This window comes from Planomonospora sp. ID91781 (genome assembly GCF_015711595.1).
In the GTDB taxonomy this organism is placed as follows: Bacteria; Actinomycetota; Actinomycetes; order Streptosporangiales; family Streptosporangiaceae; genus Planomonospora; species Planomonospora parontospora.
Genome location: NZ_JABTEY010000002.1, coordinates 1,329,532 through 1,385,851, shown reverse-complemented (window position 1 = coordinate 1,385,851; position 56,320 = coordinate 1,329,532). Strand labels below are relative to the sequence as shown.

The 56,320-nt window shown below is 73.3% G+C and carries 47 protein-coding genes, 7 tRNA genes and 1 pseudogene (2 of these 55 running past the window's edge); 24 read left to right on the top strand and 31 right to left on the bottom strand.

What is annotated here, in order from left to right:
* Window positions 1–212, bottom strand: partial view of a hypothetical protein gene (locus HS048_RS25530; RefSeq protein WP_196468886.1) — the 5' portion only. Its footprint begins 631 nt before the window's first position; only the first 212 of its 843 coding nucleotides appear in the window; the start codon lies at window positions 210–212; the stop codon falls past the left edge of the window.
* A gap of 129 nt (window positions 213–341) precedes the next feature.
* Between HS048_RS25530 and HS048_RS25525 the strand changes: the two genes are divergently transcribed.
* The gene (locus tag HS048_RS25525) at window positions 342–521 is read left to right on the top strand and encodes a hypothetical protein (protein ID WP_196468885.1); all 180 of its coding nucleotides are present in this window, start codon (window positions 342–344) and stop codon (window positions 519–521) included.
* 49 nt (window positions 522–570) lie between these two features.
* Here the strand turns inward: HS048_RS25525 and HS048_RS25520 are convergent.
* From HS048_RS25520 to HS048_RS25510, 3 genes are all read right to left on the bottom strand, one after another.
* Window positions 571–645, bottom strand: a tRNA-Val gene (locus tag HS048_RS25520).
* Window positions 646–660: 15 nt separating this feature from the next.
* A tRNA-Cys gene (locus HS048_RS25515) sits at window positions 661–731 on the bottom strand.
* Window positions 732–755: 24 nt separating this feature from the next.
* Window positions 756–827: transfer RNA gene (locus HS048_RS25510), tRNA-Gly, on the bottom strand.
* Window positions 828–995: 168 nt separating this feature from the next.
* Between HS048_RS25510 and dusB the strand changes: the two genes are divergently transcribed.
* The 3 genes from dusB to HS048_RS25495 all read left to right on the top strand — a co-directional run bounded on the left by dusB (window position 996) and on the right by HS048_RS25495 (window position 5,250).
* Window positions 996–2,120, top strand: a complete 1,125-nt coding sequence (gene dusB, locus HS048_RS25505; protein ID WP_191898615.1) for a tRNA dihydrouridine synthase DusB — start codon at window positions 996–998, stop codon at window positions 2,118–2,120.
* A gap of 98 nt (window positions 2,121–2,218) precedes the next feature.
* Window positions 2,219–4,285, top strand: coding sequence for a TRAP transporter fused permease subunit (locus HS048_RS25500; protein WP_196468884.1), 2,067 nt, complete (start codon window positions 2,219–2,221; stop codon window positions 4,283–4,285).
* Entirely contained in the window at window positions 4,282–5,250 is a 969-nt protein-coding gene (locus HS048_RS25495; RefSeq protein ID WP_196468883.1) for a TAXI family TRAP transporter solute-binding subunit, read from the top strand. The genes HS048_RS25500 and HS048_RS25495 overlap by 4 nt, the downstream gene beginning before the upstream one ends.
* Before the next feature lie 135 nt (window positions 5,251–5,385).
* Here the strand turns inward: HS048_RS25495 and HS048_RS25490 are convergent, their stop codons facing one another.
* Complete coding sequence (locus HS048_RS25490; protein ID WP_196468882.1) at window positions 5,386–5,910, bottom strand: DUF2087 domain-containing protein; 525 nt, start codon at window positions 5,908–5,910, stop codon at window positions 5,386–5,388.
* A gap of 79 nt (window positions 5,911–5,989) precedes the next feature.
* Entirely contained in the window at window positions 5,990–6,796 is an 807-nt protein-coding gene (locus HS048_RS25485) for an AraC family transcriptional regulator (protein WP_196468881.1), read from the bottom strand.
* Between the two features lie 51 nt (window positions 6,797–6,847).
* Here HS048_RS25485 and HS048_RS25480 point away from each other — a divergent pair, with 51 nt between their 5' ends.
* Window positions 6,848–7,381, top strand: a complete 534-nt coding sequence (locus tag HS048_RS25480; protein WP_196468880.1) for a DUF2000 domain-containing protein — start codon at window positions 6,848–6,850, stop codon at window positions 7,379–7,381.
* A gap of 123 nt (window positions 7,382–7,504) precedes the next feature.
* Here the strand turns inward: HS048_RS25480 and HS048_RS25475 are convergent, their stop codons facing one another.
* On the bottom strand, window positions 7,505–10,000 hold the full coding sequence (locus HS048_RS25475) for an RNA helicase (protein WP_068895452.1): 2,496 nt from the start codon (window positions 9,998–10,000) through the stop codon (window positions 7,505–7,507).
* 58 nt (window positions 10,001–10,058) lie between these two features.
* The gene (locus HS048_RS25470; RefSeq protein WP_231647217.1) at window positions 10,059–11,324 is read right to left on the bottom strand and encodes an acyltransferase; all 1,266 of its coding nucleotides are present in this window, start codon (window positions 11,322–11,324) and stop codon (window positions 10,059–10,061) included.
* 237 nt (window positions 11,325–11,561) lie between these two features.
* On the opposite strand from HS048_RS25470, the gene HS048_RS25465 reads away from it, so the two are divergent.
* The 3 genes from HS048_RS25465 to HS048_RS25455 are packed head-to-tail and all read left to right on the top strand — an operon-like array spanning window position 11,562 to window position 14,574.
* Window positions 11,562–12,809: a sensor histidine kinase gene (locus tag HS048_RS25465; RefSeq protein WP_068895451.1), complete on the top strand. Its 1,248-nt coding sequence runs from the start codon at window positions 11,562–11,564 to the stop codon at window positions 12,807–12,809.
* Complete coding sequence (locus tag HS048_RS25460; RefSeq protein WP_196468879.1) at window positions 12,800–13,456, top strand: response regulator transcription factor; 657 nt, start codon at window positions 12,800–12,802, stop codon at window positions 13,454–13,456. Before HS048_RS25465 ends, HS048_RS25460 begins: the two co-directional genes overlap by 10 nt.
* The gene (locus HS048_RS25455) at window positions 13,453–14,574 is read left to right on the top strand and encodes a phosphotransferase (RefSeq protein WP_307832629.1); all 1,122 of its coding nucleotides are present in this window, start codon (window positions 13,453–13,455) and stop codon (window positions 14,572–14,574) included. Before HS048_RS25460 ends, HS048_RS25455 begins: the two co-directional genes overlap by 4 nt.
* Here the strand turns inward: HS048_RS25455 and HS048_RS25450 are convergent.
* The 4 genes and pseudogenes from HS048_RS25450 to ureA form a co-directional block, all read right to left on the bottom strand.
* Window positions 14,555–16,486 carry a tetratricopeptide repeat protein gene (locus HS048_RS25450; RefSeq protein WP_307832628.1) on the bottom strand — a complete coding sequence of 644 codons (1,932 nt, stop codon included), beginning with the start codon at window positions 16,484–16,486 and terminating at the stop codon, window positions 14,555–14,557. The two genes, HS048_RS25455 and HS048_RS25450, sit on opposite strands and share 20 nt — an antisense overlap.
* A gap of 334 nt (window positions 16,487–16,820) precedes the next feature.
* Complete coding sequence (locus HS048_RS25445; protein ID WP_196468877.1) at window positions 16,821–17,816, bottom strand: agmatine/peptidylarginine deiminase; 996 nt, start codon at window positions 17,814–17,816, stop codon at window positions 16,821–16,823.
* A gap of 63 nt (window positions 17,817–17,879) precedes the next feature.
* Complete coding sequence (locus tag HS048_RS25440; protein ID WP_230881877.1) at window positions 17,880–19,601, bottom strand: urease subunit alpha; 1,722 nt, start codon at window positions 19,599–19,601, stop codon at window positions 17,880–17,882.
* Between the two features lie 65 nt (window positions 19,602–19,666).
* Window positions 19,667–20,317 (bottom strand): annotated as a pseudogene (gene ureA, locus HS048_RS25435) (urease subunit gamma); the annotation flags it as partial.
* A gap of 65 nt (window positions 20,318–20,382) precedes the next feature.
* On the opposite strand from ureA, the gene HS048_RS25430 reads away from it, so the two are divergent.
* Entirely contained in the window at window positions 20,383–21,006 is a 624-nt protein-coding gene (locus HS048_RS25430; protein ID WP_196468875.1) for a TetR/AcrR family transcriptional regulator, read from the top strand.
* Between the two features lie 21 nt (window positions 21,007–21,027).
* Here the strand turns inward: HS048_RS25430 and HS048_RS38965 are convergent, their stop codons facing one another.
* The 4 genes from HS048_RS38965 to HS048_RS25410 all read right to left on the bottom strand — a co-directional run bounded on the left by HS048_RS38965 (window position 21,028) and on the right by HS048_RS25410 (window position 22,990).
* Window positions 21,028–22,476 (bottom strand): diguanylate cyclase, encoded by a 1,449-nt coding sequence (locus HS048_RS38965; RefSeq protein ID WP_084008091.1) that lies wholly within the window; start codon window positions 22,474–22,476, stop codon window positions 21,028–21,030.
* A gap of 257 nt (window positions 22,477–22,733) precedes the next feature.
* Window positions 22,734–22,808 (bottom strand) — tRNA-Val (locus tag HS048_RS25420).
* 15 nt (window positions 22,809–22,823) lie between these two features.
* Window positions 22,824–22,894 (bottom strand) — tRNA-Cys (locus HS048_RS25415).
* Window positions 22,895–22,918: 24 nt separating this feature from the next.
* A tRNA-Gly gene (locus tag HS048_RS25410) sits at window positions 22,919–22,990 on the bottom strand.
* A gap of 153 nt (window positions 22,991–23,143) precedes the next feature.
* Here HS048_RS25410 and hutH point away from each other — a divergent pair.
* Window positions 23,144–24,691 carry a histidine ammonia-lyase gene (hutH, locus tag HS048_RS25405; protein WP_196468874.1) on the top strand — a complete coding sequence of 516 codons (1,548 nt, stop codon included), beginning with the start codon at window positions 23,144–23,146 and terminating at the stop codon, window positions 24,689–24,691.
* 146 nt (window positions 24,692–24,837) lie between these two features.
* Here hutH and HS048_RS25400 read toward each other — a convergent pair whose 3' ends face one another.
* Window positions 24,838–26,046, bottom strand: a complete 1,209-nt coding sequence (locus tag HS048_RS25400) for an NAD(P)-binding domain-containing protein (protein ID WP_196468873.1) — start codon at window positions 26,044–26,046, stop codon at window positions 24,838–24,840.
* Window positions 26,047–26,105: 59 nt separating this feature from the next.
* Here HS048_RS25400 and HS048_RS25395 point away from each other — a divergent pair, with 59 nt between their 5' ends.
* From HS048_RS25395 to HS048_RS25385, 3 genes are read left to right on the top strand one after another with little or no spacing between them, the layout of a single operon-like run.
* Window positions 26,106–27,029 carry a LysR family transcriptional regulator gene (locus HS048_RS25395; RefSeq protein ID WP_230881876.1) on the top strand — a complete coding sequence of 308 codons (924 nt, stop codon included), beginning with the start codon at window positions 26,106–26,108 and terminating at the stop codon, window positions 27,027–27,029.
* Between the two features lie 4 nt (window positions 27,030–27,033).
* Entirely contained in the window at window positions 27,034–28,044 is a 1,011-nt protein-coding gene (locus tag HS048_RS25390) for a chorismate-binding protein (RefSeq protein WP_196468872.1), read from the top strand.
* On the top strand, window positions 28,041–28,871 hold the full coding sequence (locus HS048_RS25385) for an aminotransferase class IV (protein WP_068895439.1): 831 nt from the start codon (window positions 28,041–28,043) through the stop codon (window positions 28,869–28,871). Before HS048_RS25390 ends, HS048_RS25385 begins: the two co-directional genes overlap by 4 nt.
* A 65-nt stretch (window positions 28,872–28,936) precedes the next feature.
* Here HS048_RS25385 and HS048_RS25380 read toward each other — a convergent pair whose 3' ends face one another.
* Together HS048_RS25380 and HS048_RS25375 are read right to left on the bottom strand one after the other, a co-directional pair.
* Window positions 28,937–29,836 (bottom strand): aminoglycoside phosphotransferase family protein, encoded by a 900-nt coding sequence (locus HS048_RS25380; protein WP_196468871.1) that lies wholly within the window; start codon window positions 29,834–29,836, stop codon window positions 28,937–28,939.
* A gap of 173 nt (window positions 29,837–30,009) precedes the next feature.
* Entirely contained in the window at window positions 30,010–31,404 is a 1,395-nt protein-coding gene (locus tag HS048_RS25375) for a hypothetical protein (protein WP_307832627.1), read from the bottom strand.
* Window positions 31,405–31,455: 51 nt separating this feature from the next.
* Between HS048_RS25375 and HS048_RS25370 the strand changes: the two genes are divergently transcribed.
* A complete protein-coding gene (locus HS048_RS25370; protein WP_068895437.1) occupies window positions 31,456–32,088 on the top strand; it encodes a DUF305 domain-containing protein in 633 nt (210 codons plus the stop codon).
* A gap of 64 nt (window positions 32,089–32,152) precedes the next feature.
* On the opposite strand, the gene HS048_RS25365 is transcribed toward HS048_RS25370, so the two are convergent.
* Window positions 32,153–32,569: an SsgA family sporulation/cell division regulator gene (locus HS048_RS25365; RefSeq protein ID WP_068895435.1), complete on the bottom strand. Its 417-nt coding sequence runs from the start codon at window positions 32,567–32,569 to the stop codon at window positions 32,153–32,155.
* A 467-nt stretch (window positions 32,570–33,036) separates the two neighbouring features.
* On the opposite strand from HS048_RS25365, the gene HS048_RS25360 reads away from it, so the two are divergent.
* Window positions 33,037–33,108 (top strand) — tRNA-Val (locus tag HS048_RS25360).
* Here HS048_RS25360 and HS048_RS39195 read toward each other — a convergent pair.
* A complete protein-coding gene (locus HS048_RS39195; RefSeq protein ID WP_196469491.1) occupies window positions 33,082–33,480 on the bottom strand; it encodes a carbonic anhydrase in 399 nt (132 codons plus the stop codon). The genes HS048_RS25360 and HS048_RS39195 overlap by 27 nt on opposite strands.
* Before the next feature lie 591 nt (window positions 33,481–34,071).
* Between HS048_RS39195 and HS048_RS25350 the strand changes: the two genes are divergently transcribed.
* The gene (locus HS048_RS25350) at window positions 34,072–34,530 is read left to right on the top strand and encodes a DoxX family protein (protein WP_196468870.1); all 459 of its coding nucleotides are present in this window, start codon (window positions 34,072–34,074) and stop codon (window positions 34,528–34,530) included.
* 26 nt (window positions 34,531–34,556) lie between these two features.
* Here the strand turns inward: HS048_RS25350 and HS048_RS25345 are convergent, their stop codons facing one another.
* Window positions 34,557–36,065 carry an alpha-N-arabinofuranosidase gene (locus HS048_RS25345; protein WP_196468869.1) on the bottom strand — a complete coding sequence of 503 codons (1,509 nt, stop codon included), beginning with the start codon at window positions 36,063–36,065 and terminating at the stop codon, window positions 34,557–34,559.
* A 268-nt stretch (window positions 36,066–36,333) separates the two neighbouring features.
* Window positions 36,334–37,680 (bottom strand): alpha-amylase family glycosyl hydrolase, encoded by a 1,347-nt coding sequence (locus HS048_RS25340; protein WP_196468868.1) that lies wholly within the window; start codon window positions 37,678–37,680, stop codon window positions 36,334–36,336.
* Window positions 37,681–37,882: 202 nt separating this feature from the next.
* Between HS048_RS25340 and HS048_RS25335 the strand changes: the two genes are divergently transcribed.
* Window positions 37,883–38,779: a TIGR03564 family F420-dependent LLM class oxidoreductase gene (locus tag HS048_RS25335; RefSeq protein ID WP_068895428.1), complete on the top strand. Its 897-nt coding sequence runs from the start codon at window positions 37,883–37,885 to the stop codon at window positions 38,777–38,779.
* Between the two features lie 216 nt (window positions 38,780–38,995).
* On the opposite strand, the gene HS048_RS25330 is transcribed toward HS048_RS25335, so the two are convergent.
* A complete protein-coding gene (locus HS048_RS25330; RefSeq protein ID WP_068895427.1) occupies window positions 38,996–39,610 on the bottom strand; it encodes a hypothetical protein in 615 nt (204 codons plus the stop codon).
* Between the two features lie 3 nt (window positions 39,611–39,613).
* Entirely contained in the window at window positions 39,614–40,591 is a 978-nt protein-coding gene (gene dapD, locus HS048_RS25325; protein ID WP_196468867.1) for a 2,3,4,5-tetrahydropyridine-2,6-dicarboxylate N-succinyltransferase, read from the bottom strand.
* Between the two features lie 173 nt (window positions 40,592–40,764).
* On the opposite strand from dapD, the gene thrS reads away from it, so the two are divergent.
* Entirely contained in the window at window positions 40,765–42,732 is a 1,968-nt protein-coding gene (gene thrS / locus HS048_RS25320) for a threonine--tRNA ligase (protein ID WP_196468866.1), read from the top strand.
* A gap of 127 nt (window positions 42,733–42,859) precedes the next feature.
* On the opposite strand, the gene HS048_RS25315 is transcribed toward thrS, so the two are convergent.
* Complete coding sequence (locus tag HS048_RS25315; protein WP_196468865.1) at window positions 42,860–43,459, bottom strand: Asp23/Gls24 family envelope stress response protein; 600 nt, start codon at window positions 43,457–43,459, stop codon at window positions 42,860–42,862.
* A gap of 172 nt (window positions 43,460–43,631) precedes the next feature.
* On the opposite strand from HS048_RS25315, the gene HS048_RS25310 reads away from it, so the two are divergent.
* Window positions 43,632–44,180 (top strand): HIT domain-containing protein, encoded by a 549-nt coding sequence (locus tag HS048_RS25310; protein ID WP_230881874.1) that lies wholly within the window; start codon window positions 43,632–43,634, stop codon window positions 44,178–44,180.
* Here the strand turns inward: HS048_RS25310 and HS048_RS25305 are convergent.
* The gene (locus HS048_RS25305) at window positions 44,126–46,348 is read right to left on the bottom strand and encodes a hypothetical protein (protein ID WP_196468864.1); all 2,223 of its coding nucleotides are present in this window, start codon (window positions 46,346–46,348) and stop codon (window positions 44,126–44,128) included. The two genes, HS048_RS25310 and HS048_RS25305, sit on opposite strands and share 55 nt — an antisense overlap.
* A gap of 180 nt (window positions 46,349–46,528) precedes the next feature.
* Window positions 46,529–48,073 (bottom strand): isocitrate lyase/phosphoenolpyruvate mutase family protein, encoded by a 1,545-nt coding sequence (locus HS048_RS37525; RefSeq protein WP_230881873.1) that lies wholly within the window; start codon window positions 48,071–48,073, stop codon window positions 46,529–46,531.
* A 65-nt stretch (window positions 48,074–48,138) separates the two neighbouring features.
* Here HS048_RS37525 and HS048_RS25295 point away from each other — a divergent pair, with 65 nt between their 5' ends.
* Entirely contained in the window at window positions 48,139–48,813 is a 675-nt protein-coding gene (locus HS048_RS25295) for a winged helix-turn-helix domain-containing protein (RefSeq protein WP_196468863.1), read from the top strand.
* Between the two features lie 37 nt (window positions 48,814–48,850).
* Here HS048_RS25295 and HS048_RS39190 read toward each other — a convergent pair whose 3' ends face one another.
* From HS048_RS39190 to HS048_RS25280, 3 genes are all read right to left on the bottom strand, one after another.
* Window positions 48,851–48,949 (bottom strand): helix-turn-helix domain-containing protein, encoded by a 99-nt coding sequence (locus tag HS048_RS39190; protein ID WP_084008087.1) that lies wholly within the window; start codon window positions 48,947–48,949, stop codon window positions 48,851–48,853.
* Window positions 48,950–49,016: 67 nt separating this feature from the next.
* Window positions 49,017–50,612, bottom strand: a complete 1,596-nt coding sequence (locus HS048_RS25285; protein ID WP_196468862.1) for a glycoside hydrolase family 10 protein — start codon at window positions 50,610–50,612, stop codon at window positions 49,017–49,019.
* A 128-nt stretch (window positions 50,613–50,740) separates the two neighbouring features.
* Window positions 50,741–52,870 (bottom strand): elongation factor G-like protein EF-G2, encoded by a 2,130-nt coding sequence (locus HS048_RS25280; RefSeq protein WP_068895416.1) that lies wholly within the window; start codon window positions 52,868–52,870, stop codon window positions 50,741–50,743.
* Window positions 52,871–53,107: 237 nt separating this feature from the next.
* Here HS048_RS25280 and pgsA point away from each other — a divergent pair, with 237 nt between their 5' ends.
* The 4 genes in view from pgsA to HS048_RS25260 are tightly spaced (at most 12 nt apart) and all read left to right on the top strand, a layout consistent with a single transcriptional unit that may run on beyond the window.
* On the top strand, window positions 53,108–53,725 hold the full coding sequence (gene pgsA, locus HS048_RS25275) for a phosphatidylinositol phosphate synthase (RefSeq protein ID WP_068896099.1): 618 nt from the start codon (window positions 53,108–53,110) through the stop codon (window positions 53,723–53,725).
* Window positions 53,726–53,737: 12 nt separating this feature from the next.
* Complete coding sequence (locus HS048_RS25270) at window positions 53,738–54,724, top strand: phosphatidylinositol mannoside acyltransferase (protein WP_196468861.1); 987 nt, start codon at window positions 53,738–53,740, stop codon at window positions 54,722–54,724.
* Complete coding sequence (locus tag HS048_RS25265) at window positions 54,721–55,848, top strand: glycosyltransferase family 4 protein (protein ID WP_068895414.1); 1,128 nt, start codon at window positions 54,721–54,723, stop codon at window positions 55,846–55,848. Before HS048_RS25270 ends, HS048_RS25265 begins: the two co-directional genes overlap by 4 nt.
* Window positions 55,845–56,320, top strand: the 5' portion of a protein-coding gene (locus tag HS048_RS25260) for a hypothetical protein (RefSeq protein ID WP_068895412.1). It continues 64 nt past the right edge of the window; the window shows 476 of its 540 coding nt (coding positions 1–476); it begins with the start codon at window positions 55,845–55,847; its stop codon lies beyond the right edge, outside the window. Before HS048_RS25265 ends, HS048_RS25260 begins: the two co-directional genes overlap by 4 nt.

Here is a 56,320-nt window from a genome sequence, read left to right as displayed (position 1 = left end):
GCTCGCTGGACCTCCACGATCACGAAACGTCGGCCGCCGCCGGGGCCTTCGACCGAGATGACCGAGTCGGCCATGTACTCGGCGGGCAGCCGCTCGTTCAGCTCCACCGACTCGAGGCGGGCGTCGTGGTATCCGTCCGGGTGGGCTTTCAGTCCCAGAGCGAGGAGCTCCAAGGCGAAGGCGGGGCGGCGCCTGGTCATCTCCAGGGGCATTTCATGCTCATGGCCGGGGGACACGATTCTCCCTTCAGAAAGTAATCATAACTTTACTCTCGGTGCCGATTGGTGTCGCTCGGGACGTCGTGTCTCAATGGCCTGGAGCGGACGATGGGGAGGAAACCGATGGCGAACAAGGTCGTCAAGGGCAAAGTGCTGTGCTACGTCGTTCGTGACGGACGGTTGCTGGTCTTCGAGCCCACCGACCACAGCTACGAGGAAGTCGGAATCCAAGCCCCGGCCGGAAGCATCCGGTCGGGGGCGGCAGGGACGACAAAAACCCCAGGATCTCGGCTGATGCCGTGAGCTGGGGCTTCGTCTCTCGTTCGACCGGGATGAACCCGGCCGTGGAGCGTGGTGGACGATACAGGGATTGAACCTGTGACCTCTTCCGTGTCAGGGAAGCGCTCTCCCGCTGAGCTAATCGTCCGGGCGTGAAGACCAGAGGTGGAGACGGGATTTGAACCCGTGTACACGGCTTTGCAGGCCGTTGCCTCGCCTCTCGGCCACTCCACCGAGTGAGACCCGAGGGCCTCTCCGAGCGGAAGACGGGATTCGAACCCGCGACCCTCACCTTGGCAAGGTGATGCTCTACCACTGAGCCACTTCCGCGTGCCTCCACCGGGCGTTCCGGCCCGTGGTGACGAGAGAACTCTAGCGGGTTTTCCGGGTGATTGCGTAACCGCGCGTCACCTCGGCCGGTGCGCGCCGGGTGGCGGGCGGCGGAGCCGGGGCGGTGACCGGTTCGTCCGATCCGGCCGCGTGCGGTAGAAACATGAGGTGGAGTCGTTGAAGCTGGGCTCGCTGGAGGTGTGGCCGCCGGTCGTGCTGGCGCCCATGGCCGGGATCACCAATGCCGCGTTCCGCACGCTCTGCCGCGAGCAGGGCGGCGGATTGTTCGTCTGCGAGATGATCACGACGCGGGCGCTGGTGGAGCGGAACGCCAAGACGCTCAAGATGATCCGGTTCGAGCCGGACGAGCGGCCCCGGAGCCTCCAGCTCTACGGGGTGGACCCGGTGACCGTCGGCCGGGCCGTCCGGATGGTGGCCGAAGAGGACCTGGCCGACCACGTGGACCTCAACTTCGGCTGCCCGGTGCCCAAGGTGACCCGGCGCGGCGGAGGCTCCGCCCTGCCGTACAAGCGCAACCTGCTCCGCGCGATCCTGCGGGAGGCCGTGCGCAACGCCGGCACGCTCCCGGTGACGATGAAGATGCGCAAGGGCATCGACGACGACCACCTCACCTACCTGGACGCCGGGCGGATCGCGGTGGAGGAGGGGATCGCGGCCGTCGCGCTGCACGGCCGCACCGCGGTCCAGCACTACGGCGGGACCGCCGACTGGGAGGCGATCGCCCGGCTCAAGGAGGCGGTGACGGAGATCCCGGTGCTCGGCAACGGCGACGTCTGGAGCGCCGACGACGCGCGGCGGATGATGGCGGAGACCGGCTGCGACGGCGTCGTGGTGGGCCGCGGGTGCCTGGGCCGGCCGTGGCTCTTCGCCGACCTGGCCGCGATGTGCGCCGGGAGCGGCGAGCGGGCCAGGCCCCGGCTGGGGGAGGTCGCCGCGGTCATGGAGCGGCACGCCGCGCTCCTGGCGGAGTGCTTCGGCAGCGAGCCGCACGCCGTGGCCGACTTCCGCAAGCACGTCGGCTGGTACCTCAAGGGCTTCACCGTCGGCTCCGAGCTGCGCCGCCGCCTGGCCACCTCGGAGACACTCGCCGGGCTGCGCGAGGGGCTGGCCGAGCTCGACCCCGCCCAGCCCTGGCCCGGCGAGGTGGCGGACGCGCCGCGCGGCAAGACCCACGCCCGTGATCGCGTGCACCTGCCCGCGGGCTGGCTCGACGACCCGTACGACCTGGCGGTGCCCTGCGCGGACGCCGAGCTCGACACCTCGGGCGGCTGACCGGCGTGACCGTAATGTGATCCGGATCTGACGGACCGGCGTCAGCCGCGTGTGTACCGTGCGGTCAACGGCAGGCGGCCCACACCCGGGAGCGGCGGTTGACGGAGACGGCGGCACGGTCATCACCCGAGGACCTCATCGCGGAGTACGACGCCGAGCGGCCCGCCCGGCACCTGCCCGGCACGCTGTCGCTCGCCGTCACCGGGGTCGCGCTGTGCCTGTCGCTCTACGTGCTGTGGCAGACGTTCTTCCCCGGCTCCGTCCTGCCGTACCGGATGGCGTTCCTCGCGGTCGTGCTGCCGCTGGTCTTCGTCTGCTACCGGCCTCGGCGGGGCGGCGGCGACCGGCCCGGCGCGGCCGACTGGGCGCTGGCGGCGCTCTCACTGGCGGTCTGCCTCTACCCGCTGACCGTCTTCGACGACTTCATCCGCCGGGCGTTCGACCCGACCGCCCTGGACGTGGCCGCGGGCGCGGTGCTGTCGCTGCTGGTGCTGGAGGCCTGCCGCCGGACCGTCGGCTGGATCCTCCCCGCGGTCTGCCTGGCGTTCCTGGCCTACGCCTACTACGGCGGCCACCTGCCCTTCGACTGGCTGCTCGGGCACCGCGGCTACGACGTCGACCGGATCCTCGCCTCGTTCGTGATGGGCACCGACGGCGTGTACGGCGTGCCGCTGGACGTGGCGGCGACCTACATCATCCTGTTCACGATCTACGGGGCGGTCCTCGACCACTCCGGCGCGGGCCGGTTCTTCGTGGAGGTCTCCCTGGCCGCGTTCCGGCGCTCGCGTGCCGCGCCGGGCCGTACGGTCGCCCTCGCGGGGTTCCTGCTGGGCACGGTCAGCGGGTCCGGGGTCGCCACGACCGTGAGCGTCGGCAGCGTCGCCTGGCCGATCCTGCGCCGGGCGGGCTACCCGCGCGAGCAGGGCGGGGGCGTGCTCGCCGCGGCGGGCATCGGCGCGATCCTCTCGCCGCCCACGCTGGGCGCGGCGGCGTTCATCATCGCCGAGTACATGCAGGTCGGCTACCTCACGGTGCTGGTCTACGCGACGGTCCCCACGCTCCTGTACTACCTGGGCGTCTTCCTGGCCATCGAGATGGACGCCCGCCGGTACGGCGTGCGCGCCGCCGGGCCGCAGGGGCCGTCCGCCGGAACGGGACCGGGCGGACCGGGCGGATCGGGCGAGCTCGGCGCGGACGGCGCGGACGGCGTGACCGCCGCGGGCGGGGTGGCCGACGTGGGCGGCGTGGGCGGCGGGTACGGCACGGCCGGGCCGCCGCGCCTGTGGCCGCTGCTGCGGCGGTTCGGCTACCACTTCAGCTCGCTGTTCGTGATCGTCGTGCTGATGGCGCTGGGCCAGTCGCCGTTCCGGGCGGTGGTGTACGCCACGCTGCTGGCCTTCGCGCTCTCCTTCCTCGACCGCGAGCACCGGCTCACGCCCCGCCGGGCGGCCCGCGCCCTGGCCGCGGGCACGCTCGGGGTGCTGCCGGTCGCGGTGACCTGCGCCGCCGCAGGGATGATCGTCGCCGTGGTCACGCTCACCGGACTGGGCCTGAAGGCGAGCTCGCTGATCGTCGGGGTCTCGGGAGGCGTCCTCGCCGTCACCGCGCTGATGTGCGCCCTGGCGGTGCTCCTGCTGGGCCTGGCCGTACCGGTGACGGCGTCGTTCGTGATCGCGGCGGTGATCATCGGCCCGGCGCTGAAGGACCTCGGGGTCAGCGACGCCGAGACGTACATGTTCATCTTCTACTACGCCGTGCTCTCGGAGGTCAGCCCGCCGACGGCGCTGTCGGCCTTCGCGGCCTCGGCCATCACCGGGGGCGACGCCTACCGGACGATGCTGGCCACCTGGAAGTACACGCTGCCGGCCTTCCTGGTGCCCTTCGCCTTCGTGCTGACCCCGGGCGGGTCGGCGCTGCTGGCCCAGGCCCCGGCGGGGGAGATCGCTCTCGCCGCGGCGGTGTCGGCGCTGGCCGTGGCCGCGCTGGCCGTCACCACCGGCGGCTGGCTGGCCGGTCCCGTCCCTGCGCCGGTCCGGGCGCTGTGCGGGGCGGCCGCCGTGGCGCTGCTGTTCCTGTCGCCCGTCCCCGTGCTGACGGGGGCGGGCGTGCTGATCGTCGCACTCGCACTCCACCTGGTGATGCGCAAACGGGAGGTACGACCATGAGACGTCTGGCCGCCTTGATGGCCGCGGGAACGCTGCTCCTGTCCGCCTGCGGCGGGGACCGGTCCGCTGAGCGGGCCGCGGACCAGCCGGCCGGCGCGGGCAAGCGGCTGTCGATCGCCACCGGCAACACCACCGGCGTCTACTACGTCCTCGGCGGCGGACTGGCCGACCAGATCGGCAGGCACGTACCCGGCTACCAGGCGACGGCCGAGGCGACCGGCGCGTCGGTGGAGAACATCCAGCGCGTCGTGCGGGGCGACTCCGACATCGCCTTCACCCTGGCCGACTCCGCGGCCGACGCGGTGGCCGGCAAGGGGGCGTTCACCGGGCCCCAGCCGATCCGCGCGCTCGCCCGGCTGTACGACAACTCCACCCAGGTGGTCGCCGCCGCCGACGCGGGCGTGAAGTCCGTCGCGGACCTGAAGGGCAAGCGGGTCTCCACCGGCTCGCCCAACTCCGGCACCGAGGTGATCGCGCTGCGGCTGCTCGAGGCGGCGGGCCTCGACCCCGACGAGGACGTCACCCGGCAGTCCCTGGGCCTGCCGGAGAGCGTGCAGGGCATCAAGGACGGCACGCTGGACGCGCTGGTGTGGTCCGGCGGCCTGCCCACGCCGGGCATCACCGACCTGTTCACCAGCCTCAAGGACGAGGTCGCCTTCGTCCCGCTGGACGCCTCCCTGCCGAAGATGCAGGCCGAGCACGGGCCGGTGTACGCGCAGGGCGTCATCGGCAAGGACGTCTACGGCACTCCCGCCGACGTGCCCACGATCGTGGTGCCGAACCTGCTGGTGGTGAACGAGAAGATGGATCCGGGGCTCGCGGAGAGCCTGACCCGGCTGCTCTTCGACCGCAGGGCCGACCTGGAGAAGGTGCACCCGTCGGCCAGGGGCATCACCCGGGAGAAGGCGCCGGAGACCGACCCGGTCCCGCTCCACGACGGCGCGAAGAAGTACTACGGCCGGTGATCTCACGCCGGTCCGCCCGTGGAGGGAGCGTCGCGGGCGGACCGGACGGGGACGCCGACGAACGGAGTGCGGGCGTCCCGGGGGCGCCGCGATCGCGGCGGCCGGGCGCATCGGCGGGCCGGCCTCCGGGCCGCCTCAGGCGCCCGCGACGTCGACCGTGCCGCCGCTGCGCCAGTAGACGTTGTTCTCGCGGGTCAGCAGGCCCTCGTCGACCAGGTAGCGGCGCAGCGCCGCGTAGTCGTCGTGGAAGGCGCGCAGCACCACGTTGACGTCCTTCTCCGAGTAGCGCACGCCCGGCTCGAAGACCTGGGCCACGTAGTTCAGCACGACGAGCTGCTTGTCGCGCTTGCTGGGGATGGCCCGCAGCCGCCCCTCCACGAGGAAGGCGCGCAGCACCTTCTCCTCGGGGGAGACCGGTTCGGGCGGCGGGGCCGCGGCGTGCAGCAGCTCGCGGAAGCGCTCCCGCCGCAGCCGCCACACCCCCTCGTGGTCGTGTACGGCCAGCCCGCCGCGTTTCAGCCGGTCCAGCGCCAGCAGCATCGCGTCCCGCTCGAGCCCCGACTCCTCGGGCGCGCGCTCCAGCGCCAGCGCCGACAGCACCCGCAGCGTGTCGTCCTGGTAGAGAAGGCCGAGCACCTGCCTGATCGCCTCATCGCTCATGCCCCCATTCTCACGGGTTCCTCGGGCCGCCTCCGCCACACGGGGGAGCACGGGAGGGACCTCTGGGAGGAGCGGCCGGTCACCGTCCCGGGGGCCGGGCGCGCGCGTAGTGCCCGGGGGTGGTGCCCAGCACGCGCCTGAAGTGCCGGGTGAGGTGGGACTGGTCGTAGAAGCCGGCGGAGGTCGCGGCGGCGGGCGGCGGCACGCCCTCCAGCAGGAGCCGGCGGGCGAGGTCGACCCGGCGCCCGGTCAGGTACTGGTGCGGCGCCATGCCGAACTCGCGGCCGAACGCCCTGACCAGGTGGGCGGGGTGGGAGTGCAGGGCGTCCGAGGCCTCCCTCAGGGTGAGTCCCCGGACGAAGCGCTCGTCGAGCAGGTCGCGCAATCGGTGGGCGATTCCCGGATCGTGCACGGCCGGCCTCACGCCGGCCCGTCCGCGCAGGTGGTCGCCGAGGCGTTCGGAGACGAGGGCGAGGCGGCTCTCGGCCTCCAGTTCCTCGCCCGGGGACACCAGGCAGGCGTGCAGCAGGTGGACCCGGTCGCGCAGCACGGGATCGTCCAGCACCGGGCGGTCCACCGCCGGGCCGACGAGGTCTCCGTCCAGGTGCGCCGCGTCCAGGTAGAGCACGCGTTTGCGGAACCCCTGCGGGGTGACCGCGCAGCCGTTGTGCGGCACGTGGGGCGGCAGGAGGGTGACCGTGCCGCGGGGGGTGCCGTGTTCGTGGCGGTCCAGGTCGTACTTGACCATGCCGTCGTCGACGATGAGCAGCGCCCACGAGTCGTGGGTGTGCATGGGGTAGGCGTGGTCGGTGAAGCGCGCGTGGAAGACCTCGGTGATGCCCCGCACCGGCGGGCGCCACGCGACGATGTCCGGACGGCCGACCATGCGAAGAACGTACAAGACCGGTCCGGGTGCGGCCGAACAGAATCGGCGTCCATGAGAGCACACCCGCAGTCCCCGCAGTCCCCGCAGTCCGAGAAGTCCGGGGGTTCGCCAGAGTCCTCGCAGTCCCCGGAGTCCGGTAAGTCGCCACAGTCCCCGGAGTCCGGGGACGCGCCCGTCCGCTTCGACACCAAGATCGCCGTCCTGCTCCGCGACGACCTGGAGACGTGGCAGCGCCTGAACGTGACGGCCTTCCTGGTCAGCGGCATCGGCGCGGAGCGGCCGGAGGTGATCGGCGAGCCTTACGCGGACGCGGACGGCACCGGGTACCTGCCCATGTTCCGCCAGCCCGTGCTGGTCTTCGAGGGGGACAAGGAGGTGCTGAGGGAGGCGCACGCCCGCGCGGCCGGCCGGGGCGTCCCCCTGTCGGTGTTCACCTCCGGCCTGTTCGCGACCGGCAACGACCGGGACAACCGGGCCGCCGTGCGCGCGGTGCCCCGGGACGGGCTCGACCTGGTGGGCCTGGCCGTGTACGGGCCGAAGAACGCCGTGGACAAGATCCTCAAGGGCGCGCGCATGCACCCCTGAGGCGTCCCGGGGATTCACGGCCGGTCATCGCCGGTCATCGCGGGTCACTACCGGCCGCGGCCCGGCACGACCGGAGGGAGCGGGCCGGGGCCGCGCCGCCGGAGCGGCGGAGCGGCGGCGCGGTCAGAGGCGGTTGAGCCCGATGACGTGGACCACCGCCCGGCCCTCCTCGTCGGAGGCGGCCAGGTCGACCTGGGCGTCGATGCCCCAGTCGCCGTCGCCCGCCGGGTCGGCGATGACCTGGCGGACCTTCCAGAGCTCCTTCTCCTCCTCGATGCGGAGCAGGGCCGGGCCGCGGGCGTCCGGGCCGGTGCCGACCTCCTCGTGGTCGTCGTAGTAGGCGTCCAGGGCGGCGGGCCAGTCGACGTCCGGGGCGAGCTCGGCGAGCTCCTCCTCCTTCTCCAGCGCGACCAGCTCCACCAGGCGGAACATCGCGTTGCGGACCAGCACCCGGAAGGCGCGCGGGTTGCCGGTGACCGGGCGCGGCTTGACCTCGATCTCCTGCTCGGCCTCCAGGGCCTGGGCGGGGTTGGCCAGCTTCTCCCACTCGTCGATCAGGCTGGAGTCGACCTGGCGGACCAGCTCGCCGAGCCACTCGATGAGGTCGACCAGGTCCTCGGTCTTCAGGTGCTCGGGGATGGTCCGCGACAGCGTGCGGTAGGCGTCGGCGAGGTAGCGGAGCACGGCGCCCTCGGAGCGGGCCAGCTCGTAGTGGCCGACGTACTCGGTGAAGGTCATCGCCTGCTCGTACATGTCGCGCACGACGCTCTTGGGGCTGACCGTGTAGTCGGCCACCCACGGGTGGCCGCGCCGGTAGGTCTCGTAGGCGCCGAGCAGCAGGTCGGCCAGGGGCATCGGGTGGGTGAGCTCGGCCAGGAGCTCCATCCGCTCCTCGTACTCGATCCCGTCGGCCTTCATCTGCGCGACGGCCTCGCCCCGGGCCTTCTTCAGCTGGGCGGACAGGATCTGGCGCGGGTCGTCGAGGATGGACTCCACGATCGAGACCATGTCGAGGGCGTAGGTGGGGGCCTCGCGGTCGAGCAGTTCGAAGGCGGCCAGCGCGAAGGTCGACAGCGCCTGGTTGAGCGCGAAGTCCTCCTGCAGGTCGATGGTGAGGCGCGCCCGGCGGCCCTGCTCGTCGGGCTCGTCCAGCTGCTCCACCACGCCGCCCGCCAGCAGCGAGCGGTAGATCGCGATGGCCTGGCTGATGTGCCGCCGCTGCCACTTGCGGTCCTCGTGGTTGTCGGTGAGCAGGTGCCTCATCGCGGCGAAGCAGTCGCCGGGCCGGTTGATGACCGCCAGCAGCATGGCGTTGCTGACCTTGAAGCGGGAGCCGAGCGGCTCGGGCTCGGCCTCCTGGAGCTTGGCGAAGGTCTCCTCGCTCCAGCCGACGAAGCCCTCCGGCGGCTTCTTGCGGGCGTAGCCGCGCCGCCGCTTGGGGTCGTCGCCGATCTTGGCCAGGGCCTTCTCGTTCTCGATGACGTACTCGGGGGCCTGGCAGGCGACGTAGCCGATGGTGTCGTAGCCGGCCCGGCCCGCCCGCCCGGCGATCTGGTGGAACTCGCGGGCGCGCAGCCGCCGGACCTTGCTGCCGTCGTACTTGCTGAGCGCGGTGAACAGCACGGTGCGGATCGGCACGTTCACGCCGACGCCGAGGGTGTCGGTGCCGCAGATGACCTTCAGCAGGCCCGCCTGGGCCAGCCGCTCCACCAGGCGGCGGTACTTCGGCAGCATGCCGGCGTGGTGCACGCCGATGCCGTGCCGTACCAGCCGGGACAGGGCGCGGCCGAAGTTGGTGGTGAAGCGGAAGTTGCCGATCAGCGAGGCGATGGCCTCCTTCTCGGCCTTGGTGCACATGTTGATGCTCATCAGCGACTGCGCCCGCTCCATGGCGGAGGCCTGGGTGAAGTGCACCACGTAGACCGGGTACTGGTTGGTGGAGAGCATCTCCTCCAGCGTCTCGTGCAGCGGGGTCATCCGGTAGGAGTAGACCAGCGGGACCGGGCGCTCGGCGTGCTTGACCACCGAGGTGGGCCGGCCGGTGCGCCGGGTCAGGTCCTCCTCGAACATGCTCACGTCGCCGAGGGTCGCCGACATCAGGACGAACTGCACGTTCGGCAGCTCCAGCAGCGGCACCTGCCAGGCCCAGCCGCGGTCCGGCTCGGCGTAGAAGTGGAACTCGTCCATCACGACCTGGCCGATGTCGGCGGCCGCGCCGTCGCGCAGCGCGACGTTGGCGAGGATCTCCGCGGTGCAGCAGATGACGGGCGCGCCGGGGTTCACGCTCGCGTCGCCGGTCATCATGCCGACGTTCTCGGTGCCGAAGAGCTCGCACAGGTCGAAGAACTTCTCCGACACCAGCGCCTTGATCGGCGCGGTGTAGAAGGTGCGCACGTCGCGGGTAAGGGCGGTGAAGTGCGCCCCCGCCGCGACCAGGCTCTTGCCCGAGCCCGTCGGGGTGGCCAGGATCAGGTTGTTGCCCGACACCACCTCGATCAGGGCCTCCTCCTGGGCCGGATAGAGGGTGAGCCCCCGCTCGGTGTTCCACTCGACGAAGGCGTCGAAGATGGCGTCGGGGTCGGCGTCGATCTCTTCGGGCAGGCGATCTACAAGGCTCACCCTCCCATCCTGCCGAAGAACGGGCGGTGGTCGAACCACCGGGGCGGTAGAGATGGGGTCAATTCCCGCGGATCCGGCGAAATCCCGTCGAGCGGGTGAGCAGCAGCCCGCCCAGCAGCAGGCCGGAGCCGAGCACGGGCCAGGGCCCGGGGGCGAAGCCGGACACGGTCAGGACGAGCAGTCCCGCGCCGGCCAGCGCGAGCGCCGCGGCGATCCGGGCGGTCCCCCCGCGGTACGGCGCCGCCGCCGGAGGCTCCTCGAAGCGGGACAGTCCGCGCAGCAGCGGCCACAGGACCAGGCAGAGCGCGGCCAGCCAGTGCGGCCACCCGGACAGCCAGGCGGAGCCGCCCGGCTCCGGGGTGGGGACGCCCAGCCCCACCACGACCACCGCGGTGACGCAGAACAGCGCGCTCATGTGCCACAGGTAGACGGTCATCATGCGCGGACCGGCCCAGCCCAGCGCCCGCGCCACCACCGGCCACCGGGCGAAGGAGGCGATCTGCCGGCGCAGGGCGAGCGCCAGCCCGATCTGCCCGATCCCCACCGCCAGCAGCGCCACCGTGGGCGGCGCCATGTTGGAGACCGCGGCCCCCGGCAGGCCGATCATGCTGCCCGGGTAGGGGCCGAAGGCGACCAGGAGCGCGGCCAGGCCGTACCCCGCCGCGGCCATGCCCCACAGCCGGGTCCGGGGGAGGTCCAGGCGGCCCTCGGCGTACAGGAAGCCGAGCTGGTGCACCGCGAGCCAGACCAGGCCGATGTTCGCCCAGCCCGCCGCCTCCAGGCCGCAGGCGAACCGCAGCACGTCGACCGCCACGGCCCCCGCCGCCAGCGCCGCCGGCACGCGCAGGCCGTACGCCGCGCCGAGCCGGCGCATCAGCGGCGTCGCCGCCACCGCGACGAGGTAGACGGCCAGGAACCACAGCAGCTGCCCGGCCAGGCGCGAGGCCGTTACCACCGGTTGGGACGGCAGGCCCAGGGCGAGCAGCAGATGGGGCAGGGGCAGCCAGACCGCGGCCAGCGGCAGCACCGGCCAGGCCAGGCGGCGCAGCCGCGCCGCGAGCCAGGCGGGCGAGCCGCCGCCGCGCCGGAGCGCGGCGCGGTGGCTGATCGCGCCCGCCGCGCCCCCGGCGAAGAACACCAGGGGCATCACCTGGCTGATCCAGGTGATCACCCAGGCGTTCCCGGTGGCCAGGGCGTTTCCGGTGGTGATCCGGTCACCGGTGACGGAGAGCACCGGCATGCTCCAGTGCTGCAGCACCACCAGGGCCGTGCCGAACAGGCGCAGGACGTCGAGGAACAGGTCCCGGCCGGGGGGCGCGGACACCGGGGGGACGGGACGCGCAGGAGGGGGCGCGGAGCGGGTCAGGACGGCGGTCACGGGTCGCCTCGATTCGTCGGGGGGAGGTGCTCCGAGACTTCCGCGAACCCCCTCGGCGGCGCAGTGACGGCTGCCGCCCTCTTTCCCGCCCCCGGCCCCACCCTCCGGGGTAGGGATGGCCCTACCCCGGGACGCCTGCGCACCGGGTCGATCGCGCCGTCCGGGACTCGTAGCGTTTCCCCCATGAGATCCCTCCTGCGCCGCGTCGGCACCGACACCCGCTACCTGCTCACCGGCTTCCCCCTCTCCGTGATCGCCTTCTGCCTGGCGGTGGCCGGTTTCGCCGCCGGGCTCGGGACGGTCGTCGTCTGGCTCGGCGTGCCGATCCTGGCGGCCACGCTGATGCTCGCCCGGGGTTTCGCCGACATCGAGCGCCGCTCGCTGCCCCAGGTGCTCGGCCACCAGGTCGCCCGGCCGCGCTACCGCCGCGCACCGGAGAACGCCGGCTGGTTCCGGCGCGCGGTCAACCCGCTGACCAGCGGGCAGTCGTGGCTGGACCTGCTGCACGCGATCGTGAGCTTCCCGGTCGCCGTCGTGACGTTCTCGATCACGGTGACCTGGTGGGCCGGGACGGTCCTCGGGCTGACCGCCCCCATCTACGGGTGGATCACCGCGAGCATCCCGGACAACCACGGGCTGGCGGAACTGCTCGGCTTCGGCGACAGCGCCCTGGCGGAGGTAACCCTGAACACCGTGATCGGCATGCTGTTCGCGATCACGTTGCCGGTGGTGCTCCGGGGGGCGGCGCTGGTCCAGGCCGGGCTCGGCCGGGCCATGCTCACCGGGGTCGCGGAGCTGCAGGAGCGCATCGACGACCTGGCCGAGGGCCGGGCCGCGGCGGTCTCGGCCGAGGCCAACGCGCTGCGCAAGCTGGAGCGCGACATCCACGACGGGCCGCAGCAGCGCCTGGTCTCCCTGGCCATGGACCTGTCCCGGGCCCAGCGCCAGCTCAAGCGGGACCCCCAGGCGGTCGAGCGGATGCTGTCCGACGCCATCAGCTCCACCCGCGAGACCCTGGACGAACTGCGCGCACTCTCGCGCGGCATCGCCCCGCCGGTCCTGACCGACCGCGGCCTGGCCCCGGCGCTGGCCGCGCTCGCCGGGCGGTGCACGGTCCCGGTCGAGCTGGACATCCAGGTGGAGGGGCGCTTCGCCGCCGCGGTGGAGAACACGATCTACTTCGTGGTCGCCGAGTCCCTGACCAACATCGCCAAGCACAGCCACGCCACCGTCTGCACGGTCACCCTGAGCAAGACCGGTGGCGTCCTGATGCTGACGATCGGGGATGATGGGGTCGGCGGCGCGCACGTCGCCAAGGGACATGGCCTGTCCGGGCTCGCCGACCGCCTCAGGGCGGTGGACGGCGAGCTGGCGGTGGACTCACCGGTGGGCGGGCCGACGGTGATCGTGGCGGAGGTGCCGTGCGGGTAGTCGTGGCCGACGACGCGGTCCTGATCAGGGCGGGCCTGATCAGGCTGCTGGAGGAGTTCGGTTGCGAGGTGGTGGCGGCGGTGGGGGACGGCGGGAGCCTGGTGGAGGCCGTCGCCGAGCACCGGCCGGACGTCTCGGTGGTGGACGTGCGGATGCCGCCGAGCTTCACCGACGAGGGCCTGCGGGCCGCGGTCGAGGCGCGGCGGCGGGTGCCGGGGGCCCCGGTGCTGATCCTCTCGCAGTACGTCGAGGTCTCCTACGCCGACGACCTGCTCGCCGACGCGCGCGGCGCGGTGGGCTATCTGCTCAAGGACCGGGTCGTGGACGTCGACGACTTCATGGGGGGCCTGCGCTCGGTCGCGTCCGGCGGCACGGTCTTCGACCCGCAGGTGGTCGCCCAGCTGATGGTACGGCGCCGCCGCGACGACCCGCTGGCCTCCCTCACCCCGCGCGAGCGGGAGGTGCTCGGCCTGATGGCCGAGGGCAGGTCCAACCCGGCCATCGGCCGCCAGCTCGTGGTGAGCGACGGCGCGGTGGAGAAGCACGTCCGCAGCATCTTCGCCAAGCTCGGTCTGCACGTCGAGGACAGCGACCAGCACCGCCGGGTGCTCGCGGTGCTCGCCTACCTCCGCTCGTCGGGCCGGTGACGGGGGCCGGGCCCGGCGCGATCCGGGGGGCGGCGCCCGCCGGCGGCCGGGAGGCGGGGCACGCGGGCGGGCGGGCGGTGGCGCTCCCCGGCGGGCGGGGGGCGGTGCGGGCCCACGACCTGTCCGCCGGCGGCGGCGTGCTGGACCGCGTGCACGCGACCGCCCGGACGGCGGTGCGCCTGTACGGCCTGCCCGGCGCCGAGGTCACCCTGATCAACGTGTCGGAGAACGCCACCTTCCGGGTCGACGACCCGGAGACCGGGCTCCGGGCCGTGCTGCGGGTGCACCGGCTCGGCTACCACTCCACCGCGGCGATCCGCTCCGAGCTGGCCTGGCTGGAGGCGCTCCGCGAGGAGGCCGGGGTCAGGACGCCGGAGGTGCTCCGCGCCCCGGAGGGCTCCCGGGTGCTGACGGTCCCGGGGGAGCCGTCCCGCGAGTGCGTCCTGTTCGAGTTCCTGCCGGGGACCGAGCCCCCGCAGGACCGCCTGGTCGAGGGCTTCGAGCGGCTCGGCGCGACCACCGCGCGGATGCACCGGCACGCGCGCTCCTGGCGCCGCCCGGCCGCCTTCACCCGCTTCCACTGGGACCACGGCGCCGCGCTGGGACGGGAGTCCCGGTGGGGGCGCTGGCAGGACGGGCCCGGCATGGACCCCGAGGCGCTGGCCGTACTGGGGCGCCTGGCGGAGGAGCTGCGCGGGCGGCTGCGCCGCTTCGGCCGGGACTCCGGCCGCTACGGCCTGATCCACGCCGACCTGCGGCTGGCCAACCTGCTGGTGACCGGTGACGGGCCGCCCAGCGTCATCGACTTCGACGACTGCGGCTTCGGCTGGTACCTCTACGACCTGGCCGCGGCGCTCAGCTTCATCGAGCACCGCCCCGAGGTCCCGGCGATGATCGACGCCTGGCTGCGGGGCTACCGGACCGTCCTCGGCCTGCCCGCCGAGGACGAGGCCGAGATCTGGACGTTCGTCATGTTCCGCCGCCTGCTGCTGGTCGCCTGGATCGGCAGCCACGCCGGGGTGGAGACCGCCGCCGGGCTCGGCGCGGGCTACACCCGCGGCACCTGCGAGCTGGCCGAGCGCTATCTGGCGGGGGAGCTCACCCGGCCTGCCCGCTGAGGCCGCCGGCGTGCCCGGGGGACGCGCCGTCCGGGGCGCCGCCGGATTCCCCTGGCGACCCGCGGTCCGGGACGCCGCCGGAGTCTCCGGCGGCCCCGGTGGCGCCGCCGAGACCGGCCAGCTCGCGCCGGACGTCCTCGTCGTCCGGGGCCAGCTCCAGCGCCCTGGTCAGGTCGGCCGCGGCCTCCCGCTCGCGTCCCGCCGCGCGCAGCGCCAGCGCCCGGTTGAACAGCAGCGCCGGATCGGCACCCGGTTCCAGGGCGCGGGTGAAGTCGGCGACCGCGCCCTCCGGGTCCCCGGTCTCGAAGGCCAGCACCCCGCGGTTGGCCCAGGCCGCCGAGAGCCCGGGGGAGCGTTCCAGCGCGCGGTCGAACGCCGCCCGCGCCGGGGCGTGCCTCCCCTCGGCCATCTCCACCTGGCCCAGCGCGCACAGCAGGTAGGGGTTGTCCGGGTCCAGCGCGAGCCCCGCCTCGGCGTCCGCGCGCGCCCGGCCGTACTCGCCGAGCGCGACCAGCAGGCCCGCCCGGTTGGCCAGGGCGTCCACGAACTCCGGATCGAGTTCCAGGGCGTGGTCCAGGTCGGCGAGCGCTCCGGCGTGGTCGCCGGTGGAGAAGCGGATCTCGGCCCGGTTGTAGTAGGGCTCGGGGAAGGGCGGGCCCGCCCGCATGGCCGTCTCGTAGTCGGCGACCGCCGCGTCCAGCCGGCCGAGCCGGTGCAGCAGGTTGCCCCGGTCGATGTAGTAGTCGGGATAGCCCGGATCCGCGGCGATGACCGCGTCCAGGTCCTCCAGCGCCGCCTCCGGGCGGCCCAGCATGACGGTGAGCTGCGCCCGGTTGGCCAGCAGCACCAGCCGGTGGATCGGGTGCTCGTCCGGCCCCAGCTCCCGGTCGGCCAGGTCCACGGCCTGCTGGACCAGCTCCAGCGCCCTGGCGGGGCGGCCGAGCCGTACCTCGACCAGGGCCCGGCCGTTGAGGTCGAAACCCAGCTTGAACGCCCGCTCACGCGGGTCCGGCAGCAGCGTCGAGATGGCGATCGCCTGGTTCACCCAGGCCAGTGCCGCCTCCGGGTCGCGCCGGGCGGGGTCGTGGTGGCGGACCTTCAGCATGCCGGTGGAGTAGGCGGCCGCCGCGTGCGTGACGGGGGAGACGCTCTCCCTCCTGGCCAGGTCGAACAGGGCCGCGGCCTCGTCCTCGCGGCGCAGCGAGCCGAGCGCGGTCGCGGTGCTGTGCAGGAACCGCCACCAGGTCTCCGGGTCGCTCTCCGGATCGGTCAGCGCCAGACCGCGCGGGCCCAGCTCCGCGACGGCGTCGTGGCATCCGGCGTCCAGGCACCACTGCACCGCGAAGCGCAGCGCCTCCACGGCCAGGCGGGGGTCGGTGCCGCGCTCGCGGTGGTAGGGGACCGCGCCGAGGCGCGCGCCGACGGAGCCCTGCCGTTCCAGCTCGTCGGCGCGCTTGTCGTGCTCCTCGGGTTCGAGTTCGGGCGGTGCCGCGGCCTGCTCCCGGAGCTCCACGGTGAGCAGCTCCGGCGGGACGCGGCGGCGCAGCACCGCCAGCAGTTCCAGGTCGGTGGGGTCGGCCTCGGCGGTGCCGGTGACGACGAGCCTGCGGGGCCCGGGCCGCTCCCGCAGCCCGTCCGGACGGGCCTCCAGATGAGCGCGGAGGAACTCGGCGACGCCGTTGGCGATGCGCAGGGTCCGGCGCGGCGCGTGGACCAGGATCCGCTCCGCCCGGGGCAGGGCGTCCGCCCTGGACCGGCGCCGGGCGGGGATGCGGTCGTGCAGGTCGGGGGCGACGGCGCGCAGTTCGATGTCATAGCGGGCGACGAGCTCCGGCCGGGCCTCCGGCAGCAGGGCGGCGACGATCGCGCCCGCGGCGGTGTACGGCCCGCGCAGGCGCCGGTCGGCGTCCACGGGGGGCAGGAGCGAAGGAGGAAGGGGCGCTTCTTCCGAGGCTTCTCCCGGGGCGAGGGGTCCCCGACTCACCGATCTCCTCATTCTCCTCGGCGGACCGGCGCCCATCTCTGGACGCCGGCTCTGCGGTTCCGGTTCAGCCGACGTGCTTGGGGCTGGCGGCCCCGCTGAGCGCGACCGTACCGGGCTTGTGAACGATGACCTTTTTCATCACGTGCCTTCCTCGCCAATAAGAACAAATCGCAAGTATTCGCACCATTAACCCTCACTGACAAGATCTATTATGAGAATGGCCGGATGCGGACATTCGCTGGGCGCATAACGCCATAACTCCTCATGGCGCGGGCTGCTGCTGGGTGATGCAGTGGATGCCGCCGCCCAGGGCGAAGATGTCCCGGGCGTCCACCGATTCGATCGACCGCCCCGGGAAGAGCCGGGCGAAGAGCTCGGCGGTCGGGGCGTCCCGGGGGTCGCCGAACGAGCAGAGCAGGGCCAGCCCGTTGGCCAGGTAGTGGTTGACGTAGGAGTAGTCGACGAGCTGTCCGCCGGCCTCCTGCGTCTCCGGCGCGAGCAGCTCGACCACCTCCAGGGCGCGCCCCCTGGCGTCGGCCGAGGCCCGCAGGATCGCGAGGTTCTCCCGGGTGACCTCGTGGTCGGGGTGGGACGGGTCGGGCTGGACGTGGCAGAGCACCAGGCCGGGCCGGGCGAAGGAGGCCAGCAGGTCCACGTGCCCGCCGGTGCCGTACGGGCCGTAGTCGGCGGTCAGGCCGCGGGGCAGCCAGATCACCTTCTCCACCCCCAGCCGGGCGCGGAGCTCGCCCTCCACCTCCTGCCTGGTCCAGCCGGGGTTGCGCGCCTCGCCGAGCTGCACGGTCTCGGTGACGATCACCGTCCCCTCGCCGTCGACGTGGATGCCGCCGCCTTCGTTGACGAGCTCGGAGCGCAGGCGCCGCGCCCCGGCCCGCTCCAGGACCGCCCGGGCGACCAGGTCGTCCTTGGCGTGGGCGTTCCACCCCCAGCCGTTGAAGGTCCAGTCCACCCCGGCCAGGCCGCCCCGCCCGTCGATCAGGAAGGTGGGGCCGTTGTCGCGCATCCAGCAGTCGTCGAGCGGCTGCTCCATCACCTCGACGCGGGGGTCCAGCCACCGGGCGGCGGATCCGCGCTCGCTCGGGTCGACGACCATGGTGACCGGCTCGTGGCGCACGACCGCGTTGGCCACGCTCGACCAGGCCCGGTAGGACGCCTCCGGATCCGCCAGGGCGTAGCCGGAGACCGGCCAGGACATCCAGGTACGGGTGTGCGGGTGCCACTCCGGTGGCATGGAGAACATGGGCCGGCTCCTGGGGGATCGGCCGCCCCCGAGGGACGGGGGCGGGGAGGGCGGGGGACGGGGTCAGAGGAAGTACAGGCGGCTGAGGGAGACCGTGTCGGCGGGGGAGGACCGGACCTCCTCGCCGTCGAGGGTGACCCGGCCCAGCGGGTCCACCCGGACCGTGCCGAGCCGGGAGTTGCGGACCAGGTCCGCCGGGCCGATGCCCCGGGTGCCGCGCACGCCCACGCGGCGGCGGCGGGTGGTCATCCGGTCCCCGCCCGCTCCGGCGGCGGCCCCGCTGACGAAGGCCACCGACAGGTCCGCGGCGGTGGCCCCGTGCGCGCCGAACTGCGGGCCCAGCACCAGCGGTTCGCAGGCGTCGGTGGAGGCGTTCGGGTCGCCGGTCACGCCGTAGGCGGGGAAGCCCGCCTTCAGCACGAGCTGCGGCTTGGCGCCGAAGTGGTCGGGCCGCCACAGCACGATGTCGGCCAGCTTGCCCGGCTCCAGGGATCCGACCTCGTGGGCCAGCCCGTGCGCGATCGCCGGGTTGACCGTCAGCTTGGCCAGGTAGCGCAGGACCCGCTCGTTGTCGTTGCGCCCGTCCGTGTCCAGCCCCGTGTCCAGCCCCGCCCCCGGCTCGCCCTTCATCTTCCCGGCCATGGCGAACGTCCGGCGGACCGTCTCGCCCGCGCGTCCCATGCCCTGGGCGTCGGAGGAGGTGATGCCGATGACGCCGAGGTCGTGCAGCACGTCCTCGGCGCCCATGGTGCCCGCCCGGATCCGGTCCCGGGCCAGGGCGGCGTCGCCGGGCAGCTCCGGCTTGAGGCCGTGCACCGAGACGATCATCCCGTGGTGCTCGGCGACCGCGTCCCGGCCGAAGGGCAGCGTCGGGTTGGTGGAGGAGCCGATGACGTTGGCCACCCCGGCCAGCCGGAGCACGTCCGGCACGTGGCCGCCGCCGCAGCCCTCGATGTGGAAGGCGTGGATCGTCCGGCCGTCGAGCACGGCGAGCGTGTCCTCGACCGACAGGCACTCGTTGAGGCCGTCGGTGTGCAGCGCCACCTGCACGTCGTACTCCTCGGCCACCCGCAGCGCGGTGTCCAGCGCCCGGGTGTGCGCCCCCATGTCCTCGTGCACCTTGAAACCGCTCGCGCCGCCCTCGGCCAGCGCCTCCACCAGCGGCGCCGGATGCGAGGAGGACCCGCGGGCCAGGAAGCCGATGTTCACCGGCCAGGCGTCGAAGGCGTTGAACGCGTGCCGCAGCGCCCACGGCGAGTTGACCCCGACGCCCCAGACCGGCCCGAACTCCTGCCCGATGATCGTGGTCACGCCGGAGGCGAGCGAGGCCTCCATGATGCGCGGGCTGAGCAGGTGCACGTGCGTGTCGATCGCGCCCGCCGTGGCGATCAGCCCCTCGCCGGACACGATCGTGGTCCCGGTGCCGACCACCACGTCCACGCCGTCCAGCGTGTCGGGGTTCCCGGCCCGGCCGACGGCGTGGATGCGGCCCTCGCGGACGCCGATCGACGCGGTCCGCACCCCGAGGAAGGGGTCCAGGACCAGCACGTTGGAGATCACCAGGTCGCAGGTCTCCCGGACCGAGGCGGCCTTCAGGTGCAGGCCGTCCCGGGCGGTCTTGCCGAAACCGGCGAGGAACTCCTCCCCGGGCAGCTGCGAGTCGTGCTCGACCTCGACCACCAGGCCCGTGTCGCCGAGCCGGACCCGGTCGCCCCTGCGCGGGCCGTACACGCCCACATGGCCCGCGCCGCCTCCGCCGCCCGCGCCGCCGATCCGCTCGCTCATTCACCGCTCCCCAGGTAACCGCAGGCCCGCGCCTTGTCCATGGCCCGTTCGAACGCCCCGGGCGCGTCCAGCGGGCCGTCCACCAGCCCGGCGAACCCGATCGCGACGCGGGCGCCGCCGATGGGGACCAGCCGCACGGTACGGCTCTCGCCCGGGCCGAAGCGGACCGCCGAGCCGGCGGGGACGGCCAGCCTGCGCCCGTAGGCGGCGCCCCGGTCGAACCGGAGCCGCGGGTTGACCTCGAAGAAGTGGAAGTGCGAGGTGACGCTGATCGGCACCGCCGCCGTGTTGAGGACGTCCACCTCCACCCCGTCCGGACCCGCAGAGCCCGCCGGACCCGCAGAGCCCGCCGGGTCCGCGTCCTGCCGGGCCGCGCCGACCACCGCGCCGGGCGCGTCGGGGCCCAGGGAGCCGCCTCCGATCGGGTCGCCCACCACGGCCAGGCGGGTGCCGTCGTCGAAGACCGCCTCGACCATCACCTCGGTGACGATGTCGGCCACGCCGGGCAGCACGTCGTCCGGGCCGAGCACCGCCCGGCCCGCCTCGACCGCCTCGGCCAGCCGGGCCCCGTCCCGGGCGGCCTCGCAGACCGCGTCCGCGATCAGCGCGGTGGCCTCCGGCACGTTCAGCCGGAGCCCCCGCGCCCTTCTGGCCCGGGCCAGCTCGGCGGCGGTGAACAGCAGCAGCCGGTCACGCTCGGTCGGTGTCAGCCGCACGGCGCACCCTTTCTGGAACGTTGTTCAAACTTAGATCAGGATTCTAAACCGGTACGGTGGTGCTCATGACTGCGAAGCCCGGAGCCGCCGCGGCGTCCCTCACCCGGCCGGAGCGTCCCGACGTGCGGGCGCACGTGCTGCGGGCCGCGCTGCTGGCGATCGACGAGGTGGGGCCCGAGCGGGTACGGGTGCGCGACATCGCCGAGCGCGCGGGCATGAGCAGCGGCCACGTCATGTACTACTTCGGCAGGCGCGACCGGATCCTGGTCTCGACGCTCCTGCTCAGCGAGGACGAGCTGGCCGAGCGCCGCACCGCCGAGCTCGCGGCCGTCGCCGACCCGCGCCGGGCGCTGGTCCGCCTGGTGGAGCTGTACCTCCCCACGGGCCCCGGAGACGTGCGGTGGCGGCTGTGGGCGCAGGTCGTCGCCCGGCCGCCGCGGGACGAGGAGACCCTGACCCGGATCGCCTCCTTCATTGGGTCCTGGGCCGGCGAACTGGCCGGGATCGTGGCCCGGGGCATCGGGCGGGGGGTGTTCCGGCCGGTGGACGACACCGGGGAGCACGCCCTGCGGACGTGCCGCGTCATGGACGGCCTCGCGTACGACGTCCTCCTCGGCCTGCCGGGCCGGGACGCGGCCTGGGCGCGCGAGCAGGCCGTGCGGGCGGCCCTGCGGGAGCTCGAGCCGTGAGGACGGCGGAGGCCGCGGGAGTCACGTCCTCGCCCGGGACGGGGGACCCGGGCGCGAGCCGCTCGCCCGCACCACCCGGTCGCGCCCGGCCTCCTTGGCGGCGTACAGGGCCAGGTCGGCGCGGTGCAGCAGGTCGGATGGGCGTTCCCGGCCGTCCCAGAGCGCGAGCCCGGCCGAGAAGGTCTGCTCCTGCGGGGTGGCCGCGCGCATGGCGGCGAGCAGCGCCTCCGCGTCCGCCGGCTCCCGGCCCGGCATGACGAGCACGAACTCCTCCCCGCCGTAGCGGGCCAGCATGTCCCGCCCGCCCAGCACGAGGCTCCAGGCCGTGGCGGCGCCGGTGAGCAGCAGGTCCCCGGCCTGGTGCCCGTGGGTGTCGTTGAACAGCTTGAACCGGTCGAGGTCGACCATCGCCAGGCACAGCGGCGTGCCGTCCCGCTCGGCGCGCGCGTACTCCCGGGCCAGCTGGGCGTCGAGGGTGCGCCGGTTGGGCAGCCCGGTCAGCGTGTCGGTGCGCGCGACCTCGTCGAGCATCCGGGCCTGGTCCTGCAGGCGGTGCAGCAGGTCCGACATCCGGGCCACCACCAGCACGAAGAGCACCGCGGAGGTGATGGTCACGGGCCAGGCGCTCAGCTCGAACCCGGAGACGAGCTGCGCGGCCATGGTGCCGGGGGCCAGCAGGACGACGGCCATCAGCGTGAGCAGCCGGCGCGTGGTGAAGGACGGCACCCCGTCCGAGGAGGTGCTCAGCAGGTCCTGCGCGGAGGGGTGCAGCGCCGCGGCTCCCCACAGCACGTACGACATCAGGAACGGGGCGTCCCCGAGGGGCAGGCCGAAGACCTCCGCCCCCTCGGTGGAGATGAAGATCACGTCCCCGGTGAGGAGGGAGACCATCGCCAGGGTGAGCAGCCGGAAGGACGGCGTCCGCGCGCCCGAGACGGACAGCAGGCGGACGAGCCCGGCGAGCAGCACCACGTCGGCGAGCGGATAGGCCAGGGCGACCAGCTGGTCGAAGGTGGACTCGTGGCCGCCGATGTTCGGGTCGATCAGGAGCACCCAGTACGGCAGCAGGAGGCCGGCGGTGACGATGGCGCTGTCCAGCAGGGCCCCCCGGTCTCCGGGGGTCCGCCGGTGCCGGGCGAGCAGCAGCAGGGCGGCCGTGACGAAGGGGTACTGCAGCAGGTAGGCGATGTCGGCGGGCGAGGGAAAGGGGTCCACCCCGGCGATGTGGTCGTAGTAGAGCCACATGAGGTCGCCGGTCGCGGTGCCGACCAGGCCCAGGCCCATCAGCGCCCAGGCCAGGCCGACGGTGCCGCGCAGGCGGGCGGCCACCAGGAACGACGCCGCCGCCCCGGACAGCCCGACGGAGGCGTAGAACGCGTCGCGGAAGGGCCCGTACGGGAGCAGCACGTACACCCCCAGGGCGACGAGGCCGCCGAGGAGGAAGACCCGCCAAGGCCGGGAACCGTCCACGCCGCACTATCGGCAGACCGGGCGCGGGGCTGAGGCAACGCGGGAGCCGCGTCGCCGGAGAGACGGGGATCACACCGGAGCCGCCGGACCACCGGGCGGGGAGGGCCGACCGGGCCGGGGAATCTGCGGCGGCCGCGCGGACCGCCCGGGAGTGCGGACCGTCCGGGAGCGTGGAGCACCCGCGAGCGCGGACCGACCTGGGAGCGCGAAAACCGAAAAAGGCGGGCCCCGGCCGATTAGGCCGGGACCCGCCGCGCTGGTGGACGATACAGGGATTGAACCTGTGACCTCTTCCGTGTCAGGGAAGCGCTCTCCCGCTGAGCTAATCGTCCGGGCGTGAAGACCAGAGGTGGAGACGGGATTTGAACCCGTGTACACGGCTTTGCAGGCCGTTGCCTCGCCTCTCGGCCACTCCACCGAGTGAGACCCGAGGGCCTCTCCGAGCGGAAGACGGGATTCGAACCCGCGACCCTCACCTTGGCAAGGTGATGCTCTACCACTGAGCCACTTCCGCGTGTTTCCCGGGCGAGCCGGTCTCACGCAGAGAACTCTAGCGAATAGGCGGCGACTCCCCAAACCGGGATTCCGCCCCCGCGTCGTCCGGAGGGTGAATGTAAGGGCCTAGCATGGGGGTCACCGGTTACATCGAATGCGAGAGAGTGACACCATGCGCGACAACGTGGTCGTGGACATCGGGCCCGAGCCGCTGACCTTCGCCGAGGTGGTGGCCGTCGCCAGACGCGGCGCCGCCGTACGGCTCACCGACGACGCCGTGGCCGCGATGGCCGCGGCCCGCACGCGCGTCGACGAGCTCGCCGAGAGCCCCACCCCGGCCTACGGGGTGTCGACCGGCTTCGGGGCGCTCGCCACCCGGCACATCGACCCCTCGCTCCGCGCGCAGCTCCAGCGCTCGCTGGTCCGCTCGCACGCCGCCGGGTCCGGCCCGGAGGTGGAGGCCGAGGTGACCCGCGCGCTGATGCTGCTGCGCCTGCACACCCTGGCCACCGGGCACACCGGGGTGCGGCCGCAGACCGCCAGGGTGCTGGCCGGCCTGCTCAACGCGCACATCACCCCGGTCGTGCACGAGTACGGCAGCCTGGGCTGCTCCGGAGACCTCGCCCCGCTCTCCCACGTGGCTCTGACGATCATGGGGGAGGGCGTCGTCCGCGACGCGGCCGGGAACCTCACCGGCGCGGCCGAGGCGCTCAAGCAGGCGGGCGTCGAGCCGGTCGAGCTGGCCGCCAAGGAGGGCCTCGCGCTCATCAACGGCACCGACGGCATGCTGGGCATGCTGATCCTGGCCATGGACGACCTGGCGAGGCTGTTCAAGACCGCCGACGTCGGCGCGGCCATGAGCGTGGAGGCGCTGCTCGGCACCGACCGGGTCTTCGCCGCCGACCTGCAGGCCCTGCGCCCGCACCCCGGCCAGGCCGCCAGCGCCGCCAACCTCCGGGCGCTGCTTGCGGACTCGGGCATCATGGCCAGCCACCGGGACGGCACCTGCACCCGCGTCCAGGACGCCTACTCGCTGCGCTGCGCCCCGCAGGTCGCCGGAGCCGCCCGCGACACCCTCGCGCACGCCGCCTCGGTCGCGATGCGCGAGCTCGCCTCCGCGATCGACAACCCGGTGGTCCTGGCCGACGGCCGGGTGGAGTCCAACGGCAACTTCCACGGCGCCCCCGTCGGCTACGTGCTGGACTTCCTGGCCATCGCGGTCGCCGATCTGGCGAGCATCTCCGAGCGGCGCACCGACCGCATGCTCGACGTCGCCCGCAGCCACGGCCTGCCGGCCTTCCTGGCCGACGACCCCGGCGTGGACTCCGGCCACATGATCGCCCAGTACACCCAGGCCGCGATCGTCTCCGAGCTCAAGCGCCTGGCGGTCCCCGCCAGCGTGGACTCCATCCCGAGCTCCGCCATGCAGGAGGACCACGTCTCCATGGGCTGGTCGGCCGCCCGCAAGCTGCGCCGCGCGGTGGACGGGCTGACCAGGGTGCTCGCGGTGGAGATCCTCACCGCGGCCCGCGCGATCGACCTTCGGGCGCCGCACCGGCCCGCGCCCGCGACCGGGGCCGTGGTGGCCACCCTGCGCGAGACGGTCGCCGGCCCCGGCCCGGACCGCTTCCTCGCGCCGGAGATCGAGGCGGTGGTCCGGCTGGTCGCGGACGGCGCGGTCGTCGCCGCCGCGGAGACGGTCACCGGGCCTCTGGCCTGACCGCGAGGACGTAGACGACCTCCTCCCGGAAGAGCTCGGCTCTCGGCCTGGCCGACCATGGTGTCTTCACCGCGATCTGTCGGCTCGGTCCGGGAGGCGCTCGTCTGCACTCACCGGACGCGGGGCGCGCCCGGCACCCCGGGCGGTCAGGAGACCGCCGGCACGACCGCCGTCACCTCCACTTCGATCAGCAGCCCCGGCCGGAACAGCCGTGACACCTCCACGGTCGTGCTGGCCGGAGGCGCGCCGGTGATGTACCGCCGCCGGACGGCCGCGTATTCCGGCAGCAGCGACATGTCGGTGACGAAGGTCCGGATGTGGGTGACGTCGTCGAACGTGCACCCCTGGTCGGCGAGGACGCGCGCCAGGTACTCCATCACGAGCTCCGCCTGGCGGGTCATGTCGCCCTCGCCGACCACCTTCCCGTCGTGGTCCAGCGCCACCTGCCCGGAGACGAACAGCAGGTTCCCCGACCTGGCGGCGTGGGAGTAGAGCCCGTTGGTCGCCGGGACCGACGCCGGATCGATCTTCCGGACCCCGGTCCGGCGGCCCGCCGCGACGTGCCCGAACACGGCCGTCAGGTCCGCGTCGCCCAGTCCGGCGGAGACGGCGCCGCCCAGCCGGTCCGCGGCCGCCGCCGCGAGCGTCTGGAGCGGGTGCGCGGCCAGAGCCAGGTCCTTGGCCGCCAGGTCCAGTCCGTACCGGCGCTCGCCGGGGCGGCCCTGGACCGCCGGCCGGACCCGCTCGGCCAGCGCGCCGAGCGGGGTGCCGCCCAGCACGTCCAGCAACGTCCCGGCCTGCACGCCGATCGCCTCGCCGTACGCGACGGTCTCGGCGAGCAGCACCTGCGCGGGCACCAGTGCGCTCATCACGGCGAGCTTCAGCGCCGCCCCCGCCCCGGGGCCGCCCGCCTCCCGCACGGTGCCGAACACGCCGAGCACCTCCCGGCAGCGCGCCAGGTCCTCGGACCGGCCGCCCGCCAGGACCGTCAGCGTGCCGTCCCGCGCGGGCCCCACGCCGCCCAGCACCGGCGCGTCCACCAGTCCCACCTGCGCAGGCAGCCGGTCACGGAGTTCGGCCACCGCGGCGGGCCCGATCGTGGACATCTCCACCACCACGGCTCCCGCCCGCAGCCCGGGCGCCGCGTCGGCGAGCACCCGCATCACCGCAGCCGGGTCGCGCAGCACCGTCACGACGAGATCCGACCCCGCCACGGCCTCGGCGGGCGAGGCGGCGACGGCGGCCCCCTCGACCGTGCGGGGGGTGCGGTTCCACACCGTCACCTCGTGCCCGGCCTCCACGAGCCGCCGGGCCATCGGGGCGCCCATGCGCCCCAGTCCGAGAAAAGCGATCATGCCTCTCGACGGTAGGCAGTGGCATGCCATTCCACCAGCGACTACTTTGCATGGAAGACATGCATGGGGGGAATGTGTTCGAGACCGACGCCCTGCTCCTGCTCGACGCCGTCGCGCGGACGGGGTCCTTCACCGCCGCGGCCGCCGAGCTGAACTACACCCAGTCCGCGGTCTCCCGGCGCATCGCCTCCCTGGAGCGGCAGGCCGGGGGCCCGCTGTTCGAGCGGCTGGCCCGCGGCGTACGGCCGACGCCCGCCGGGGAACTGCTCTGGGAGCACGCCCGCGCCGTCCTCAACCGTCTGTCCCGGGCCGCGGACGACCTGGCCGGGATCCACGGCGGCCACCGGGGCCGGGTCCGTGTCGGCGCGTTCGCCACCGCCAACGTCGCGCTGGTCCCCGGTGCCCTGCGCGCCTTCCGGCGGGAGTTCCCCGAGGTCGAGCTCGCCCCGGTGGAGGGTCCCAGCGGCGGCCTGCTCCGCCGGATGCGCGAGGGCGGTCTGGACGTCGCCGTGGTGAGCGACTACCCGTCCGGCCTGCCCCGCGGCGGCGACGGCGACGACGGGATCGAGTTCACCGAGCTGACCGGCGACGAGCTGCTCGTCGCCCTGCCCCGCGACCATCCGCTGGCGGCGGGTGACCGGGTCGACCTGCGCGAGCTGCGGGACGAGACGTGGATCGAGGCGCCCCCGCCGGGCGGGCGGACCATGCTCGCCGATGCCTGCGCCCGCGCCGGCTTCACCCCGCGCGCGAGCGTCAGGATCAGCGAGTGGACGGGCAAGTTCGGGTTCGTCGCCGCCGGCCTCGGCGTCACGCTGGTGCCGGCCCTCGCCGCGCGGGCCGTGCCCGCCGAGCTGGTGGTCCGCTCCCTGGGGGAGTCCGCGCCGCGCCGGACCGTCTTCACGGCGCTGCCGCGCACCGCCCTGCCCGCGGCCCGGGCGCTGGCGGGCTTCCTGCGGCGGCAGGCGGGACAGGCGGGACAATAGGAGGGTGCACGACTCGTTCGCCCACGTCGGCGGTCACCTGGCCACCCGGCTCCTCGACGTCACCACCGACCTGTCCGCGCTCGACGGCCGGGGGTGGTGGGCCGTCGTGGTCGACTACGAGGGCAAGGTCACGTGCGCCCGGTTCGCCGACGTCCGGGCCGCGCCGCTGCCCGCGCCGCGCCGGCCCTGGCGCGGCCCGCACCCGTCGCAGTGGCGCAGTTCGCTCGACCGCGCCGCCTACGAGGAGGGCGTGCGCCGCATCCGCGACCGGATCGAGCGCGGCGACGTCTACCAGGCCAACCTGTGCCGGGTGCTCACCGCGCCGCTGACCGGGGACCCGGACCCGGCGGCCCTGGCCGTACGGCTCGCGGAGGGCAACCCCGCGCCCTACGCCGCCACGGTCAGCCTGCCGGGGCTGAGCGTGGTCTCCGCCTCGCCGGAGCTCTACCTGTCCAGGGAGGGCGACGTGATCGAGTCCCGGCCGATCAAAGGGACCGGGGCCACCGCGGCGGACCTGCTGGACAAGGACCACGCGGAGAACGTGATGATCGTCGACCTGGTCCGCAACGACCTGGGCCGGGTCGCCGCGGTGGGCTCGGTGAGCGTCCCGGCGCTGTGCGAGGTCGAGGAGCATCCCGGGCTGGTGCACCTGGTCTCCACGGTCCGGGCCCGCCTCGCACCGGAGGCCGGCTGGCCGGAGCTGTTCGCCGCGACGTTCCCTCCGGGTTCGGTGACCGGCGCACCGAAGTATTCCGCCCTGCGCATCATCGAGGAGCTCGAACCCGAGCCGCGGGGGCCATACTGTGGTGCGGTGGGCTGGGTCGACGCCGATCGGCACCGGGCGTCGCTGGCCGTGGGAATCCGCACGTTCTGGCTCTCCTCCGGTGAGATCCGCTTCGGCACGGGGGCGGGCATCACCTGGGGGAGCGATCCGCGGCGTGAATGGCAGGAAACCGAGCTGAAGGCGTCCCGGCTCATCGCGCTCGCCTCCACCCCTGAAGGAGATTTCCGATGAACGTTCCCGTGTGGGTCAACGGGAGACTGACCGATCCGGCGCAGGCCGCCGTCTCGGTCTTCGACCACGGCCTCATGGTCGGCGACGGCGTGTTCGAGACCGTCAAGTGCGTCGGCGGAGCCCCGTTCGCGCTCACCCGCCACCTGGAGCGGCTCCGGCTCTCCGCCCGGCGGATGGAGATGCCCGAGCCCGACACCGACGCGATCGCCGAGGGCGTACGGGCCTGCCTGGCCCAGGCGCCCTCCTGGGCCCTGGGCCGGATCCGCATCACCCACACCAGCGGTCCGGGCCCTCTCGGCTCCGACCGGGGCGACCAGGGCCCCACGACCGTGATCGTCGTCGCGGAGCAGAGACCCTTCCCCGCCACCGCGGACGTCGCCGTGGTGCCGTGGCCGCGCAACGAGCACGGCGCGCTGGCCGGGGTGAAGAGCACCTCCTACGGCGAGAACGCCAAGGCGCTCTTCTACGCCAAGGCCAGGGGCGGCGGAGAGGCGATCTTCGGGAACACCGCGGGGAACCTCTGCGAGGGCACCGGCAGCAACGTCTTCATCGTGCGCGAGGGCCGGCTGATCACCCCCACCCTCGCCGCCGGCTGCCTGGCGGGCGTCACCCGTGCGCTCACCCTGGAGTGGTGCGGCGGGGTCGAGGAGGACGTCCCGCTCGCAGCGCTGCGCGAGGCCGACGAGGCGTTCCTGACCTCGACCACCCGGGACGTCCAGCCGATCCGGACGGTCGACGGGGCCGTGCTCCCGGCGGCTCCGGGCCCGATCACCGTCAAGGCGATGCGGATCTTCGCCGAGCGCGCCGCGGACGACCTCGACCCGTGACGGCCGGACGCGGCGGTCGACGAACGGCCGTGACCGGTCCGGTGCCCGGCGCGAAGCGGGATGCCTCAGCTTTCGCCGAGCACCGTCCGGATCACGTGCCGGGCGTTGTGCGCCATCGCGGGGTTCGTCCTCCGGTAGTACGGCAGCGCGATCAGCGCCTGCGAAAGCGCCCGCCCCCGGCCGCGGATCCAGGTCGCGTCGTCCACGGCCAGCGCGTCGCGGAAGACTTCTCTCGCATCGGCCGGCAGCAGATTCCACGCCGGGAACAGATCGCACGCCGGATCACCCACCCCCAGGCAACCGAAGTCGATGACCGAGGTCAGCCGGCCGTCGTCCACCAGCAGGTTGCCCGGCATGAGATCGGCGTGCAGCCACACCGGCGGACCGTCCCAGTCCGGGACCCGCAGCGCCTCCTCCCATACGGCGGCGGCGGCGTCGCAGTCGACGCCCTCCTGCGGGATCCCGCGCAGTTCCTCGATCGCTGCCCGGGTCTGCGCGTCGAGTGAGGCGATCGGCCCGCCGCGGTGGGCCGGCGGCGCCCCGGGCAGGGTGATGCTCCGCATCCCCGCCACGAATCCGGCCAGGTCCCCGGCCAGCAGGACGGGTTCGCTCAGCGCCCCCGCCTCGGGGTTCTCCCCCTCGAGCCACCGGTACACCGACCACGGCCACGGATATCCGCCGGCGGGCCGCCCGGCTCCGAGCACCTCGGGGATGAGCACGGGCAGGCGGGGTGCGAGCCGGGGCAGCCACGTCCGTTCCACCGACACGTCGTCGGCCCCGCCCTTCACCAGCGGAAGCCGTACGACCATGTCGTCGCCCAGCCGGTACATGGCGTTGACCGTGCCGCCGGACGGCACCCGCTCCACCGCCAGCCCAGCCCAGCACGGGAACTGCCCGGCGACCAGTCGCCGTACGAGGTCGTCGTCGATGGGATGTATGCCGGGATGCATCCGCCCTGTGCTCATGGCACGTCATCCGACCGCCGGACGGCGACGGGCGTCAACCGCTTTTCCGGCGGCCACCGCTTTCGCGGCACGTTATGGACGAGTGAGCCCTGAAGCCGGGAGCGGACACGGCGAAGGGCGCCGAGGGTCGGTGCGCGGCCGACGACCACTGACCGGGCTCCGGACCCACCCGTCTAGTAGGACGTCTGGGTCTGCGGGTTCAGCTCCTTCAGCGACGCCTTCCCGGCCGGGTCGGTCAGCGGGTCGTCGATCCGGAGCACGTCCAGGCCCTTGGTGATGTCGCTGGAGTAGATGTGGCCGTTGTAGTAGTAGGCCGACCAGGAGCCGCCGAGGGTGCTGACCGGGCCGCGTTCGAAGAAGCCGATCTCCCGGGGGTTCGCCGAGTCGGTGAAGTCCCAGACCGACACCCCGCCCTGGTACCACGCCTGGACCATGACGTCCTTGCCGGGGATCGGGAGCAGGTTGCCGTTGTGGGCGACGCAGTTCTCCCCGGGCTGCTGCTCCCTGGGGATCTTGAAGTAGGCGCGCCGGGTGAGCTTGCGGTCCGCGCTCAGGTCGTAGACGGCGCTCGCGCCCTTGGTCCGGGGGGTGCCGCGGTCGCAGGTGGCGCCCGAACCGCCGCCCAGCTCGTCACCGAAGACGAGCTTCGTGGCGTCGTTGTTGAAGGTGGCCGAGTGCCAGATGGAGAAGTTCTCCTCGTCGCTCACGTGCTGGAGCACCTTGGGCTTCATCCGGTCGGAGATGTCCAGCAGGATGCCGTCGCCGAAGCACGCGGCGGCGGCGAGGTCCTTCTCCGGGTAGGCCGTGATGTCGTGGCAGCCGCCGATCTCCGCCTCGGCGCCGGGCTCGGAGATCACCGGCTTGGCGACCACCTTCGCCGCCGCGGGGTTCCCGACGGGCACCTCGACGATCGAGAAGATGTTGTGCGGGGCGGGGCAGGTGGCCGAACCCGGCTCCGGACCGGGGGAGGAGACGTAGAGGTAGACCGTCTCGGCGTTCTCCCCCGGCACGAGGGTGTGGGTGTGCGAGCCGCAGGCGGTGCTGACGGCCGAGACGAACTTCGGATGGGCCTTGTCGGAGACGTCGAAGATGCGGATGCCCTCCCAGCCGCCTCCCTCCTGGCCGCCGCCCTGGGCGGCGTCGCATGCAGGGCCGCCGCGCGGGGTGTCCACGGAGAGGAAGAGCAGGTTCCCCGTCACCGAGACGTCGTTCTGCTCGCCCGGGCAGAGCACCCGGCTGACCACGCCGGGCTTGGCCGGGTCGGAGATGTCGAACACGGTGAAGCCGTCGTAGTTGCCGACGAACGCGTGGTCGCCCTGGAAGGCCAGGTCGGTGCCCCATGACTGGGGGCCGTCGAGGGGCGGCTGCGGCGGCATGTTGGCGACGTGGGTGACGTTGGCGCTGTGCAGCACGTCGCCGGCGTCGGGCTGAGCGGACGCCGACGCGGCCGGAGCGCTGGAGCCGGCGGCGGACGGCGCGGCCGTACCGGAGTCCGGCGGTTCGGAGTTCGCGCCGCAGCCCGCCATCACGAGCATCGCCGCCAGCGCGAACGCCACGGTTGATCGCACAGTGCCCCCATTGATTCGAATGTTTACCGCATTATTGATGTTATGGGGATTATGTGCCGTTCGAGTCTCGTCCTGGTCGCGATCGTGGGGACGGCGGTCGTGACGGGGTGCGCGGCATCCGCGCCAGGAGCGGGATCGCCGCTGGTGGCGGGCACCGGCGCACCGGTCATCGTGCCGGGCGGTCCCGGGGACGCCGGCCGTACGGCGACGCCGGGCGAGAGGCTGGGGGAGTCCGAGGCCCGGGTGGGCGCGGCGGACGTGCGGTTCGCCGAGGGCATGATCCCGCACCACCGCCAGGCCCTGGAGATGGCGGAGCTGGTCCCGGCGCGGTCGTCGTCGAAGGAGGTGCGCACGCTCGCGGAGCGGATCGGTGCGGCGCAGCGGCCCGAGATCGCGGCCATGACCTCATGGCTGGAATCGGTCGGCCGGCCCCAGGACGGTCACGGCGGGCACGACGACCACACCGTCACCCCGGAGGAGATGAACCGGCTCAGGACGGCCAGGGGCGCGGCCTTCGACGAGCTCTTCCTGACCCTGATGATCCGTCACCACGAGGCCGCGGTGACGATGGCGTCGCGACAGCTCAGGACGGGCACGGACCGGGCCATGATCGCCATGGCGGGCGACGTCGTCTCCGGTCAGGGCATCGAGATCGCCCGCATGCGCGGGATGCTCGGCAGGTAGGCGCCGGACCGGATCGCGGCGACCCGGGGCGGGCCGCTGCGCCGGGGGCGGCGGAGCCGGGTGGTCAGGAGCTCCAGAGCATGTTGCTGAGCTCGGAGTCGAGGTTCATGAAGTCGGTCTCCCGGCCCGCGGGGACCAGCTCGTAGGTCCGGTGCAGGAACTCGGTGAGCGGGGCCAGCGGGACCTCGAACAGAGCCTGGCCGAACGGCGAGGTGAGGCTGATGTGCAGGGTCCGCTCCCCGTCGGCGCGGGCGGGCCACACCTGGACGTCGCCGTCGCCGACCCGGCGCACGATGCCGACGGTCAGCAGCTCGCGGGCGAAGATCCACTCCACGGGCTCGTCGTTGCCCACGTGGAAGGCCATCCTGATGGCGTACGGATCGTCGGCCGTGTAGCTCAGTCCGGCGAGCAGGGGGACGGTGCTACGGTCGGGGACCACAAGCCGAAGGCCCAGCTCGGCAGAGACGGTGGTGCTGTTCATCGTCAGCCAAACCTTTTCGTCGTCGGTCCCCTCTGCGGGGCTATCACTGCTGTGACGGGCTTCGTCCATGGCTATGACGCGCAACGACGGGGCCCGTAGGAAAGATTCCGCCTCCGGGCCCTTCTGTAACGCACATCACAGTGCGACATTTGGGCATCAGCCTGGCCAAACGTCATCAACCGCGTCATATTTCCAAGGGTTTTGCGCATCGTTTCCATCACGGTCGACTCCCCTGGAGGGGCGTCCTGGGCGAAGGGGTCCAGCTCGGGTCGTACGGTACTTCTGCGGATCAGGATGATGGTATGACACCGTAGCCCCCCACCGGGGCCATCCGCGGACCTTTGCCTCCCGACATGCCGCCCCCGTGCCGCCACGCCCAAGATCATGCCGTCACGCACGTCGTTTCGCCACCGGTCCCGGATTGATGTATGGTTTTCCACGTCGGCGCCGCAAGGGGCCGGCAGGGCGGGCGATTAGCTCAGCGGGAGAGCGCTTCGTTCACACCGAAGAGGTCACTGGTTCGATCCCAGTATCGCCCACACAGGTAAGACGCAGGTCAAGGCCCGCCGGTTGACACCAACCGGCGGGCCTTTCCGCTGTCGCGGACCTCTCACCCGGCCGCGCAGGCCGTCCGCCGTCAACCTCACCTGGGCTCTGGTCATCGCCTCGACGGGACCGGCGTGGCTCTCCCGTACGGTCTGTTCGTACGCCGGCCGCAGGGCCTGCTCGATCGCCTGCAGGTCGCCCGGCAGCGGCCTGCCTTCCCGCAGGGCCTCGTAGGTGGCGGAGACCGCGCCGCACCGCTGGTGGCCGAGTACGACGGTCAGCGGGGTCCCACTGACCGGCCAGGCAGGTCGTTGCGAGGGACATGGCGCCGGCCGGCAGCGTTCGCCGCCCCGGGCCGTAGGCAGGAAGAGTCATGGCCTGACTCCTTCCCGTTCCGGGCAGGGCCCCGGCAATGGAGGCGTCCGGACAGGATCGAGAACCGCCCGCCCGTGTCTGCCGGCCCGGTCGCCGACGGTGGGCACGGGCGGGGATCGGGACCGGAAAGCCTCTGGAACGTGCCATTTCATCGCGGCCCCGGATGGGCCCGGAGCGTCTCGGAGTTCCGAAACTTTTCACAGTAGTCCGAATGATGAGATGCGCCGGGAAATTTTCATCGGATATGTGATGGCGAATCAGGCGAATTGCCGTTCGCGCTCTGGTGAAAGGGCAGCTGGGAAGGTGTAAGGCCAGGTGGGCGGGGGTTGTGGGTCACGCTCTCCCCTAGGCGGAGGCCGTACTGGTGGTTGACAATAAGTGCCAGGGATCGCACCCTTTGGTGAGTCAGTTGAACTTTCAACGACGGTCGGTGCGTGCTGAGAAGAACCAGTGAATGGCCGTACTAATGCTTTCGGTGTATTGGACGCCATGTCTGATGGTGATTTCCCGGTGCGTTCGGACGGCTCGGATCCGCCCGCGCGGCGACGGGCACCGACCGCCACGAGACAAGGGGTGACCTCATGAAGCTCGACCGGTTCTCCGGGCCAGTGCTCTCGCTCTTCCGCGCCGTGACGGGCCTGCTGTTCCTGTTCCACGGGCTGGCGTCGATCTTCGGCGTCCTCGGCGGCAACCGCGGCACCGGCCAGGCCGTGGAGTTCGGCGCCTGGCCCGGGTGGTGGGCGGCGCTGATCCAGCTGGTCTTCGGGGCCCTGGTGCTCACCGGGCTCCTCACCCGCATCAGCGCGCTGATCTGCTCCGGCTCGATGGCGTACGCCTACTTCGTGGTGCACCAGCCGGAGCACCTCCTGCCGCTGCTCAACGGCGGAGAGCTCGCGGCGCTGTTCTGCTGGTCGTTCTTCCTCGTCGCGGTGCTCGGCCCGGGACCCTGGGCGCTCGACGCGCTCCTGCACCGGGACCGCGGTGAGGCGACGGCGCATCCGCCGGTGGCGGCGGCCCGGATGGGCGCCGAGCGCGCCTGAGGGACGCCACCACCGCCGGCGGGGACTCAGGCGCCGGACAGGCGGATCATGTTCCAGGAGACGGCGGGCAGCACCGCCCGCAGCGTGCCGCCGTCCGCGGTGAGGCCGGTGAGCGGCCGGGGGGCGACGCGGTCGGGGTCGTCGGCGGTGTTGCGGGCGTAGACGTCGGGGCCGGACAGGGTGACGGCCGCCGTCGGCGCCACCGCGCCGAGGCCGCGGGAGTCCACGGTCAGTTCGAGGGGCTCGCTCGTCGAGCGGTTCACCGCGAACAGGACCGTCTCCCCGGTCTCGGCGTCCCGGGTGGCCACCGCGTCGAGCAGGGGGACCTCGCCGTACCTGGCGGTCTCGTGGACGGGGGAGACCGGTTCGACGCGCAGGACCTCGCCGCGGGCGTGCGCGGCGGTCAGCGCGAACGGGTGGAAGGTGGTCTGCCGCCAGGCCCGGCCTCCCGGCTCGGTCATGATCGGGGCGATCACGTTGACCAGCTGGGCCAGGGAGGCCGCCGTCACCCGGTCGCTGTGGCGGAGCAGCGAGATCAGCAGGCCGCCCAGGGTCACGGCGTCGGCCAGGTGGTAGTGGTCCTCGAGCAGCGGCGGCGCGACCGGCCAGTCCGCGGGGGGCTCTGCGTTCTGGAAGCGGGACATGTACCAGACGTTCCACTCGTCGAACGACACGTTGATCCGCTTCTTGGCGCCCAGCCGCGCGCGGACGCTGTCGGCGGTGGCCACGACCGACTCCACGAAGTGGTCCATGTCGACGGCCGAGGCCAGGAAACTGGCCAGGTCGCCGTCGTGCTCCTCGTAGTAGGCGTGGCAGGAGACGTAGTCGACCACGTCGTAGGTCTCCTCCAGCACGGTGGCCTCCCAGGCGCCGAAGGTCGGCATGGACGAGCCGGAGCTGCCGCAGGCGACCAGTTCCAGGTCGCGGTCGAGCATGCGCATCGCGCGGCCGGTCTCCGCGGCGAGCCTGCCGTACTCGCGGGCCGTCTTGTGGCCGATCTGCCAGGGGCCGTCCATCTCGTTGCCCAGGCACCACATGCGGATCGCGTGGGGCTCCTTGGCGCCGTTGGCGCGGCGCAGGTCCGACCAGTGGGTGCCGGACTCCAGGTTGCAGTACTCCAGCAGGTCGAGCGCCTCCTGGATGCCCCGGGTGCCGAGGTTGACGGCCATCATCGGCTCCACCCCGGCCCTGCGCGCCCAGCGCACGAACTCGTCCAGGCCGACGTGGTTGGGCTCGGTGCTGTGCCAGGCCAGGTCGAGGCGGCGGGGGCGGTTCTCCACCGGCCCGATGCCGTCCTCCCAGCGGTAACCGGAGACGAAGTTGCCGCCCGGGTAGCGGACGGTCGTCACCCCCAGCTCCCGGGTGAGCTCCAGCACGTCGCGGCGGAAGCCGTCCTCGTCGGCGGTGGCGTGGCCGGGCTCGTGGATGCCGGTGTAGACGCACCGGCCGAGGTGCTCGACGAACGCGCCGAAGGTACGGCGGTGCACCGGTGCGATGCGGAAGGCCGGATCGAGCGTGACGTGTGCCTGCTGCACGGAAGCTGCTCCCTGTCGGTGCTGTTGTGGGCGGGCCCGGGCCCGCGGCCGGTCCGGAGGCCGGCTCGGCGGCGGTGGGCCGATGCCGCCCGATTGTTAGCGTTATCACAAGCGGCGGTCAAGGGGTCGGCCCTAACCGGAGCGGCCGGGCGGCCGGGGGACGGGAGAACCGCCGCGCAGGACGACAGAGCCGGTGGCCTGCGCGCGGGGCGGGCGGGAAGCCGCCCGCCGAGGCGCCGGCCCCGCGCCGGGGCGGTCTCGGGGCGGGTCAGCGTCCGCCGAGGACGGCCCAGCCGTGGGCGGGCACCAGGGCCGGGTCTCCCGGGGCGGCGGGCGGGTCGGACGACTCGAGGACGGCGAGCCGTGCGGTCCCGCCGGGGGAGGTCCCGGTGAGGATCCCGGTGAAGGTCTCCGGGGGGAAGCGGTAGGGCTCGTCGCCGAGGTTGAGCAGGGTGAGGAGCCGGCGGTCCGGGCCGGCGGGGGCGGTGGAGAGCAGCGCGGCGGCCCGGTTGCTCAGGTGCGGCAGGGTGGTGCGGGCCCCGGTCAGCCACGGGTGGCGGCGGCGGAGCCCGATCAGGCGCCGGTGCAGCCGGTGGACGGGCCATCCGGAGCCGGGCAGCTCGTCCGGGCGGCCGGGGAAGGCCGGGCGGACCGCGTCGTCCCCGCCGGCCCGGTCCTCCTTGATCCCCCGCAGGCCCTGCTCATCGCCGTAGTAGACGCTGGGCACGCCGCCGACGGTGAACAGCACGGCCAGCGCGTGGCCGAGGTGGCGGTCGTCGTCCAGGCGGCTGGCCAGCCGGGTCACGTCGTGGTTGCCGGCGAAGGTCAGGGGCGTGAAGGTCGCGAGCAGCTCGCCGTGGCGTTCCAGGGTCCAGGCCAGCTCGTAGAGGTTCCCGTCGTTGATCGAGCTCCAGATCGCCTTCCAGAGCTCGTACTGGGTGACGGAGTCCAGCCCGCTCTCCCGGACGTACCCGGCGTAGTCGCCGTGGATGACCTCGCCGACGAACCAGGCGCCGGGGTGCAGCGGCCGGACCCGGTCCAGCACCTCGCGCCAGAAGCGCGGCGGCACCGCGTAGGCGGCGTCCAGCCGCCAGCCCGACGCCCCCCGGCCGAGCCAGTGGTCCATGACGCGCACGACGTGGTCGAGCACCGCGGGCTCGCCGTGGTCGAGGGCGACCAGGTGATGGTGGCCCTCGAAGGTGTCGTAGTCCGCCCCGCCCGGCGCCCGGCGGAACCACGCGGCCGCGGCCGGGTCGGCGCCGGCCCGCCGGAACACCTCGAAGCCCCGGCCGACGTGGTTGAAGACGCCGTCCAGGACGACGTGCAGGCCCCGGCGGCGGGCGGCGGAGACCAGCCGGTCGAAGTCGGCGTCGTCGCCGAGCCTCGGATCGATCCGGAAGTGGTCGACGGTGTCGTACCCGTGGCTCTCCGAGGCGAAGACCGGCCCCAGCTGGAGGCCGGAGCAGCCCAGCTCGACGGCGTAGTCCAGCCAGGCCTCGAGGTGCCGCAGCCGGTGCCGGACGGGGGTTCCGTCCGGGAGCGCGGTCGCTTCGGCGCCGGTGAACCCGAGCGGGTACACCTGCCACCAGATCGCGTGCTCGGCCCACGGTGCCACGGTCGTCCTCCCTGCCTGCGGTCACCTGATTCTCGCAGTGAACCCCCGTCCCGGACGTCACCCGTGCCCCGTCCGCGCGCCCGCATGCGGGCCGCCCGGGACCGGAGGGAGCGGGGAGGAACGGTCCAAGCGGAACAATCTTCGGTTATCTGCGGAAGGCGTCCTACACTGGCCCGAACCACCAGAATGGAGTTCGGTAGCGATGCGAATCGGCCTGTTCATCAACGAGCCCAAGTCCCCCGATGTGCTCGGCAAACTGCGGGAGAAGATCGCCCGCGGGGCCGATGAGGGCTTCACCTCGGCGTGGGTCTCCCACATCTTCGGGCTCGACGCGCTCACCGCCCTGGCCGTGGCCGGCGCCGCGGTGCCGGGGATCGAGCTCGGCACCGCGGTCGTGCCGACCTACCCCCGCCACCCCGCCGCGCTGGCCCAGCAGGCGCTCACGGCCAACGCCGCCCTGGACGGCCGTCTGACGCTGGGCATCGGGCTCTCCCACCAGATGGTGATCGAGGGCATGTTCGGCTACAGCTACGACAGGCCCGCCCGGCACATGCGCGAGTACCTGTCGGTGCTGATGCCGCTGGCGCGGGGGGAGAACGTCGCCTTCGAGGGCGAGACGATCACCGCCCGGATCGGCCTGAGCACGCCCGGCGCGGGGGACATGCCGGTCCTCATCGCCGCCCTGGCCCCGCGGATGCTCAAGCTGGCCGGCGAGGTCGCCGACGGCACCGTGCTCTGGATGACCGGCCCCAGGACCGTCGCCGAGCACATCGCCCCCGCCGTCACCGAGGCGGCGCGGGCCGCGGGCCGCCCCGCGCCGCGGATCGTCTGCGCACTCCCCGTCTGCGTCACCGACGACGTCGAGGCCGCCCGGGCCAGGGCGGCGAAGGTGTTCGCCGTCTACGGGCAGCTGCCGTCCTACCGGGCGGTGCTCGACCGGGAGGGCGCGGCCGGTCCGGCCGACGTGGCGATCGTCGGGGACGAGGAGACCGTCGCCGCCCAGATCGCGACGCTCGCCGAGGCCGGGGTCACCGACTTCGCCGCCGCCGAGTTCGCCTCCGACGACCGGACCCGGCGGTTCCTCAAGACCCTCCTCTGACGTGAGACCCTCCTCTGGCGTCGCACCGGGCTTCCGCCGCCTCCGTGCCGGGCGGGCTTCCCCCGGCCCGGCACCGGGCCGTACGGCGCGGGCCTGCCAGGACGCGCCGTACGGTGTCCGGGGAGCCTCGGACACCGGGGCGCGCCGTACGGCCCTCTGAGCCGCGGGCACCGAGGCGCGCCGTACGGTCTCCGGGGGAGCCGCTGGGCGCGGCGGTCAGACGCCGAACGCGGCCAGGGTCGCCCAGGCCGAACCGCCGCCGGTGACCACCCCGGCGGCGACCTGGGCGGGGGTGTGGTGCCGCAGCCGCACCCGCGCCCAGCAGATCACCGCGACGACCGGCGCACCCGCCGCCAGAGCGGGTACGGCCGGCAGCGTGTGGGCGAGCACCACCACGGTGCCCGCCGACACGGCCGCGTGGAAGGAGATCTTCCAGCGGAGGGTGATCGGGACCGTCAGGGCGAGGGCGGCCAGCATCGCGGCCACCGTGGCGATCAGCAGCGGCGGCCCGCCCAGGGAGGCCAGCAGCACCAGGGCCACGACCACCGCGACCATCGCCACCAGCAGCGGCCTGGTCCGGCTCGCCCGGTCGACCAGGTGGTGGGAGTCCAGCCGTCCGGAGCGCACCCCGGCCAGGATCACCCCGGCCGGGACCCCGCCGCACAGCACCGAGGCCATCAGCCCCCACGCCGCGCCCGGCCAGCCGCCCGTGGCCAGGCCGACCACCGGCGGAAGACCGATGACCAGCGCCTGGGGCGAGAAGACGTCGGTCACCCACCGTGCGACGGTCGCGCCGATCCTGGAGTCCGGCGCCGCTCCCTGGCCCGCCATCGGTCAGTCGTTGGCGTGCAGGATGCTGTTGAGCTCCACCCCGGTGCCCTGGCGGGGGACGACCTCGACGGCGCCGGTGGTGGAGTTGCGGCGGAACAGCAGCCCGGAGGCGCCCGAGAACTCGGCGGCCTTGGCGACCGTGCCGTCGGGGAGCGTGACCTTGGTCCCGGCCGTGACGTAGAGACCGGCCTCCACCACCACGTCGTCGCCCAGGGAGATGCCGATGCCGCTGTTGGCGCCGAGCAGGCAGCGCTGCCCGACGGAGATGACCTGCCTGCCGCCGCCGGACAGGGTGCCCATGATCGAGGCGCCGCCGCCGACGTCGGAGCCGTCGCCCACGACGACCCCGGCCGAGATGCGGCCCTCCACCATGGAGGTGCCCAGGGTGCCGGCGTTGAAGTTGACGAAGCCCTCGTGCATCACCGTCGTGCCGGCGGCCAGGTGCGCGCCGAGCCGGACGCGGTCGGCCTCGGCGATGCGCACGCCGGTCGGCACCACGTAGTCGACCATCCGGGGGAACTTGTCGATGCCGTAGACGGTCACCTGCCCGCGGGCGCGCAGCCGGAGCCGGACCTCCTCGAAGCCCTCGACCGCGCAGGGGCCGTGGTTGGTCCACACGACGTTGCTCAGCAGGCCGAAGACGCCGTCGAGGTTCTGCCCGTGCGGCTTGACCAGCCGCGCGGAGAGCAGGTGCAGGCGCAGGTAGGCGTCGTGCGCGTCGGCGGGCGGCTCCGACAGCTTGGCGATCCCGGTCTCCACGGCGACCACCTCCACGCCGCGGTCGGCGTCGGGGCCGAGCAGCGCGGCGGCGGCCGGGCCGAGGGCCTCGGCGGCCTCCTGCGCGGTCAGTCGCCGGGTGCCCGGTGCGGAGGGCTCGCCCAGCCGGGGCGAGGGGAACCAGGTGTCGAGCACGGTCCCGTCAGGGGTGATGGTCGCGATGCCGACGCCGTGGGCGCCGGAAGTCTGAGCTGCTGCGTTCACAGCGACCAAGACTAAATGATGTCCCGGGAGCGGGCCGCGGACGGGCTCGCCGACGGCGGGGCCCGCCCTCCCGCGGAGGGCGCCGCCCGGGGCGCCGCAGGCGGAACGCCCGGGAATTCGCGTTGCGGTCACCGGTAGCATCGGTTTTCTGACCACTCATCGAAGGAGCAACCGTGTCTGCCGTGCCAGAACTTCGCATCACCCTCGCCGGAGCCGAGCGTGTGGTGGCCGGGGGCACGACGTACGGCGACGTCCTCGGAGCCGACGGCCGTTCCGTGGTCGCCGCCCGGGCGAACGGCGAGCTGAAGGACCTCGCGGCGGCCGTGGTCGACGGCGACGCGATCGAGCCCGTCGAGGCCGGCAGCGCCGACGGCCGGGCGATCATCCGCCACTCCACCGCGCACGTCATGGCCCAGGCCGTCCAGGAGATCTTCCCCGAGGCGAAGCTCGGCATCGGCCCGCCGGTCGAGAACGGCTTCTACTACGACTTCGACGTCGCCGCCGCGTTCACCCCCGAGGACCTCAAGCGCATCGAGAAGCGCATGCGCGAGATCGTCAAGCAGGGGCAGCTGTTCTCCCGCCGTCCCGTCTCCGACGAGGACGCGCGCACCGAGCTCGCCGCCGAGCCGTACAAGCTGGAGCTGATCGGCCTCAAGGGCGGCGCGGCCGACGAGGAGAGCGTCGAGGTCGGCGCGGGCCAGCTGACCATCTACGACAACCTCGACGCCAAGACCGGCGAACTGTGCTGGAAGGACCTGTGCCGCGGCCCGCACGTGCCGAGCACCCGGTCCATCCCGGCGTTCAAGCTGATGCGCTCCGGCGGCGCCTACTGGCGGGGCAGCGAGAAGAACCCGCAGCTGCAGCGGATCTACGGCACCGCCTGGGAGTCGCGCGAGAAGCAGGACGAATACCTCCACCTGCTGGAGGAGGCCGAGAAGCGCGACCACCGCAAGCTCGGCGCCGAGCTCGACCTGTTCTCCTTCCCCGACGAGCTGGGCTCGGGCCTGCCGGTCTTCCACCCCAAGGGGGGCATGATCCGCAAGCTCATGGAGGACTACTCGCGGCGCAGGCACACCGAGGCGGGCTACTCCTTCGTCAACACCCCGCACATCACGAAGGAGAACCTCTACCAGACCTCCGGCCACCTGGACTGGTACGCCGACGGAATGTTCCCGCCCATGGAGCTCGAGGGCGCGAGATACTACCTCAAGCCGATGAACTGCCCCATGCACAACCTGATCTTCCGGGGGCGCGGGCGGTCCTACCGCGAGCTGCCGCTGCGCATGTTCGAGTTCGGCACCGTCTACCGCTACGAGAAGTCGGGCGTCGTGCACGGCCTGACCCGCGTGCGCGGCCTGACCCAGGACGACGCGCACATCTACTGCACCCGCGAGCAGATGCGCGACGAGCTGGCCTCGCTGCTCCGCTTTGTGCTCGACCTGCTGCGCGACTACGGCCTGAGCGACTTCTACCTGGAGCTGTCCACCAAGAACCCGGACAAGTCCATCGGCGACGACGCGACCTGGGAGGAGGCCACCCGGACGCTGCGCGAGGTCGCCGAGTCGGAGCAGCTGGAGCTCGTCCTCGACCCGGGCGGCGCGGCGTTCTACGGGCCGAAGATCTCCGTCCAGGCGCGCGACGCGATCGGCCGCTCGTGGCAGATGTCGACCATCCAGCTCGACTTCATGCTGCCCGAGCGCTTCGAGCTCGAATACCAGAGCGCGGACGGCTCGCGGCAGCGGCCGGTCATGATCCACCGGGCGCTGTTCGGCTCGATCGAGCGCTTCTTCGGCGTCCTGGTCGAGCACTACGCGGGCGCGTTCCCCCCCTGGCTCGCCCCGGTCCAGGTCGTCGGCATCCCGATCGCCGAGGCCCACGTGCCCTACCTGCGGGACGTGGCCGAGAGGGCCCGCGAGCGCGGCATCCGGATCGAGGTGGACGCCTCCGACGACCGGATGCAGAAGAAGATCCGCAACGCGCAGAAGGCCAAGGTGCCGTTCATGCTGCTGGCGGGCGACGAGGACATCGCGGGCGGCGCGGTCTCCTTCCGCTTCCGCAGCGGCGAGCAGAAGAACGGCGTCCCGGTCGACCAGGCGATCGACGAGATCGTCGCCGCGATCGAGAACCGCGTCCAGGTCTGACCTCCGCGGCCGGGCCGGACCCCGTACGGGGCCCGGCCCGCCTGCGCGGGTCCGGTCGGGCACGTCCGCGATCCGCCGGGTCCGGCGCGGCCCGGTTCCGGACGTCCGGGCCGCGGGCTTCCGGGACTCAGGCGTCCGCGTCCGGGACGCCGTCCCCGGTGCCCCCCGAACCGGGCTCGCCGGGCAGCCGCACGTCGTCGACGGTGACGTTGACCTCGACGACCCGCATGCCCAGCATCCGGCTGACCGTGCGGGCCACGTTGGTCTTCACCTCGTTGGCCACGTCCATGACCACGTGGCCGTACTCGGCCACGATCGCCACGTCCACGGCGACGGTCCGGTCCTGGACGTGGGCGCCCACACCCCGGCCGGCCCGCCGGGCGCCGGAGCGCTCCCGGTGCGCCTGCGCCAGGTGGCCGGCGTCCTCGCCCAGGTCGGCGACCCCGGTCACCTCCAGCGTGGCGAGTGCGGCGACCTTCTCGACCACCTCGTCGGCTACCTTGATCCGGCCCTTCACCACGGCCGCGGACACCGGCTCGGGGGCCGAGGCCACGGACAGGCCGAGCGAGAACGGGCGGACGGCGGGCGCCACGGGGTCCGCCACCGCGATCGCGGGCGTCACCGCGGTCGTCTCCGCGGGGGACGCGATGTCCTCGATGCCCTCCGCGGTTCCTGCGGCTTCGACGGTGTCCTCGACGGATTCCGCGGCGGAGACGTCGGTCGTCATTGGTGCTCCTCGGCTGTGATCTGTCACGCTCGCTGGGACTCTGCCGGAATTATCCCCCGCCCCGCCGTCACAGCGGTCCCCGGAGCCCCACCGGTCGCCCCCCGGGGAGCAGCGGGCAGGCGGCGGGGAGGCACCTGACCGGACGGATCCGCCGGGCAATATGCTGGCCGCCATGAGCAACGAGCCAGAGCTCCAGCGGGGAGCGGGAACGCCGGACGCGTTCGAAAGGCTCTGGACCCCTCACCGGATGGCGTACATCAAGGGCGAGAACAAGCCGACCGGCTCGGGTCCGGGGGACGGCTGCCCGTTCTGTGAGATCCCGAAGCTGGACGACGAGGACGGGCTGATCGTGGCCCGGGGCGAGGCCGTCTACGCGGTCCTCAACCTCTACCCCTACAACTCCGGTCACCTGCTGATCTGCCCCTACCGGCACGTTCCGGACTACACCGACCTGAACCCCGCCGAGACCGCGGAGTTCGCCGACTTCACCCGGCGCGGGCTGACCGCCCTGCGCAAGGCCAGCGGCGCGCAGGGCTTCAACGTCGGCATGAACCTCGGCGACGCGGCCGGCGCGGGCATCGCGGCCCACCTGCACCAGCACGTGGTGCCCCGCTGGGGCGGCGACACCAACTTCATGCCGGTGGTCGGCCAGACCAAGGTGCTGCCTCAGTTGCTCCGCGACACCAGGTCGCTGCTGGCCGGGTGCTGGCCCGACGCGTAGGGCGAGCCGCCGTCGCGCAGCGCCGCGACGCCCACCGAGAGCACCAGAGGCACGGCCAGTGCCAGCGCCATGGACAGCACCGCCGCGCCCGAATCGTTGACGAGCATGCCCACCACACCGCTGACCAGCGTGCCGATCAGGCCCGCCCGCAGCGCCGGGGAGTACGCGAACGCGGCCGGCAGCACCCCGGCGGTGGCCTTCTCCGGCCGCAGCAGCGCGTAGACGAGGAACGCGAGCGCGGCCACCACGATCGGCATCAGGTTGGGGCTGAGGAGCGTGCCCACCATCGCGCCGAACTTGCGGCCGATGACGTCCAGCGCCTCGCCGCTGTAGATCTGGCCGACGAACCGGCCGAGGTGGGTCTGGGAGGCCGGCGGGCGCAGGTGGTCGAGGTAGGCGATCGCCATCACGGTGACGCCGCCCGCCGCGCAGAGCGCCCCGAGCCTGACGATCGAGACCCGCCGCTCCCCGACGAGCAGCGCGGCCACCGCGATGCCCGGCACGAACGCGATCACGCCGCCGAAGTCGCTGCCCACGCCCGGCCAGCCGCCCAGGATCATCGCCGAGCCGCCGAGCACCGCGAAGACCGCCATCGCGGCGGCCCGGCGGCCCCGGCGCGCCAGCCGGTGCGCGATCGTCGCCGACAGCAGCAGCACCGAGGTGGCGAACAGCGCGAACGGGATGTTGCCCAGGCCGTAGTAGCGGGCGCCGACCACCGCCGAGTATCCCATCACGCTGTTGAGCTGCAGGGTCGTCCCGGTCAGCAGGTCGCCGGCGAGCACCGCCGCGGTCACCCCCGCCACGACCGCCAGCGGCCCGAGCGGGCTGCCCCGGCGCAGGGCGGCACGCCGGGAGCGGGACCGGGGGCCGCCGCGCCGGCCCCGGCGGGCTGCCAGCGCGCGCGAGCGCGACCAGAGGAAGGGCACCGCCAGCGCCGCCGCCGCCAGCAGCAGCGCGCAGACCGCGATCCCCGCGGCCAGGGAGAGCACCGGCGTCCCGGCGCGGTGCCAGTCGGTGAGGTTGACCAGGTACGTCGAGACGGGGAGCGAGGCGAGGACGAGGGCGGCCAGCCGTACCCGGCCCAGCCCGCGCCCCCGGCGCAGCAGCAGGAAGGCGGTGGCGTAGAAGACGACCTGGAGCACGGCGACGGTGGTGAAGAAGGCACCGCCGATCTCCCGGATCGCCTGACCGGCCACGTCGGCGTCGTGCAGCTCGGCCCGCGCCGCCGCGATCCCGCCGGTACGGCCCGCACCCGCCGCCCAGGGCGTGCCGACCACCGACGGCGGCACCGGGATCCCGGTCACGGAGAGCATGGTGGCGGTGATGTCCGGCAGGATCGTGACGTCCTCGCGGTGGGTGGAGGCCGCGCCGAGGAACCGGTCCCGGACCTCCGCCCCGGCGCGCATCAGGGCCACCCGCAGGTGCGGCTGCGCGCCGTGGTCGGACAGCCCCGCCAGCAGCACGGTGGTGTCCTCGGGGAGCGCGCTGAGCACCGCGCCGGTCTTGACGTCGGCCCGCCGCAGCGCGTCCGCGCGCTGCTGCGGGGTGAGGGCGTCCTCGACGGCGGGCAGCCGCCCGTCGCCCAGGTAGGGCCGGATCAGGTCGTCCACGTCGACCGCGGCCACCCGGCACGCGGCGAAGGCGTCCGCCCGGATCTGGGCGGGTGAGGGCGCGTAGCGGTCCACCTTCCCCGCCCGGTCGGCGAGGGCCAGCGCCGCCCCCGGGCCGACCGCCAGCGTGCAGTCCCCCGCGGCGTGCACGGCCTCGCCGAGGGTCCCGGAGTTCCGCTGCCCGGCCACCTCGAGCAGGTAGTCGTAGCCGGGGATGACCGCGCCGCCCCCGTCGGCGGGCTCGGGCACCGGGGGGAGGCCGCAGGCGTAGCCCACGGCGGACCTGATCCCGGCCGAGACCGTCAGCCACGCGTCGTAGGGGCAGGTCACCCGGCCCACCGCGCGGACCGACAGCGAGCCGGCGGCGCTCTGCGCGGCCAACTGCCACAGGTTGGGCGTGTCCTCCGGGTCGAGGTCGCTCCAGCGCAGGCCGGGGACCCCGATCAGCACCACCCGTTCGTCGGCGGAGGCGGAGGCGGTGGCCGTGGCGGTGGCCTGCGCCGCTCCCGGCCACAGCACGCTCAGGAGCAGCGCGAATGCGAGCAGCGTACGCCTCACCGGTGACCTCCTCAGGCCCTGCGGCCCTGTTCCCACATCGACTGCTCGCACCGTAGGGGAAGATCGCGCGCCGGTCCATCGGATCCAGCGAAGGGACCGCCGGGTTCACCCAGTAGGGGAATCGCCTCCCTGCCACAGTTTTCTGCTTGAAACGGGCAGGGCTTGTCCGTCGCCCACCTGTCAGGTTCCGGAGTCGGCTGCACGGAGTACCGAAGTCGCCTGCACCTCGGTGTACGAGGGCGCACTGAGGTCCGTCGACCGGCCGTCGCGGATGTCGGTCGCCGTGGTCACGGCCGCCGCCAGAGCTCTGCGGTAAAGCAGCGAACCGAGACTGATCCTGCGCACGCCCAGCGCGGCCAACTCGGTGAGGTCGGGGCCGGTCGGTGCGTACAGGATGTTCAGCGGCACGACGAGGGCCCCTATCAGGGCGGCGATCCCGTCCGGATCCGACAGGCCCGGCACGAACACCCCGTCCGCCCCAGCCTGTTCGTAGACTGCGAGGCGCTCTGCGGTCTTCTCCTCCTGGCATCCGAGCCAGTGTGTGTCGGTACGGGCGTTCACGAACAGTGCGGGTACGGCGGCTTTGACGGCAGCGATCTTCGCGGCATGCAGCTCGACGGAAGCGAGGGTGCCGTCCGAGCGGCCGTCTTCAAGGTTGATCCCCGCCGCGCCGGCGTCGTACAGCCGTCGCGCCAGCTCGGCCACCTCCTTCGGGTCGTCACTGAAACCGCCTTCGGCATCGACGGTGAACAGGAAAGCGCCCCGCCCGAGTCGGCGGGCCAGCGCCACGGTCGCCGCTGCGGTGGCGGCCGCTCCGTCCGGCAGTCCGAGGGCCGCGGCCACGCCCAGGCTGGTGGTGCCGATCGCGTTGAAGCCCTGGGCCGCAAGGGCGGCGGCGGAGGCGTAGTCCCAGGCGTTGGGCAGCAGCAGCGGGGCGGCTTGATGGTGCAGATGGGCGAATGCGGTCAGCGGTCGCTGGAGGAGGCCGTTGGCCAGGGCGAGAGCGTGGGCTCGGCCGGGGCAGACCCTGGGCGGGGCGCCGAAAGTGACCGGTACGGGATGCGCACTCTGTGCGGCTGCCAGATCCAGGAGCACCGCATCGCCATCGGCGATGTCCTGTCCGGCGACGCGGGTGGCACGGACGGCGATGCGACGCATGGTTCGCACCGGTGGAGTCTCCCGGAGCACCCGCGCCAGCGGTACGTTGCCGCCGGCCGCGGCATCGACCAGTGCCGCCGTCGCCGCGCACGCCTGCACCAGCAGTCCGATGCGGTTGGCGGCGGCCTCCAAAGCGGACTCGTCCGCGTCCTCTGGCGCCAGCAGCGCCACCAGCCGGGCCACAGCCTCGTCCGCGGCCGGGTCCGCACCCCCGAAGTAGGCCCCGGCCACGATGGTCACCGCCTCCGTGACCTCTCTGGGCTGCGGCATCTCCAGGGCCTCGGCGAGGGCATGAACCAGCCGCACCCGGACCTCCCCGTCAGTGCCGGCCGCCACTGCGCTCCACAGCGCGGCGGGCTCCAGCCGGGCGAGCTCGGTCTCCACGAAGGCTCTGCGCCGCCGATGAGGCTCACCGGAACTGAATCGGGCCACGGTGGCCCGCAGCCACGCGACACTCGCCCCCACGGGACCGCCGTCCGCTGCCGGCGGCTCGGGGACCAGCGCCGGGTCGGCAAGCGCCGCGCGCACGTCCGTATGACGGGTGAATTCATGCATCGTGTGCGTCATGGACCTGACGCTAGGTGCGGAACGGTTCGGCGCCGCCCGAACCATCCCTGCGGCATCATGGCGGCATGCCTTCGCTCGCCGAGACCGCCGGCCTGTTCGCCGACCGCACCAGGTCGGTCTTCTGCCAAGCACTGCTTGACGGACGTGCCTGGACGGCGGGCGAGCTCGCCCGGTATGCGGGAGTGCGACCCTCCACCGCCAGCGAGCAGCTTTCCCTCCTCATCAAAGGAGGAGTACTGACCGAGGAACGCCAAGGGCGACACCGCTACGTCCGGCTGGCAGGCCCCGAGGCTGCCGCCCTCGTCGAGGCCCTCGCCTCGTACGCTCCGGACACTGCGCGTCCGCAGAATCTACGCGAATCGGTGCGGCTCAGCGCCGAAGCCCGCGCCCGCACCTGCTACGACCATCTGGCGGGGCAGCTGGGCGTGGTCCTGGCAGACGCAATGATCGCCCGAGGGCTGGTCGCCACCGACTCCGGGACCGCCGTCACCGCGGCAGGTCGGGCATGGCTGGCCGACGCCCTGGGATACGAGCAGCCCCCGGGCGCCCGGCGCCCCTTGGTACGGAACTGCCTGGACTGGACGGAGCGTCGGCCGCATCTCGCCGGAGCGCTGGGCGCGGCCCTGTGCGCCACGGCATTGCAGCGGCAGTGGTTGCGGCGGGTCGGCTCCGGGCGCGCGGTAGAGGTGACGCCGCAGGGCACCGAGGCGTTCCGTGACCTGCTGGCGGTGACGGTCTAGGCACCGCACCGGAGTGCCGGCCCTGGCCGAGCAGGGGCTACGCCTGCAGGTAACGATGCAGGGACGTCTTGGGGATGCCGGTCTTGGTCGCGATCCGGCCGAGGCTGCTGCTCCCTTCAGGGGGCGGAGGAGTCACCGCAAGCCGGTTTTACCAGGGGAGGGCGGCCCGCCCGGCCGTCGGGGGAGGGCGGTCCGCCCCCTCGTCAGGGGAGGATCGCCCGGGTGGCCGCGCTCTCGTTGTGCAGCCGGTCCAGGGCGGAGACGAGGTAGGTCCCGCCGCCGGTGACGGGCAGGCTCTGGCGCGCGCCGGAGGCCGCGGGCACCACCGCCACCAGGTTGCGGGCGTCGGCCACCGAGCAGGCGTCCACGCCGCCGGAGGCGACCCGGTAGACCGCGTAGGCGCGGGCCCCGGGGGAGGACTTCCAGGACAGCTTGGCCGCCCGGAGCCTGACGTCGGCGGGCTGGGCCGGGGCCGCGCCGCCCAGGCCCTTGATGAGGGGCAGCAGGGCGGGCCGGGAGTAGTGGGCCTTGGCGATCCGGTCCATCGCGCCGAGCGGGTTGGTGCGGACCTGGGTGGCGCTGAAGTAGACGTCGCCGCGGACCTCGGGGTGCTTGCGGTTGCGGGTCAGGTGGGCGGGGAGCTCGCCGGGCTTGGTCCAGGCCGGGGTGTCGGTGGTCCCGACGCGGTAGAGGGCCTGGCCGATGTACAGGTGCACGCCGGTGCCCTCGACCTGCTTCGCCCACCACGGCATCAGCACGTCGTAGTCGGCGACCCGGAAGCCGCGCGGCCAGTACAGCTGCGGCATGACGTAGTCGACCGTGCCCTTGCGGATCCAGTGGCGGGCGTCGGCGTAGATGGAGTCGTAGGCGGACATGCCGCTGGTCGCCGACCCGGCCGGGTCGTTGGACTTGTTGCGCCAGATGCCGAACGGGCTGATGCCGAACTTCACGTGCTTCTTGGTCGCGTGCACGGCCGCGTCCACCTGGGCGACCAGCTTGTTGACGTTGGCGCGCCGCCAGTCGGCGAGCTTCGCGCCGTTGCCGTACCTGGCGAAGGCGGCGCCGTCCTTGAACCTCGTACCCCGGCCGGGGTAGGGGTAGAAGTAGTCGTCGAAGTGCACGCCGTCGACGTCGTAGCGCCTGACCACGTCCTTGATGACGGTGGTGACGTGCTCGCGGACCGCGGGCAGGCCGGGGTTGTAGTAGAGGCGGCTCTCGTGCTTGACGACCCAGTCGGGGTGCACGCGGGCGGGGTGGGAGGCCGGCAGCGCGCTCACGTCGGCGTCGTAGGCCGCGCGATAGGGGTTGAACCAGGCGTGGAACTCCATGCCGCGCTTGTGGGCCTCGTCGATCAGGAAGGGCATCGGGTCCCAGCCCGGGTCCTTGCCCGCCGTACCGGTCAGGAACTTCGACCACGGCTCCAGGCCCGACCTGTAGAGCGCGTCGGAGGCCGGGCGGACCTGGAGGAAGACCGCGTTGATCCGGCGCTCGGCCGCGCTGTCGAGGAGCTTGACGTAGTCGGCCTTCTGCCGGGCGACCGACTGGCCGGTGCGCACCGGCCAGTCGATGTTGTTCACCGTGGCGATCCAGATCCCGCGCAGCTGCCGCTTGGGGTATCGCGCGTCGGTACGGCACTGCGCGGCCGCGGTGGTGGCGGTGGCGAGCTCGGAGGCCGCGCCGGGGGCGGCGGCGGCCTTCCGCTGTTCGGCGGCCCCGTCCTGGGGCCCGAAGGTGTAGGCGGCACCGAGCGTGACGGCGGAGAGGGCGGCGGCTGCAAGCAGTGGTCGTCCGGATCGCATGGACCACAGTGTGTCATCGGGAGCGCGATGCTCCGGCCGGAAAAAAGAAATCGATTCGTGATGCTTGTGTTACGGGAGTGCCTTTCCGGGAGGCGTGAGGCGGATGGTCACGCCCCCCGGAAGACCGGTCAGGCGGTCACCTTGTCGACGAGGTGGGAGGGGAGCGGCTCGTAACGGAGGAAGGAGCGCCGGAAGGTCCCGGTGCCGTGTGACATCGATCTCAGATCGATGGCGTAGCGGGTCACCTCCAGCTGCGGGACCTCGGCCCGGACCAGGGTGCGCCCGGTCCCGACCGGCTCGGTGCCCAGGACCCGGCCGCGGCGCGAGGACAGGTCGGACATCACCGCGCCGACGTACTCGTCGGCGACCAGCACGGCGACCTCGTCGACGGGCTCCAGCAGCAGGGTGGGCACCTTGGCGGCGGCCTCCTTCAGCGCGAGCGCGCCGGCGATCTGGAAGGCCATGTCGGAGGAGTCGACCGAGTGGGCCTTGCCGTCGCAGAGCGTGACGCGGATGTCCACCATCGGGTATCCGGCGACCACGCCGCGCTCCATCTGGGTGCGCACGCCCTTCTCCACCGACGGGATGAACTGGCGCGGCACCACCCCGCCGACGATCTTGTCCACGAACTCGAAGCCGGAGCCCGAGGGGAGGGGCTCCACCTCGAGGTGGCAGACGGCGTACTGGCCGTGACCGCCGGTCTGCTTGACGTTGCGGCCCACCACCCGGCAGCTCCCTCCGAGGGTCTCGCGCAGCGGCACCCGCAGGCCGACCTTCTCCACCTCGACGCCGTGGCGCCTGCTCAGCCGGTCCAGCAGGACGTCGGCGTGGGCCTCGCCCATGCACCACAGGACGAGCTGCTTGGTCTCGGGGTTGTTCTCCAGGCGGAGTGTGGGGTCCTCGGCGACGAGGCGGCCGAGGGCCTGGCCGAGCTTGTCGTCGTCGGCCTTGGAGCGGGCCTGGATCGCGACCGGGAGCAGGGGGTCGGGCATCGTCCACGCGGTCATCAGCAGCGGGCGGTCCTTGTCGGACAGGGTGTCGCCGGTCTCGGCGCGGGCCAGCTTGGCCACCGCGACGACGTCGCCCGCGATGCCCTTCGCGGCGGGGCGCTGGTGCTTGCCCAGCGGGCAGGAGAGCGCGCCGAGGCGCTCGTCCACGTCGTGGTCCTCGTGCCCGTGGTCGGCCAGGCCGTGCCCGGAGACGTGCACGGTCGCGTCCGGGCGCAGCGTCCCGGAGAACACGCGCACCAGGCTGATCCGGCCCACGTAGGGGTCGCTGGTGGTCTTGACGACCTCGGCCACCAGGGGGCCGTCGGGGTCGCACGCGATGCCGGCCACCGGCTTGCCGTCGATCGTGGTGATCTCCGGCAGCGGGTGCTCCAGGGGGGAGGGGAAGCCCTGCGTGACGAGCTGGAGGACCTCCGCCGCGCCCACGCCGGTCCCGGTGGCCAGGACGGGGTAGAAGCCGCCGCGCGCGACGGCCTTCTCCAGGTCGCCGACGAGGACCTTGACGTCGATCTCCTCGCCGGAGAGGTAGCGGTCCATCAGGGACTCGTCCTCGCTCTCCTGGATGATCCCCTCGATCAGGGCGCCGCGGTACCGGTCGATCTGGTCCTGGTAGTCGGGGCCGGGGGCGTTCTCGGTCCGGGTGCCGGTGGCGTAGTTGTAGAACCGCTGCGTCAGCAGCCCGATCAGGCCGTTGACCCTGCCGTTGGTCACCACCGGCAGGTACAGCGGGGCCACGCCGTCACCGAACGCGTCCTGGCAGGCGGCGAGGGCCTCGGCGAAGTCGGCCCGCTGGTGGTCGATCTTGGTGATGACGACGGCGCGGGGCATGCCGACCGCCGCGCACTCCTCCCACAGCATCCGGGTCAGGCCGTCCACGCCGTCGGTGGCCGGGACGACGAACAGGGCCGCGTCGGCCGCGCGCAGGCCCGCGCGCAGGTCTCCGACGAAGTCGGCGTAGCCGGGGGTGTCCAGCAGGTTGATCTTCACGCCGTCGTGGAGCATCGGGGCGACGGTGAGGTTCACCGAGCGCTGCTGCCGTATCTCGACCTCGTCGAAGTCGCTGACCGTGGTGCCGTCCTCGACCCGGCCGGGCCGCTGGATGGTCCCCGTCGCGACCAGGAGCGACTCGACCAGCGTCGTCTTGCCCGCTCCCGAATGGCCGACCAGCACGACGTTGCGCACCATGTCCGGCCGGTCGGCCGCGGGCGCCCTGCCCGCGGCTCCCGATGCGCCGGTCGATTTCTCCGCCATGTCGCCTCCCGTGTCGCTGCCGAAAGGGGGCGGTCGCGCGCGGCCGCACCCTGGGGGTCCGCCTCCGCGTCCGGATACCGCCGGGTCGCCGGGGGGCTCAGGAGCCCCGGCGACCCTCAATGACGCGGTGTGTTCACCAAATACCCATGTGGCGGATATCACAAGGGGGCTCGCCCAATCGGCCCGCCGGGCTTCGGATACGCGCCGCGGAGCCCGGTGGCCTACGATCGGAACGCGATGTTGAAACTTCTGCGCCCCGCCGTCACCCGAGTCCTGACCCCGCTGGGCAGGGCACTCGTCCGCCGGGGGGTCGGTCCCGACGCGGTCACCGCGGCCGGCACGCTCGGCACGGTCGCCGCGGCGCTGTTCTTCTACCCGCGGGGCCAGCTCTTCGCGGGCACGATGGTGATCACGTTCTTCGTCTTCGCCGACCTCCTCGACGGGGTCATGGCCAGGATGACCGGGCCGGGCAGCACCTGGGGGGCCTTCCTCGACTCGACCCTCGACCGGGTGGGCGACGCCGCGATCTTCTCGGGGCTGGCGGTCTGGCTCGCGCTGAGCGGCCAGCGGCCGCTGGCCGGGGTCGCCCTGTTCTGCCTGGTGGCCGGAACGCTGGTCTCCTATGTCAAGGCCAGGGCGGAGGGCCTGGGCCTGAACTGCGACGTCGGCCTGGCCGAGCGGCCCGAACGACTGGTGGTGGGCCTGGTCTCGGCCGGTCTGTCCGGCCTCGGCGTGCCGTACGTCCTGGCCGCGGGGCTCTGGCTGCTCGCCGCGGCCAGCGCGGTGACGGTCGGCCAGCGACTGGTCCACGTCCGCCGCCAGGCCGTCTCCCTCCCGCCCCAGACCCTCCGCTGATCGGAAAGAGCGATGACCGACAAGCCGTCCCCGCCCGCGGCGCCCGCCGCGGCCCCCCAGCCGTCCCGGTCGTCCCGGTCGTCCCAGCCGTCCCAGCCGTCCCTGCAGGACCGCCTGGTCGCGGCCGGGTTCGGTGCGGGCTGGGCGCTCGTGCCGCACCTGCCCGAGCGGCTGACCGGCCGGGCCTTCGACGCCGCGGCCGACCGGCTGTGGCGGCGGCGGGGCTCCTCGGTGCGCCGGCTGGAGGCGAACCTCGCCCGGGTCCGGGGCACCTCCCCCGACGACCCGGCCGTCCGGGCGCTGAGCCGCGAGGGCATGCGCTCCTACTTCCGCTACTTCCACGAGGTCTTCCGGCTGCCGTCCGTGCCGAAGGCGGAGATCGTCGCCCGCACCCACGTCAGCGGCGCGGAGCGGATCTTCGAGAACCTCGACAAGGGGCGCGGCGTGGTGCTCGCGCTGCCGCACATGGGCAACTGGGACCAGGCGGGGGCCTGGCTCGTCGGTTCGGGGCACACGTTCACGACCGTCGCCGAGCGGCTCCGGCCCGAGTCGCTGTTCCGCCGCTACACCGCCTTCCGCGAGGGCCTCGGCATGGAGGTGCTCCCGCTGACCGGCGGCGACGGCCAGAACTTCGGCACGCTGGCGCAGCGGCTGCGGGCCGGCCGGGCGGTCGCGCTGCCCGCCGAGCGCGACCTGACCGCCAGGGGGATCGAGGTCTCCTTCTTCGGCTCCGCCACCCGGATGCCCGCCGGGCCCGGCCTGCTGGCCGTGCACACCGGCGCCGCGCTGCTGCCCGCCATCCCCTACTTCCACGGGCGCGACTGGGGCCTGGACATCCACGAGGAGATCGCGATCCCCGAGGAGGGCACCCGCCAGGAGCGGACCGCCGCGGCCATGCAGAGCCTGGCGGCCGTCTTCGAGCGGGGCATCTCCGCGCACCCCCAGGACTGGCACATGCTCCAGCGCCTCTGGCTCGAGGACCTGGAGCCCCGCGCATGAGGATCGGCATCGTCTGCCCCTACGCCTGGGACGTGCCGGGCGGGGTCCAGGTGCACATCCGCGACCTCGCCGAGGCGCTCATGGAGGAGGGCCACCAGGTCTCGGTGATCGCCCCGGCCGCCGACGACGACGGGCTGCCCGGCTACGTCACCTCGGTGGGCCGCCCGGTCCCGGTCTCCTTCAACGGGTCGGTGGCGCGGATGTCGTTCGGCTTCCTGTCGGCGAACCGGGTGCGCCGCTGGGTGCGCGACGGCAGCTTCGACGTCCTGCACGTGCACGAGCCGTTCATCCCCTCGGTCGGCCTGCTGGCCTGCTGGGTGGCGAAGGGGCCCATCGTGGCGACCTTCCACGCCTCCTACGGGCGCTCGCGGGCCTTCTCCGTCGCCACCCCGGTGATCATGAGCGCGCTGGAGAAGATCAGCGCCAGGATCGCCGTGTCGGACGCGGCCAGAAAGACCCTGGTGGAGTTCATCGGCGGCGACGCCGTACTGATCCCCAACGGGGTGACGGTCCGCCGCTACACCGAGGCCGAGCCGCTGCCGCGCGCGGCGGGCGGCGAGGTGATCGGCTTCCTCGGCCGGATGGACGAACCCCGCAAGGGCCTGCCCGTGCTGCTGGAGGCGTTCGCGCTGCTGGCGCCCCGGCGGCCGGAGCTGCGCCTGCTCATCGCCGGCCCCGGCGACGCCGACGAGGTGCTGGAGCGGGTCCCCGCCGAGTTCCACGACCGGGTCGAGCTGCTGGGCATGGTCAGCGAGGAGGACAAGGTCCGCGCCTACCACTCGGTCGACGTCTTCTGCGCGCCCAACCTGGGCGGGGAGAGCTTCGGCATCGTGCTCACCGAGGCGATGTCGGCCGGGGCGGCGATCCTGGCCAGCGACATCCCGGCCTTCCGCAAGGTCCTCGACGAGGGCCAGGCGGGAGCGCTGTTCGAGACGGGGAACGCCGCCTCGCTCGCGCGCGAGGCCGCCGCGCTGCTGGACGACCCGGCCCGCCGCGCCAAGCTGTCGGACGAGGCGCGCACCGCCGTGTGGAAGTACGACTGGTCCACGGTCGCCCGCGACGTCGCCCGCGTCTACGAGACGGTGGCGGTCCCGGCCGGGGTCGAGGAGGACGACGCGCCGTGACGACCACGACGATCCTGGTGGTGGGCGTGATCGTGGTGCTCACCGCCGTCTACGTCTCCTGGCGGGCGGGCCGGCTGGACCGGCTGCACATCCGGCTGGAGCTGGCCCGCGAGTCCATGGACGCCGCCCTGGTACGGCGGGCCGCCGTCTGCCTGGAGCTGGCCGCCTCCCGGATCCTGGACCCGGCGACGAGCCTGGTGCTGGCCGCCGCCGCCCACGAGGCCCGCACGGCGGGGCCGGAGGAGCGCGAGCACGCCGAGAGCGAGCTGTCGCGGGCGCTGCGGGCGGTGCTCGACCAGGAGCGCTTCCGGGAGAAGCTGGCCGAGACCCCGGCGGGCCCGGAGCTGCTGCAGGAGCTCGACGCCGCGGTGACCAAGGTCGTCTACGCCCGGCGCTTCTACAACAACGCGGTCGGCGTGACGCGGGCGGCCCAGCGCCGCTGGCTGGCCCGCACACTCCGGCTGGCCGGGCA

Coding starts and splice junctions, on each gene's coding strand:
- HS048_RS25525 (WP_196468885.1), top strand. CDS start 342: ATGGCGAACAAGGTCGTCAAGGGCAAAGTGCTGTGCTACGTCGTTCGT.
- HS048_RS25495 (WP_196468883.1), top strand. CDS start 4,282: ATGAGACGTCTGGCCGCCTTGATGGCCGCGGGAACGCTGCTCCTGTCC.
- HS048_RS25490 (WP_196468882.1), bottom strand. CDS start 5,910: ATGAGCGATGAGGCGATCAGGCAGGTGCTCGGCCTTCTCTACCAGGAC.
- HS048_RS25485 (WP_196468881.1), bottom strand. CDS start 6,796: ATGGTCGGCCGTCCGGACATCGTCGCGTGGCGCCCGCCGGTGCGGGGC.
- HS048_RS25480 (WP_196468880.1), top strand. CDS start 6,848: ATGAGAGCACACCCGCAGTCCCCGCAGTCCCCGCAGTCCGAGAAGTCC.
- HS048_RS25465 (WP_068895451.1), top strand. CDS start 11,562: ATGAGATCCCTCCTGCGCCGCGTCGGCACCGACACCCGCTACCTGCTC.
- HS048_RS25445 (WP_196468877.1), bottom strand. CDS start 17,816: ATGTTCTCCATGCCACCGGAGTGGCACCCGCACACCCGTACCTGGATG.
- HS048_RS25440 (WP_230881877.1), bottom strand. CDS start 19,601: ATGAGCGAGCGGATCGGCGGCGCGGGCGGCGGAGGCGGCGCGGGCCAT.
- HS048_RS25430 (WP_196468875.1), top strand. CDS start 20,383: ATGACTGCGAAGCCCGGAGCCGCCGCGGCGTCCCTCACCCGGCCGGAG.
- hutH (WP_196468874.1), top strand. CDS start 23,144: ATGCGCGACAACGTGGTCGTGGACATCGGGCCCGAGCCGCTGACCTTC.
- HS048_RS25400 (WP_196468873.1), bottom strand. CDS start 26,046: ATGATCGCTTTTCTCGGACTGGGGCGCATGGGCGCCCCGATGGCCCGG.
- HS048_RS25395 (WP_230881876.1), top strand. CDS start 26,106: ATGCATGGGGGGAATGTGTTCGAGACCGACGCCCTGCTCCTGCTCGAC.
- HS048_RS25385 (WP_068895439.1), top strand. CDS start 28,041: ATGAACGTTCCCGTGTGGGTCAACGGGAGACTGACCGATCCGGCGCAG.
- HS048_RS25380 (WP_196468871.1), bottom strand. CDS start 29,836: ATGAGCACAGGGCGGATGCATCCCGGCATACATCCCATCGACGACGAC.
- HS048_RS25370 (WP_068895437.1), top strand. CDS start 31,456: ATGTGCCGTTCGAGTCTCGTCCTGGTCGCGATCGTGGGGACGGCGGTC.
- HS048_RS25365 (WP_068895435.1), bottom strand. CDS start 32,569: ATGAACAGCACCACCGTCTCTGCCGAGCTGGGCCTTCGGCTTGTGGTC.
- HS048_RS25350 (WP_196468870.1), top strand. CDS start 34,072: ATGAAGCTCGACCGGTTCTCCGGGCCAGTGCTCTCGCTCTTCCGCGCC.
- HS048_RS25335 (WP_068895428.1), top strand. CDS start 37,883: ATGCGAATCGGCCTGTTCATCAACGAGCCCAAGTCCCCCGATGTGCTC.
- HS048_RS25330 (WP_068895427.1), bottom strand. CDS start 39,610: ATGGCGGGCCAGGGAGCGGCGCCGGACTCCAGGATCGGCGCGACCGTC.
- HS048_RS25315 (WP_196468865.1), bottom strand. CDS start 43,459: ATGACGACCGACGTCTCCGCCGCGGAATCCGTCGAGGACACCGTCGAA.
- HS048_RS25310 (WP_230881874.1), top strand. CDS start 43,632: ATGAGCAACGAGCCAGAGCTCCAGCGGGGAGCGGGAACGCCGGACGCG.
- HS048_RS37525 (WP_230881873.1), bottom strand. CDS start 48,073: ATGACGCACACGATGCATGAATTCACCCGTCATACGGACGTGCGCGCG.
- HS048_RS25295 (WP_196468863.1), top strand. CDS start 48,139: ATGCCTTCGCTCGCCGAGACCGCCGGCCTGTTCGCCGACCGCACCAGG.
- HS048_RS25285 (WP_196468862.1), bottom strand. CDS start 50,612: ATGCGATCCGGACGACCACTGCTTGCAGCCGCCGCCCTCTCCGCCGTC.
- HS048_RS25280 (WP_068895416.1), bottom strand. CDS start 52,870: ATGGCGGAGAAATCGACCGGCGCATCGGGAGCCGCGGGCAGGGCGCCC.
- pgsA (WP_068896099.1), top strand. CDS start 53,108: ATGTTGAAACTTCTGCGCCCCGCCGTCACCCGAGTCCTGACCCCGCTG.
- HS048_RS25270 (WP_196468861.1), top strand. CDS start 53,738: ATGACCGACAAGCCGTCCCCGCCCGCGGCGCCCGCCGCGGCCCCCCAG.
- HS048_RS25265 (WP_068895414.1), top strand. CDS start 54,721: ATGAGGATCGGCATCGTCTGCCCCTACGCCTGGGACGTGCCGGGCGGG.